The organism is Candidatus Hadarchaeales archaeon (assembly GCA_038823825.1).
Classification (GTDB): Archaea; Hadarchaeota; Hadarchaeia; order Hadarchaeales; family Hadarchaeaceae; genus JAVZGN01.
This window is the reverse complement of the sequence record JAWBCC010000001.1, coordinates 288358-341465: the sequence shown is the minus strand read 5'-3', so window position 1 is coordinate 341465 and position 53108 is coordinate 288358. Positions and strand designations below refer to the sequence as shown.

General features: G+C 43.0%; 73 protein-coding genes and 1 tRNA gene (2 of these 74 only partly in view). 47 read left to right on the top strand and 27 right to left on the bottom strand.

Annotated elements, in window-relative coordinates; all coding sequences use genetic code 11:
• The 3 genes in view from QXF64_01810 to QXF64_01800 are tightly spaced (at most 45 nt apart) and all read right to left on the bottom strand, a layout consistent with a single transcriptional unit that may run on beyond the window.
• Nucleotides 1–1908, bottom strand: partial view of a hypothetical protein gene (locus QXF64_01810; GenBank protein ID MEM1689230.1) — the 5' portion only. The gene continues 9 nt to the left of window position 1, outside the view; only the first 1908 of its 1917 coding nucleotides appear in the window; the start codon lies at nt 1906–1908; its stop codon lies off the left edge, out of view.
• Entirely contained in the window at nt 1890–4067 is a 2178-nt protein-coding gene (locus QXF64_01805; protein ID MEM1689229.1) for an ATPase, T2SS/T4P/T4SS family, read from the bottom strand. The genes QXF64_01810 and QXF64_01805 overlap by 19 nt, the downstream gene beginning before the upstream one ends.
• Before the next feature lie 45 nt (nt 4068–4112).
• Nucleotides 4113–5744 carry a helicase C-terminal domain-containing protein gene (locus QXF64_01800; GenBank protein MEM1689228.1) on the bottom strand — a complete coding sequence of 544 codons (1632 nt, stop codon included), beginning with the start codon at nt 5742–5744 and terminating at the stop codon, nt 4113–4115.
• 57 nt (nt 5745–5801) lie between these two features.
• Here QXF64_01800 and QXF64_01795 point away from each other — a divergent pair, with 57 nt between their 5' ends.
• From QXF64_01795 to QXF64_01745, 11 genes are all read left to right on the top strand, one after another.
• Nucleotides 5802–6479 (top strand): hypothetical protein, encoded by a 678-nt coding sequence (locus tag QXF64_01795; protein ID MEM1689227.1) that lies wholly within the window; start codon nt 5802–5804, stop codon nt 6477–6479.
• On the top strand, nt 6476–6790 hold the full coding sequence (locus QXF64_01790) for a ribonuclease P protein component 4 (protein ID MEM1689226.1): 315 nt from the start codon (nt 6476–6478) through the stop codon (nt 6788–6790). Before QXF64_01795 ends, QXF64_01790 begins: the two co-directional genes overlap by 4 nt.
• A gap of 31 nt (nt 6791–6821) precedes the next feature.
• Nucleotides 6822–7262, top strand: a complete 441-nt coding sequence (locus tag QXF64_01785; protein MEM1689225.1) for a 30S ribosomal protein S19e — start codon at nt 6822–6824, stop codon at nt 7260–7262.
• Entirely contained in the window at nt 7246–7572 is a 327-nt protein-coding gene (locus QXF64_01780) for a DNA-binding protein (GenBank protein MEM1689224.1), read from the top strand. Before QXF64_01785 ends, QXF64_01780 begins: the two co-directional genes overlap by 17 nt.
• A 169-nt stretch (nt 7573–7741) precedes the next feature.
• Complete coding sequence (locus QXF64_01775; GenBank protein MEM1689223.1) at nt 7742–7993, top strand: 50S ribosomal protein L31e; 252 nt, start codon at nt 7742–7744, stop codon at nt 7991–7993.
• Nucleotides 7994–8001: 8 nt separating this feature from the next.
• Nucleotides 8002–8664, top strand: coding sequence for a translation initiation factor IF-6 (locus QXF64_01770; GenBank protein MEM1689222.1), 663 nt, complete (start codon nt 8002–8004; stop codon nt 8662–8664).
• On the top strand, nt 8661–8891 hold the full coding sequence (rpl18a, locus tag QXF64_01765; GenBank protein ID MEM1689221.1) for a 50S ribosomal protein L18Ae: 231 nt from the start codon (nt 8661–8663) through the stop codon (nt 8889–8891). The genes QXF64_01770 and rpl18a overlap by 4 nt, the downstream gene beginning before the upstream one ends.
• Before the next feature lie 4 nt (nt 8892–8895).
• Nucleotides 8896–9321: a prefoldin subunit alpha gene (pfdA, locus tag QXF64_01760; GenBank protein MEM1689220.1), complete on the top strand. Its 426-nt coding sequence runs from the start codon at nt 8896–8898 to the stop codon at nt 9319–9321.
• Nucleotides 9322–9323: 2 nt separating this feature from the next.
• Nucleotides 9324–10382, top strand: coding sequence for a signal recognition particle-docking protein FtsY (gene ftsY, locus QXF64_01755; GenBank protein ID MEM1689219.1), 1059 nt, complete (start codon nt 9324–9326; stop codon nt 10380–10382).
• 1 nt (nt 10383) lies between these two features.
• Nucleotides 10384–11175: an SAM-dependent chlorinase/fluorinase gene (locus QXF64_01750; protein MEM1689218.1), complete on the top strand. Its 792-nt coding sequence runs from the start codon at nt 10384–10386 to the stop codon at nt 11173–11175.
• Nucleotides 11172–11708 carry a nicotinamide-nucleotide adenylyltransferase gene (locus QXF64_01745; protein MEM1689217.1) on the top strand — a complete coding sequence of 179 codons (537 nt, stop codon included), beginning with the start codon at nt 11172–11174 and terminating at the stop codon, nt 11706–11708. Before QXF64_01750 ends, QXF64_01745 begins: the two co-directional genes overlap by 4 nt.
• On the opposite strand, the gene QXF64_01740 is transcribed toward QXF64_01745, so the two are convergent.
• Nucleotides 11693–12001, bottom strand: a complete 309-nt coding sequence (locus QXF64_01740; GenBank protein ID MEM1689216.1) for an MGMT family protein — start codon at nt 11999–12001, stop codon at nt 11693–11695. The genes QXF64_01745 and QXF64_01740 overlap by 16 nt on opposite strands.
• Nucleotides 12002–12044: 43 nt before the next feature.
• Here QXF64_01740 and rtcA point away from each other — a divergent pair, with 43 nt between their 5' ends.
• Nucleotides 12045–13109, top strand: coding sequence for an RNA 3'-terminal phosphate cyclase (gene rtcA / locus QXF64_01735; GenBank protein ID MEM1689215.1), 1065 nt, complete (start codon nt 12045–12047; stop codon nt 13107–13109).
• Here the strand turns inward: rtcA and hisI are convergent.
• From hisI to QXF64_01695, 8 genes are read right to left on the bottom strand one after another with little or no spacing between them, the layout of a single operon-like run.
• Entirely contained in the window at nt 13106–13507 is a 402-nt protein-coding gene (gene hisI / locus QXF64_01730; protein ID MEM1689214.1) for a phosphoribosyl-AMP cyclohydrolase, read from the bottom strand. The genes rtcA and hisI overlap by 4 nt on opposite strands.
• A gap of 24 nt (nt 13508–13531) precedes the next feature.
• Nucleotides 13532–13810: a phosphoribosyl-ATP diphosphatase gene (gene hisE / locus QXF64_01725; GenBank protein MEM1689213.1), complete on the bottom strand. Its 279-nt coding sequence runs from the start codon at nt 13808–13810 to the stop codon at nt 13532–13534.
• Nucleotides 13811–13812: 2 nt separating this feature from the next.
• Entirely contained in the window at nt 13813–15111 is a 1299-nt protein-coding gene (hisD, locus tag QXF64_01720) for a histidinol dehydrogenase (GenBank protein ID MEM1689212.1), read from the bottom strand.
• Nucleotides 15112–15681: an imidazoleglycerol-phosphate dehydratase HisB gene (gene hisB / locus QXF64_01715; GenBank protein MEM1689211.1), complete on the bottom strand. Its 570-nt coding sequence runs from the start codon at nt 15679–15681 to the stop codon at nt 15112–15114. It lies immediately after the preceding gene.
• Nucleotides 15678–16391, bottom strand: a complete 714-nt coding sequence (hisA, locus tag QXF64_01710; GenBank protein MEM1689210.1) for a 1-(5-phosphoribosyl)-5-[(5-phosphoribosylamino)methylideneamino]imidazole-4-carboxamide isomerase — start codon at nt 16389–16391, stop codon at nt 15678–15680. The genes hisB and hisA overlap by 4 nt, the downstream gene beginning before the upstream one ends.
• An 8-nt stretch (nt 16392–16399) precedes the next feature.
• Nucleotides 16400–17266 (bottom strand): ATP phosphoribosyltransferase, encoded by an 867-nt coding sequence (hisG, locus tag QXF64_01705; GenBank protein MEM1689209.1) that lies wholly within the window; start codon nt 17264–17266, stop codon nt 16400–16402.
• Nucleotides 17263–18345, bottom strand: coding sequence for a histidinol-phosphate transaminase (hisC, locus tag QXF64_01700; GenBank protein ID MEM1689208.1), 1083 nt, complete (start codon nt 18343–18345; stop codon nt 17263–17265). The genes hisG and hisC overlap by 4 nt, the downstream gene beginning before the upstream one ends.
• The gene (locus QXF64_01695; protein MEM1689207.1) at nt 18342–19262 is read right to left on the bottom strand and encodes a DUF1152 domain-containing protein; all 921 of its coding nucleotides are present in this window, start codon (nt 19260–19262) and stop codon (nt 18342–18344) included. Before QXF64_01695 ends, hisC begins: the two co-directional genes overlap by 4 nt.
• A gap of 119 nt (nt 19263–19381) precedes the next feature.
• On the opposite strand from QXF64_01695, the gene QXF64_01690 reads away from it, so the two are divergent.
• Together QXF64_01690 and QXF64_01685 are read left to right on the top strand one after the other, a co-directional pair.
• A complete protein-coding gene (locus QXF64_01690; protein MEM1689206.1) occupies nt 19382–19831 on the top strand; it encodes an Lrp/AsnC family transcriptional regulator in 450 nt (149 codons plus the stop codon).
• Between the two features lie 48 nt (nt 19832–19879).
• Nucleotides 19880–20083 carry a hypothetical protein gene (locus QXF64_01685; protein ID MEM1689205.1) on the top strand — a complete coding sequence of 68 codons (204 nt, stop codon included), beginning with the start codon at nt 19880–19882 and terminating at the stop codon, nt 20081–20083.
• Here the strand turns inward: QXF64_01685 and QXF64_01680 are convergent.
• Complete coding sequence (locus QXF64_01680; GenBank protein ID MEM1689204.1) at nt 20066–20482, bottom strand: DUF4430 domain-containing protein; 417 nt, start codon at nt 20480–20482, stop codon at nt 20066–20068. The two genes, QXF64_01685 and QXF64_01680, sit on opposite strands and share 18 nt — an antisense overlap.
• Nucleotides 20479–21054: a DUF6580 family putative transport protein gene (locus QXF64_01675; protein ID MEM1689203.1), complete on the bottom strand. Its 576-nt coding sequence runs from the start codon at nt 21052–21054 to the stop codon at nt 20479–20481. Before QXF64_01675 ends, QXF64_01680 begins: the two co-directional genes overlap by 4 nt.
• A gap of 108 nt (nt 21055–21162) precedes the next feature.
• On the opposite strand from QXF64_01675, the gene QXF64_01670 reads away from it, so the two are divergent.
• Nucleotides 21163–23004, top strand: coding sequence for an arginine--tRNA ligase (locus QXF64_01670; protein MEM1689202.1), 1842 nt, complete (start codon nt 21163–21165; stop codon nt 23002–23004).
• A 21-nt stretch (nt 23005–23025) separates the two neighbouring features.
• Here the strand turns inward: QXF64_01670 and QXF64_01665 are convergent, their stop codons facing one another.
• The gene (locus QXF64_01665) at nt 23026–24003 is read right to left on the bottom strand and encodes an MBL fold metallo-hydrolase (GenBank protein MEM1689201.1); all 978 of its coding nucleotides are present in this window, start codon (nt 24001–24003) and stop codon (nt 23026–23028) included.
• A gap of 56 nt (nt 24004–24059) precedes the next feature.
• Between QXF64_01665 and QXF64_01660 the strand changes: the two genes are divergently transcribed.
• Together QXF64_01660 and QXF64_01655 are read left to right on the top strand one after the other, a co-directional pair.
• Nucleotides 24060–24788: a PAC2 family protein gene (locus QXF64_01660; GenBank protein MEM1689200.1), complete on the top strand. Its 729-nt coding sequence runs from the start codon at nt 24060–24062 to the stop codon at nt 24786–24788.
• A gap of 5 nt (nt 24789–24793) precedes the next feature.
• The gene (locus QXF64_01655) at nt 24794–25939 is read left to right on the top strand and encodes an aminopeptidase (GenBank protein MEM1689199.1); all 1146 of its coding nucleotides are present in this window, start codon (nt 24794–24796) and stop codon (nt 25937–25939) included.
• Here the strand turns inward: QXF64_01655 and deoC are convergent.
• The 5 genes from deoC to thpR form a co-directional block, all read right to left on the bottom strand.
• The gene (gene deoC, locus QXF64_01650; protein ID MEM1689198.1) at nt 25936–26802 is read right to left on the bottom strand and encodes a deoxyribose-phosphate aldolase; all 867 of its coding nucleotides are present in this window, start codon (nt 26800–26802) and stop codon (nt 25936–25938) included. The two genes, QXF64_01655 and deoC, sit on opposite strands and share 4 nt — an antisense overlap.
• A 52-nt stretch (nt 26803–26854) precedes the next feature.
• Nucleotides 26855–27193, bottom strand: coding sequence for a hypothetical protein (locus tag QXF64_01645; protein ID MEM1689197.1), 339 nt, complete (start codon nt 27191–27193; stop codon nt 26855–26857).
• A gap of 31 nt (nt 27194–27224) precedes the next feature.
• On the bottom strand, nt 27225–27821 hold the full coding sequence (gene hisH / locus QXF64_01640; GenBank protein MEM1689196.1) for an imidazole glycerol phosphate synthase subunit HisH: 597 nt from the start codon (nt 27819–27821) through the stop codon (nt 27225–27227).
• 2 nt (nt 27822–27823) lie between these two features.
• On the bottom strand, nt 27824–28582 hold the full coding sequence (gene hisF, locus QXF64_01635) for an imidazole glycerol phosphate synthase subunit HisF (GenBank protein ID MEM1689195.1): 759 nt from the start codon (nt 28580–28582) through the stop codon (nt 27824–27826).
• 149 nt (nt 28583–28731) lie between these two features.
• Nucleotides 28732–29295: an RNA 2',3'-cyclic phosphodiesterase gene (thpR, locus tag QXF64_01630; GenBank protein ID MEM1689194.1), complete on the bottom strand. Its 564-nt coding sequence runs from the start codon at nt 29293–29295 to the stop codon at nt 28732–28734.
• A gap of 56 nt (nt 29296–29351) precedes the next feature.
• On the opposite strand from thpR, the gene QXF64_01625 reads away from it, so the two are divergent.
• The 6 genes from QXF64_01625 to QXF64_01600 are packed head-to-tail and all read left to right on the top strand — an operon-like array spanning nt 29352 to nt 33110.
• Nucleotides 29352–29729 (top strand): hypothetical protein, encoded by a 378-nt coding sequence (locus tag QXF64_01625; protein MEM1689193.1) that lies wholly within the window; start codon nt 29352–29354, stop codon nt 29727–29729.
• Between the two features lie 20 nt (nt 29730–29749).
• Nucleotides 29750–30103 (top strand): hypothetical protein, encoded by a 354-nt coding sequence (locus QXF64_01620; protein ID MEM1689192.1) that lies wholly within the window; start codon nt 29750–29752, stop codon nt 30101–30103.
• Nucleotides 30091–30525: a hypothetical protein gene (locus tag QXF64_01615; GenBank protein ID MEM1689191.1), complete on the top strand. Its 435-nt coding sequence runs from the start codon at nt 30091–30093 to the stop codon at nt 30523–30525. Before QXF64_01620 ends, QXF64_01615 begins: the two co-directional genes overlap by 13 nt.
• Entirely contained in the window at nt 30506–30889 is a 384-nt protein-coding gene (locus QXF64_01610) for a hypothetical protein (protein ID MEM1689190.1), read from the top strand. Before QXF64_01615 ends, QXF64_01610 begins: the two co-directional genes overlap by 20 nt.
• Nucleotides 30886–31389, top strand: coding sequence for a hypothetical protein (locus QXF64_01605; protein ID MEM1689189.1), 504 nt, complete (start codon nt 30886–30888; stop codon nt 31387–31389). Before QXF64_01610 ends, QXF64_01605 begins: the two co-directional genes overlap by 4 nt.
• A gap of 2 nt (nt 31390–31391) precedes the next feature.
• Nucleotides 31392–33110: a hypothetical protein gene (locus QXF64_01600; protein ID MEM1689188.1), complete on the top strand. Its 1719-nt coding sequence runs from the start codon at nt 31392–31394 to the stop codon at nt 33108–33110.
• On the opposite strand, the gene QXF64_01595 is transcribed toward QXF64_01600, so the two are convergent.
• Genes QXF64_01595 through QXF64_01580 form a run of 4 tightly spaced genes read right to left on the bottom strand, consistent with a single transcriptional unit; the run spans nt 33073 to nt 35060 of the window.
• Nucleotides 33073–33372 (bottom strand): hypothetical protein, encoded by a 300-nt coding sequence (locus QXF64_01595; protein ID MEM1689187.1) that lies wholly within the window; start codon nt 33370–33372, stop codon nt 33073–33075. The genes QXF64_01600 and QXF64_01595 overlap by 38 nt on opposite strands.
• 23 nt (nt 33373–33395) lie before the next feature.
• Nucleotides 33396–33671, bottom strand: coding sequence for an RNA repair domain-containing protein (locus tag QXF64_01590; protein MEM1689186.1), 276 nt, complete (start codon nt 33669–33671; stop codon nt 33396–33398).
• Nucleotides 33643–34317, bottom strand: a complete 675-nt coding sequence (locus tag QXF64_01585) for an MBL fold metallo-hydrolase (protein MEM1689185.1) — start codon at nt 34315–34317, stop codon at nt 33643–33645. The genes QXF64_01590 and QXF64_01585 overlap by 29 nt, the downstream gene beginning before the upstream one ends.
• On the bottom strand, nt 34314–35060 hold the full coding sequence (locus QXF64_01580) for a DUF72 domain-containing protein (protein MEM1689184.1): 747 nt from the start codon (nt 35058–35060) through the stop codon (nt 34314–34316). Before QXF64_01580 ends, QXF64_01585 begins: the two co-directional genes overlap by 4 nt.
• Before the next feature lie 52 nt (nt 35061–35112).
• Here QXF64_01580 and arfB point away from each other — a divergent pair, with 52 nt between their 5' ends.
• Both arfB and QXF64_01570 read left to right on the top strand, forming a co-directional pair.
• The gene (gene arfB, locus QXF64_01575; GenBank protein MEM1689183.1) at nt 35113–35751 is read left to right on the top strand and encodes a 2-amino-5-formylamino-6-ribosylaminopyrimidin-4(3H)-one 5'-monophosphate deformylase; all 639 of its coding nucleotides are present in this window, start codon (nt 35113–35115) and stop codon (nt 35749–35751) included.
• Nucleotides 35751–36494: a sulfite exporter TauE/SafE family protein gene (locus QXF64_01570; GenBank protein ID MEM1689182.1), complete on the top strand. Its 744-nt coding sequence runs from the start codon at nt 35751–35753 to the stop codon at nt 36492–36494. Before arfB ends, QXF64_01570 begins: the two co-directional genes overlap by 1 nt.
• Here QXF64_01570 and QXF64_01565 read toward each other — a convergent pair.
• Together QXF64_01565 and QXF64_01560 are read right to left on the bottom strand one after the other, a co-directional pair.
• Entirely contained in the window at nt 36491–37411 is a 921-nt protein-coding gene (locus tag QXF64_01565; GenBank protein ID MEM1689181.1) for a branched-chain amino acid transaminase, read from the bottom strand. The genes QXF64_01570 and QXF64_01565 overlap by 4 nt on opposite strands.
• Before the next feature lie 41 nt (nt 37412–37452).
• Nucleotides 37453–38523: an alanine--glyoxylate aminotransferase family protein gene (locus QXF64_01560; protein MEM1689180.1), complete on the bottom strand. Its 1071-nt coding sequence runs from the start codon at nt 38521–38523 to the stop codon at nt 37453–37455.
• Nucleotides 38524–38614: 91 nt separating this feature from the next.
• On the opposite strand from QXF64_01560, the gene QXF64_01555 reads away from it, so the two are divergent.
• From QXF64_01555 to QXF64_01450, 22 genes are all read left to right on the top strand, one after another.
• Entirely contained in the window at nt 38615–39004 is a 390-nt protein-coding gene (locus QXF64_01555) for a universal stress protein (protein MEM1689179.1), read from the top strand.
• An 87-nt stretch (nt 39005–39091) separates the two neighbouring features.
• Nucleotides 39092–40321 carry an ArsB/NhaD family transporter gene (locus QXF64_01550; GenBank protein ID MEM1689178.1) on the top strand — a complete coding sequence of 410 codons (1230 nt, stop codon included), beginning with the start codon at nt 39092–39094 and terminating at the stop codon, nt 40319–40321.
• Nucleotides 40322–40388: 67 nt separating this feature from the next.
• The gene (locus QXF64_01545; GenBank protein MEM1689177.1) at nt 40389–41390 is read left to right on the top strand and encodes a 50S ribosomal protein L3; all 1002 of its coding nucleotides are present in this window, start codon (nt 40389–40391) and stop codon (nt 41388–41390) included.
• Nucleotides 41391–41397: 7 nt separating this feature from the next.
• A complete protein-coding gene (gene rpl4p / locus QXF64_01540) occupies nt 41398–42177 on the top strand; it encodes a 50S ribosomal protein L4 (protein MEM1689176.1) in 780 nt (259 codons plus the stop codon).
• A complete protein-coding gene (locus QXF64_01535; protein MEM1689175.1) occupies nt 42174–42437 on the top strand; it encodes a 50S ribosomal protein L23 in 264 nt (87 codons plus the stop codon). The genes rpl4p and QXF64_01535 overlap by 4 nt, the downstream gene beginning before the upstream one ends.
• Complete coding sequence (locus QXF64_01530) at nt 42434–43141, top strand: 50S ribosomal protein L2 (protein ID MEM1689174.1); 708 nt, start codon at nt 42434–42436, stop codon at nt 43139–43141. Before QXF64_01535 ends, QXF64_01530 begins: the two co-directional genes overlap by 4 nt.
• A 5-nt stretch (nt 43142–43146) precedes the next feature.
• Entirely contained in the window at nt 43147–43539 is a 393-nt protein-coding gene (locus QXF64_01525) for a 30S ribosomal protein S19 (GenBank protein MEM1689173.1), read from the top strand.
• A 5-nt stretch (nt 43540–43544) separates the two neighbouring features.
• Nucleotides 43545–43994, top strand: a complete 450-nt coding sequence (locus QXF64_01520; protein ID MEM1689172.1) for a 50S ribosomal protein L22 — start codon at nt 43545–43547, stop codon at nt 43992–43994.
• Nucleotides 43995–44669, top strand: a complete 675-nt coding sequence (locus QXF64_01515) for a 30S ribosomal protein S3 (protein ID MEM1689171.1) — start codon at nt 43995–43997, stop codon at nt 44667–44669.
• A complete protein-coding gene (gene rpmC / locus QXF64_01510; protein ID MEM1689170.1) occupies nt 44653–44826 on the top strand; it encodes a 50S ribosomal protein L29 in 174 nt (57 codons plus the stop codon). Before QXF64_01515 ends, rpmC begins: the two co-directional genes overlap by 17 nt.
• Nucleotides 44819–45121: a translation initiation factor gene (locus QXF64_01505; protein ID MEM1689169.1), complete on the top strand. Its 303-nt coding sequence runs from the start codon at nt 44819–44821 to the stop codon at nt 45119–45121. Before rpmC ends, QXF64_01505 begins: the two co-directional genes overlap by 8 nt.
• Nucleotides 45122–45128: 7 nt before the next feature.
• The gene (locus tag QXF64_01500) at nt 45129–45401 is read left to right on the top strand and encodes a ribonuclease P protein subunit (GenBank protein ID MEM1689168.1); all 273 of its coding nucleotides are present in this window, start codon (nt 45129–45131) and stop codon (nt 45399–45401) included.
• 2 nt (nt 45402–45403) lie between these two features.
• Nucleotides 45404–45706, top strand: a complete 303-nt coding sequence (locus QXF64_01495) for a 30S ribosomal protein S17 (protein MEM1689167.1) — start codon at nt 45404–45406, stop codon at nt 45704–45706.
• Nucleotides 45706–46131 carry a 50S ribosomal protein L14 gene (locus QXF64_01490; protein ID MEM1689166.1) on the top strand — a complete coding sequence of 142 codons (426 nt, stop codon included), beginning with the start codon at nt 45706–45708 and terminating at the stop codon, nt 46129–46131. Before QXF64_01495 ends, QXF64_01490 begins: the two co-directional genes overlap by 1 nt.
• A gap of 3 nt (nt 46132–46134) precedes the next feature.
• On the top strand, nt 46135–46482 hold the full coding sequence (rplX, locus tag QXF64_01485; GenBank protein ID MEM1689165.1) for a 50S ribosomal protein L24: 348 nt from the start codon (nt 46135–46137) through the stop codon (nt 46480–46482).
• Nucleotides 46483–46486: 4 nt separating this feature from the next.
• Nucleotides 46487–47203, top strand: a complete 717-nt coding sequence (locus QXF64_01480) for a 30S ribosomal protein S4e (protein ID MEM1689164.1) — start codon at nt 46487–46489, stop codon at nt 47201–47203.
• A complete protein-coding gene (locus QXF64_01475) occupies nt 47200–47709 on the top strand; it encodes a 50S ribosomal protein L5 (protein ID MEM1689163.1) in 510 nt (169 codons plus the stop codon). Before QXF64_01480 ends, QXF64_01475 begins: the two co-directional genes overlap by 4 nt.
• 2 nt (nt 47710–47711) lie before the next feature.
• Nucleotides 47712–47864 carry a 30S ribosomal protein S14 gene (locus tag QXF64_01470; GenBank protein ID MEM1689162.1) on the top strand — a complete coding sequence of 51 codons (153 nt, stop codon included), beginning with the start codon at nt 47712–47714 and terminating at the stop codon, nt 47862–47864.
• A 10-nt stretch (nt 47865–47874) separates the two neighbouring features.
• The gene (locus tag QXF64_01465; GenBank protein ID MEM1689161.1) at nt 47875–48261 is read left to right on the top strand and encodes a 30S ribosomal protein S8; all 387 of its coding nucleotides are present in this window, start codon (nt 47875–47877) and stop codon (nt 48259–48261) included.
• 304 nt (nt 48262–48565) lie between these two features.
• Nucleotides 48566–48658: transfer RNA gene (locus QXF64_01460), tRNA-Arg, on the top strand.
• Between the two features lie 93 nt (nt 48659–48751).
• On the top strand, nt 48752–49702 hold the full coding sequence (locus QXF64_01455) for a hypothetical protein (GenBank protein MEM1689160.1): 951 nt from the start codon (nt 48752–48754) through the stop codon (nt 49700–49702).
• Between the two features lie 43 nt (nt 49703–49745).
• Nucleotides 49746–51008 carry an SLC13 family permease gene (locus tag QXF64_01450; GenBank protein MEM1689159.1) on the top strand — a complete coding sequence of 421 codons (1263 nt, stop codon included), beginning with the start codon at nt 49746–49748 and terminating at the stop codon, nt 51006–51008.
• A 2-nt stretch (nt 51009–51010) separates the two neighbouring features.
• Here the strand turns inward: QXF64_01450 and QXF64_01445 are convergent, their stop codons facing one another.
• Nucleotides 51011–53108, bottom strand: partial view of a lamin tail domain-containing protein gene (locus QXF64_01445; GenBank protein ID MEM1689158.1) — the final stretch only. 4325 nt of this gene lie beyond the right edge of the window; 2098 of the gene's 6423 nt are visible here — the last part of the coding sequence; the start codon falls outside the window, past its right edge; it ends in the stop codon at nt 51011–51013.

Here is a 53108-nt window from a genome sequence, read left to right as displayed (position 1 = left end):
AGCTGGAGAAATCAAGGCCAGAAGTAGGGTCGATAGAACAAAAATTATTGACGACAACAGAGAAGATTTTGATATTGATAACCAGAGCTCCACTTTGTCTCCTGGGGATTTTATCGTTGAGATAAACCAGGCGATTATTACAGAAATTAGTATCGCTGTTATACCCATGATCAAACGAAGAATAGCCAGCTCTTTTGTTTCCATAATTCCAAGCATAAAGGGATACCAAGAAACCCCGGCCGCTTCCATCTGCGTTGTTACAGAGAGCCTCATGCCCGATACTACATCCATCACCCAAACAGACATTGCACAAACTATCGGTACTAGTATTATCGAAATCATCCACAAATTTCCTAATACATCGTTTATTTTCTCTCGGAATCTTTTTTCAGTTTTACGTAACATGTGAATAAACTCGGCTGCAATCATGCATGCCCTGCCAGCAGCAATTTCACTTTCTCTTCTTAGGCTAGAAATAACTGAGATAAAATTGCGAATGAGCGGATTTTCATTTTTGCGCAAACAATGTTCCATTCCGGCGCCAATTTTTTCCATTCTTTCTCCAGCAAGCTTAAGATCTGAAGATAACTCTCCTCTCATTAATTCCGCAGTTTCGATCATCGCTCTGGCGGCGGACTTTCCATCTAACATCTTTGATCCCATAATGTTTAGCGCGTTCTCCCAATCGGCAATCCTTTTCCTTTCTTTTTCTCGTGCTTCGAGCAAAGTAGAATATCCGAGGTATCCATAAAGACTAATCGAAACCCCACTGGCTAGCACTATCCAAAGCGTAGACAAACTCATGGTAAAAATTTCGGCCAGACCAACTCTAAATTCCAGCAAATAGAAGATTCCCGGAAGTGATAATGTAATGAAAACTAAAAAAGGTATCAAAAGTCTGAAGACCATTACTCCTCCGGTGGTATTTTCCCAGCTTGTCTCTAGAACAATTGGATGAATCGTTGAAGGCCTCTTTGCAGAGAGATACAAAGTGAAAGCAAGAAAAACAACGACGAGAAAAGCAGCCAGCCCCACGTAAAATTTGAGATCTATGAACGACAGTCCAAGCACTCCGAGAACCGGAGAAAGACCGATAGTAGCCACAATCAGAAGGGAACCGAAAGTCAGGAAGGCTATTGTCGGCAGTATCAAAGAGTTTAATCTAGTGGAGAGCTGCTCTTCTGATCCCTCTAAGACTCTAACCGGTGCCTTCATTACATCAGAAACACGTGCTTCCTCACTTATCGTTCCACTTGACCGAAGGATGTCAAAAAGTGACTGACCGATGCTATCGTTTGCCTTTCCCCACCTATCGGCGATGTCCGTGAGAAGCTGTCTGAGCGATCCGTATTTTCTCTGTTGCTTCATCTGTAAAAGGCCCAGCCTTATCTCTCTTGCAAGAGCTCCATCCGTGGCTTCTGCTGCTCTGACAAGTGCTCCGTTCAAATCCGGTCGATGATAAAGTGAGAATGCCATGATTGAAACCGTAATAACCGCGTCAGTTTGGGCCTTTGCTGCCAGAGAGGATGCACGCGCCTCTGGATAGAGTAGAAAAATTAACGCAGAAAAGCCTGCAAGCAGGAATCCCAAAATCAGAATATGAAAGTTTTCCACCAAAGATGGGCTAAGAATCCAGAAAATGAAAAAGGAAAGTATAGGAAGTAGTAGGAAAAACAAAAAGCCTGCGAGCCATTCTCCGCCAGTGATGTTGATTCCTGCTTCTTTTAACTTGACAGCTGTTTGCGGGGATAGTTTGTAATCGGAAATGAATTTCCCAAAAATACGATGGGCAAATTTGCAAATTTTTTCAAAAACAGTCGTCTTTTTTGTTCTTTCCGATTCCAAAATCGCTCTAACTTCTTTAAGAAGCGGAAATTCAGGCGGCGGCCTTATTTCTTCTGAAGCCATTTCTTCCACTCCTCAAGAGCCATCACTGGATTCTCCAATTTTCTGAGCAGGGAAAAGTAGACACCATAAGCCTTCGTCACAAATGGCAACTCGAGATATTCATTTTTTCCCGATTTCTGAGATAAGACCAACAGAAATGATTTTAATTTGGCTTCAGCCAAAATTTTAACAAGAAATTCATCAAGATCCATTCCTTGTTTCTTGCATAATTTTGGTATTAGATCGCTTCCACCTTCTTCGGCAGCTTTGAAGCGCAAAAGTCTTGCTGATGATTTCAAATCTAGTTTTGACAAATCTGTTGAATTCCATTTAAAAACGAGATTTTTTGGTCCGCTGAAAAGATTCTTTGATAACAAAATGTCGTTTTGTCTATCATCGCCAAAAATTTCGACGTAAAGCGGGTTCTCCTTCCAGTCTTTTCTAACTTCTGCGATTTCGATTATCCTGCGGATGTTTCCGCTACGCGTTGAAAATCTTGCAGTGCTGATGATCAAATCTATGTATTTAAAGGCTTCAGGATGGAGACCCATTATGTGAGTTACTAAGACAAATGCTTCTCTTTTTTCTCTAGCATGAAAGCTAGCTACCACTGGTTGCGAGCCTTGCCTAACCGCAGCACCAAGAACTGAGCGAACAGCTTCGGAAGATCTAACTTCGGTGATTAGCCAATAACTTTGCCCGCCTCGTAAAAATGCTCTTATCTGTTTCTCCAGCTGTTCAGGATTTTGAGCTCTAACGTCGCTTATCCTATAACCATTCGCTATGAAATCCTCGATATGAAGTTCTTGAGTATCTTGAAAAACCACGATTCTGTTCTGCAGACCTATTTCTGGAATATAGGTTTCTATCTGTGAAGTTTTTGCCGTACCCATTTCTCCGATCACAAAAGCGCTACATCCGATTCTTAAAGCGTTTGAAAGAAAAGCACTCGCAAGTGGACTCAGTGTTCCACGGAAAATAAAAAGAGGCTGTGTCCATGGCTTAACTCTTCTTTTTCTCACTGACATTTCGACGCTTTTAGGCCATATTGCTGGATCTCTGCTTATGAAGACTCTCATGCCAAGTTCGGGAATCTCCGCGTCCAACTGTGGCCTGACTTCGTCAAAGGAGGTTCCTAAACGAGAAGCTATTGACTCACCGAGCGAAAGAAGAGATGGTGTGTCCCAATAAATCCCCGTCTCCAGTCTTCCCCATTTTTCATGCTCAACCATTAGAGGTTGTAGTTCTGGCGGAGCATGCACGTAAATGTCTGTGAGATAATCATCACAACTGAACGGTTCCAGCAATCTGTATGTTATCCACGACGCAAGAATCTTTGATAGTTCATGTATCCGTCTGCTAGAAATTTCATGGGTTCTGCTCCGAATTGAGTGTAACAGAGCAACATACCACTCTTCGGTGAATGTGTGTGCAATGTCATGAAAAGAAAATTTAGCATGGGGAGGAGGTTCGTCGAATTGAACATTAAAGGCCGAATACAAAAGTTCTAGTTCTTCCTTAGGTATGTGAAATTCCGGCAGATCCAGTTCGTAAAAAAGGACTGGTGAGTCTTTCCTTTCCCAAATTCTAACAAGCCCTCTTTTGTTTCTCAGCTCATATTCATCCACCAGTTTAGAACCTTCTGGCGGTGGATTCCATATACCATCAACAAAGAATGGCTTCTTTCTTTCGCAGAAGATTTCAGCGTAGCTTTTTCCGCTTGTGAAATCTTCGAAAAGAGAAATGATTTCAGAAAACAAATTTTCTCGTGCGACCGAGGCGCACTTAACGCATTTATTATCTTTCTTCGTCGCTCGTTTTTCGGGATTCACAAGTTTTTTAAAGAGAAGAGGCTCTTTAGGCAGGTCTTCCAAGATCTTCAGGATAGCCTCTTTTCTCTTTTGTATGCACTCGTTACATTTTTTCTCATCATACTTGCTATAGGAAAGGTCATCCAACGCTAATCTTTTCGCAATGGCGATTGCTCTAGCTATTTTGTGGATTTTTTCAGAAAGATACACTCGTACGATTGGACCATCGAGAAGGACTCTGTGGACATCGGCCTCTTTTTGCAATTCTTCAATTACCTTCCTTCTGCATTCGGCATCATCTAAAGAGGAATCCTTAAATTCGTTAAAACATGCCACGCGCAATGGTCCAGATATTTTTATCTCAACCATATGTTTATCTTAATTAGAGGAAGTCTCATCTTTTTATATCTGCTGTCATCCCTTTTCGATTATTTCGCCTTTCCAGACTCTTCGGAGCATTTCATGACAAATGAGATCTGGACTCCAGAACTCTGCTTTGTCGTGCGGTGACCTAAGTACTCTCCCTATTTGCTGGATGAAGCTCCTGTCCGCCATGTCACGATAGTACAACCAGAATGCTTTATCTCCCAATCGTTTTTTCATTCCTTTTAAGAGTGGATCTTCAACTTCGGGAAAAGGAAACTTCAAAAGTATTATGCTTTTCATGCCCTTTAGATCGGCTCCTCTGTCCATTTTAGAGGAAAGAAAAATGTTTTCTAATTCAACCATATCGTCTGAAGAAGTTTTCAATTTCTCGAATAGCTCGATTGGGAGATACTTAAAAGCATGTACTGGGACGAATGCCGGCTTCTCTGCCAGTTCGAATATCTTGTATAAGCATCTCCAATATGCTTCACGAAATTCCTCTTTCGTCCAATTTTCGTGCCGAACAACAACTTCATGACCCGATTTTCTTCGTATTAGAGTACCTGGAAATTTTGTTTCTCCCTCAACTATGATCGGCTCTATTCCGAAGATTTCTCTCAAAACGCTGCTCGATTGTATCGTCGCACTCATAAGCAACCACCGGCATTTTAGCTTCTCAAATATTTTTCTAAAAACTGGTCTTGGATCTGGAACTAAAAATAGGAGAGAATTTTCCCTTTTCTCGCACTCAACCCATTCCTCATGCTCAACCACCGCTTTCAATTTCCAAAGAAGTTCGTCCCCAGTCTCGTCGAGCTCCTCCAAAAGCCCCGCGAAAAATATCGCAAACTCAATCGGATCGGTATTGCCTTTCAAAACCTCGTTCCAAAAACTTTCTAACTCTTTTTTAAATTCCTTCTGATCACGTAAAAAATCTGCAATTTTTTCCACATGCCTTTCTGATATAACGGTTTTCAGAGCGAGTGAATCTAACCATTCATCGGCCTCATCAACCACAGTTATTGGGACCTTTGGAATCCTACCAATCATGACTTCGGCCATCCATTTGGCGGAATTCATTATCGTGACGTCAGCATCCACATAAGCCGTGAATTGTTTCCAGTAAGGGCATTCTCCCTTTAAACAGAGTAACCATTCCCCACCTACTCCGATATATGGCAATTTTTCCGCATCTTCTATTTTACTTCCGTAAGATTTCGGAAATAGAAATCCCCAGTGACGGCAGTCCTTTAAAGCATCTAATCGTCTCTCGCCGGCAGATTTTTTCAGAGGCCTTCGACACGGTATTGTCCTCGACGCAGCGGTTCCATCATGGCCTTTATCCTGCAAGTAAAGACAAGGAAAATTTCTTCTTCCCTTCATAACACCCAGCTTTGCCCTTGAACCGTTGAATTTCACGAAATACTTTTCCTTCTCATAACTGCGTGCGTATTGATCTGAGAGCACTTTTGTTGGTACAGAAACTACGCCCTTACCAAATTCCAACGCAGTTCTTATTCCTACAACTGATTTTCCGCTACCTACAACGCCCTTGAAGAAAACTATGTCTGAGCTTTCAAATGCCTCTAAAATTTCCTCTATTGCGTCTAGCTGTGTTTTGCCAGAAGAATATACGCGAGGAAGTAGCTCTCCACTATCATCATAAAGGCCTAGTCTCAATTTCCCACATCATATCTTCTGCAATTCTGCTATTTATGAAAAAACATAAGATAGAAAATGATGCTTCACTTGATAATCGCGGACGCAGAGCTGGAAACCGTTCCACCAGAAATAGCCAAACATAAAGTAATTACTTGGTATGCGAGGAAGAAGGGTAGAAAACCCACAGAAATCATCCTCAACTCAAGCTTACATTATCAGGCAATGCGTAAATTACCAGACTATGAGAGAAGAGGGAGGCCAGACATCGTTCATTTCTGCCTTCTAACCGCTTTGGATTCTCCGCTGAATATGGAAGGCTTGTTAAGGGTTTATGTGCACACAAGACAAGACAAAATCATAACAGTAGATCCAACTGTTAATCTTCCCCGGATGTACAACAGGTTCGAGGGTTTGATGGAACAGCTTTTTCTCACAGGGCGAGTGCCTCCAGAACACCCTCTTTTAATCCTTGAGAATGGCTCTCTTAGAAGTCTTTTGAACGAGTTTCGTTCTGAACACAAGATAGTGATGACTGAAAAAGGTAGGAGAAAAAAGATTTCCGAAGTTTTCAAAGATTTTGAAAAAAGCGAAGACGTGTGCGTTATAGTGGGTGGTTTCCCTCATGGAGATTTCTTAACGAATATCGAATCGCTTAACGCGGAACTTGTAAGCATTTACGAAAAACCACTTACTGCCTCAACTGTTGTATCACGAGTGATCACCGCCTTTGAGCAGAAGATGGGAATCTTATGAACAAATGGAAAAAAATTGCTCTAGAAAGAATAGAAAGGCTTCTGGACTTAGCGGAAGAAATCTATGAGAGCAATCCTCAGCTGGCCGAAAGATACGTGCAATTGGCATGGAAAATCAAGACCAGATACACCATCAGATTTTCAAAAATTTTAAAGAGAAGATTCTGCAAAAAATGCTTTTCTATTTGGATTCCCGGAAAAACCGTTAGAGTCAGAATAAAAAGGGGCATAATCATTTGGAGTTGTCTATCATGTGGAAGAGTGTATCGGATACCCTTTAAACAGCAAAAAGTAAAAGAGAAGATTAAATAACATACGCTAAAGAAATAAGGTGGTATCTCGTATGAAAGTCGAACAGGTAAAGGCGTCTGTGATGATAGACAGGCTAAAAGAAGAGCTTAAAAAGTATAAGGAGCTGGAACCACCACACTGGAGTTATTTTGTAAAAACCGGAGTACATGCAGAGCGTCCTCCCATGCAACCGGACTGGTGGTACATCAGAGCAGCATCGATACTCAGAAAAATCTATTTAAAAGGTCCAATAGGGGTTTCTAGGCTTCGAACGATATATGGGGGAAGACAAAGAAGGGGACAGAGTCCGGAGAAATTTAAAAAAGGAGGAGGAAAAATCATAAGAACCATCCTCCAACAACTTGAACGGGCGGGTCTTATTGTAAAAGTAGATAAAAAAGGAAGAAAACCGTCCAAAACTGGCGTTGAGCTACTTGAAAGACTAGCAGAAGAAATTTTGTCAAGGGGTGAGGAAGGTGGACGAGGAGCTTGAGGAACTGCGGAGAAGAAAGCTGATGGAGATGCAGGCTAGGTTGGAAGAACAGAGAAGGCAAGAAGAATTGAGAAAACAATTTGAAATTCAGAAGCGACAGATTTTGCAGCAAATTCTCACACCAGAAGCGAGAAGTCGACTCGCAAACTTGAAAACCGCCCATCCGGAATTCGCTGAACAGTTAGAACTGCAACTGATTCAGCTGGCGCAGGCGGGCAAAATCGTGTCCCCAATAACGGATGAGCAATTAAGAACGATCCTTAGCAAACTAGCAGAAAGAAGGAGAGAAATCAGAATTCGGAGGTTGTAGGAAATGGCGAAAAATAAGCCCGCACCACTGAAAAGGAGACTCATCAGAGCTGGAAAAAGGACTAGACGAGCACCAATGTGGGTAATAATAAAAACCAGAGGAAAAATTCGTGGTTCTATTAAACAGCGGAGCTGGAGAAGACAGAGAATAAAACCGTGAGGAGGAGAGGATGCCTGAAGAAAGAATATATGTTGTGCCTCTTTCTAAGGCTAGAGAGGCTCCGAGATATGCTAGGTCAAAAAGGGCAGTGGCTCTTCTGAAAAATTTTGTAAAAAAACATGTAAAGTCTGAGAAAATCTTCATAGACCCTAAGCTGAATGAGATGATCTGGGGAAGAGGAGCCAGAAAGCCACCAACCAGAGTTCGTATCAAGGTTGTCAAAGAAGATGATGGAACTGTCAAGGTATTCTCGGCAGAGTAGGTATTTACATGCCCGTAAGAAGAATGGATATAAATAGGATTCCCTTTATTGGTGCATATGCCTTCTGTAATGATAAAATCGTGCTTTTCCCGAAAAATGTACACCTTCACCCAGATGAATCCAGTATACTTGGTGTACCGGCCGTGTACACTTTAATTTCAAAAAGCCCACTTCTGGGAATTTTATTGGCCGGAAACTCAAACGCAATAGTTTGCTCAGAATTTTTTGAGCTTGAAGAGGAGGAAAAAATAAGAGAAGTGGGTGTAGAATTGCACCACATTCCGGGAAAACTCACCAGTTTTGGAAATCTTGTTTTAGCAAATGATTATGGAGCAATTGTCAGTCCGGAGTTTCCAGATAAAACCGTGAAGCTTCTTGAAAAAGCGCTTCAAGTTAAAGTAGTTAAGAGCACGATTGCTGGCAGACCGTACGTGGGTTCACTTGGAGTGGCAACTAACAAGGGCGTTCTTTTACATCCTGAAGTTAAGGAAGAAGAGATGAAAATCATCGAGAAGACATTACAGGTTCCCGCCGACGTCGGAACTGCCTGCGGAGGCGTAAGCTTTTTGGGCATATGTATAATAGCGAATTCTCGAGGAGCGGTAACAGGAAGCACCACAACCGGACCGGAGCTTGGTAGAATAGAAAGTTCACTGGGGTTGATGGAATGAGGAAAAGAATCTTCAGGATTGAAGGAAGTTTCAAACAGGGGTTATGGAAGCAGAAGTTTAGAAAAGAGATCATTGGTTTCTCGGAGCGTCAAGTTCTGGAAAAAGTACTTTCAGATATCGGAAGCAAACATGGGGTCAAAAGATGTATGATCAAAATAGAAAAAATCGAGGAGATTTCTCCGGAAGAAGTAAGAGATCAGAGAATTAAACTTATGCTTGGGGGATGACATCATGGAAAAGGAGGAAAAATTGAGAGATGCTTTTTCTCAACTGAGCAGTTATCGAGAAATGGCAAGAATCTTGCAACAGCAAATAGCGGAATTGACCAATGTACGTTCAGAACTATCTATGACGCTTAATTTTCTGCAAGAAATGAAGAAAATGAAAGAAGGTGACCAAGTTCTAGTGCCTGCGGGTTCTGGTCTGTTTGTAAAAACGAGACTTGATTCTACCGATCATGTGCTGGTGGGAATAGGTGCCAATGTTGTGATCGAGAGAACACCGGTCGAGGCCCAACAGATTTTGGAGAATCGCATAAAAGAAATCGATGAAACATTGCAAAACTTGCAAGAAAGCTTAGCTAAGGTAGAGGAGAAGATTAGAGTACTCGCGCCCGAAGTAGAGCGTTTAATGCGAGAAAAACAGAAGGAAATCTGAAGATGTTCGGAAAACTTAAGGAAAAACTGAAAAAGGTTAAGGAAAAAATAAGCGAGAAAATCAAAAGAGGAAGGGAAGAGGTAGAGGAAGTCGAAGAAGAAGAAAAACCAGAAATCAAAAAACCACAAATTCAAAGAGAAATTGTTCCGCCTCCGCCGGAAAAGCCAAAAAGAACGGTAAGAAGAGCAATCAAGAAAATAATCTTTCGCAAACTCTCACCAGAAGATCTGGAAGACATAATATGGGACCTTGAGGTTTCTCTGCTCGAGAGCGATGTCGCTCTCCCGGTAGTAGCTTACGTTACCGAGAAATTAAAAAGTGAACTTGCCGAAAAGAAGATCAAGGCCGACGAAGATCCAAAAAAAGTCGTGACAGAAATTCTTAGAAAAATTTTGTTGGAAGTGTTGACTCCTAAGGAAAAGCTAGATCTACTCGAATTGATCAAGGAAAAGAGGAAAACTGGAAATCCGGCCGTCATAGTTTTCGTTGGAATAAACGGCACCGGAAAAACCACTACGATTGCCAAGCTCGGAAAATTCTTGAAAGATAGAGGATTTAAGGTAGTGCTAGCTGCCGCAGACACGTTTAGAGCCGCAGGGATTGAACAGATTGAGATTCATGCTCAAAGACTGCAAATCCCGGTAGTAAAACAACGCAGAGGAGCTGATGCTGCGGCAGTAGCCTACGATGCAATACAGCATGCAAAAGCAAATGGATACGACGTCGTTCTCGTAGACACGGCGGGGAGAATGCAAACTGATGTAAATCTGATGGACGAAATGAAGAAGATAGTCAGAATTAGCAAACCCGATGCTGTAATTTTCGTTGGTGACGCATTGGCCGGCAATGATGCAGTAGAGCAGGCGAAATCTTTCAATGAAGCAGTGGGCATAAGCGGATCGATACTTTGTAAGATGGATGCAGATGCGAGAGGAGGGGCTGCTCTTTCCGTCGCATATGTCACTGGAAAGCCGATCATCTTTCTGGGTACTGGACAAAGCTACGATGACATTATCGAATTCAAGCCGGAAGAAATTGTGAACATTCTTCTCGGTGATTGAGGTGGTCAATCCACTGATTGCGCTCATCACGGATTTTGGGAATAGAGACCATTTTGTAGGTGCGATCAAAGGTACGATACTGACGATAAATCCAAATGCGATCATTGTAGACATATCACACGAGATCCCAAAATTCGATATCTGGACTGCTGGATTTATACTATATAACGCTGCAAAATTTTTTCCAAAAGGGTCTATTTTCGTAGCAGTCGTTGATCCAGAGGTCGGAGGCAAACGAAAGATAATTTTGTTAAAAACCACGGATGAGAAATTCTTCATCGCTCCAGATAATGGGTTATTGACTTTTGTGCACAACAATCTGAAGGTCGCATGGATAAGAGAGATTAGAAATCGAAAAATGATGCTTCCAGATATCTCACATACTTTTCATGGAAGAGACATAATGGCACCAGTGGCTGCCCATTTGTCTCTGGGAGCAAACCCCGAAAATGTCGGACCTATACTCAAAAGAATTAAATTACTAAATGTGGAAGATCCGGAAAGAATCGGAAAAACCATTTATGGACAAATCTGGCATATAGATGACTTCGGAAACGTTATCACGAATATTCCTCGTGGTTTTGTTAAATTTTCTCCTCATAAAAAGTTAGAAGTGACATTCCAGACCGCTTCCTTAAAGGCAATTTTCGGAGAAACCTTTGCAGATGTAGCAGAGAAAGAAAACGTTGCCTACTTTGGAAGCTCGGGTCTTTTAGAAATCGCAAGAAATCGTGGTGATCTAGCCAAGGAGCTAAAGGTTAAAACCGGGCAGAGGATTATCATCCGGTGGTGAAAGTGGTCAGAAGAGGTCTATTCATCGGAAGATTTCAGCCTCCACACAAGGGACACATACAACTGATAAAACAGATTATGCGAGAAGTTGATGAGCTAATTATCGGAATTGGCAGTGCGCAGGAGAGCCACACATTGGAAAACCCATTCACAGCTGGCGAACGGGAGTTGATGCTGATAAAAGCTCTTGCCGAAGAAAAGATGGACCTATCCAAAATACACATAATTCCAATTCCAGATGTTAACAACAACGCAATATGGGTTTCGCATGTTGTCTCACTTTCCCCACCTTTCCATGTCGTCTACTCTGGGAATCCGCTTGTCAGGAGGCTTTTCAAAGAAGCAGGTTACGAAACCAAAAGTCCACCGATGATAAAGAGACGAATTTATTGGGGCACTGAAATCAGAGAAAGAATGCTAAAAAATGAAAACTGGCGCGAGCTCGTACCGAAAGCTGTAGTTGAAGTAATCGAGGAAATAAAAGGAATAGAGAGATTGAAAGAACTTTCGAAAACTGACTATCTCCTTCGATGAATCTTAAAATAAAACATGTATCTTTTTAGGTCGACCCTGCCCTTTGATATTTCCACACCTTCTTTACGAAGGAGCTCTTCTTTTTTCTCTGTTCCAAAGACATATCCGCCGAGATGTCCGCTGGATTTGATAACTCTGTGGCAAGGAATAAAAATTGGAGCTGGATTGTTCGCGAGTATTTTTGCAACTGCACGCCAGCTGTTCGGTTTACCAGCGGCTAGTGCGATTTCTTTATAAGTGGTTACTTTTCCGACTGGTATTTTTCTAACCAACTCTAGCACCGTTTCTTTCAAACTCATACATATTCTTTTTTGGTTGAAATCTCTTATTTGAGTGATGCTCGAGATAGATGGATCTATTGGAGAAGGCGGAGGCTCCGTGGTCAGGATATCTACTGCTATTTGTGCCTTGCTTGGAAAACCTGTCAGAATCTTCAACATCCGTGCAAAAAGACCAAAACCTGGTTTGCAGCCTCAACATTTGAAAGCGATAAAAGCTCTTGCGGAAATAACTAGTGGAGAAGTCAAGGGTGCGCAAATCGGGAGTACGGAGATACACTTTTACCCGGGTAAGATTTTAAGTGGAAATTACAGGATAGACATAGGAACTGCTGGAAGCACCACTCTGATTCTTCAAACCATTATGCCTCCAGCCGCCTTCGCCGATGGCTCAATCACAGTAGAAATTTCGGGGGGAACGGACAATCCCATGGCTCCACCGATTGATTTTTGGAAAAATGTGACTCTCAGAATTCTGGAAAAAATGGGATACCGGGCTAAAATAGAATGCTTAAGACGAGGACATTATCCCGTGGGCGGAGGTTTAATCAAGGCCGAGATCGAACCGATTGAGATCCTCAAATCAATTGTTCTCACAGAGCCCGGCAAGGTCGAGAGAATTCTTGGAATTGCACATTCGGTCAAACTGCCACCAAACGTTGCACAAAGAATGGCACATGCCGCGACCAAAAAGCTTTTGAGAGCAGGATACTCAAATATCGAAATTAAGAAAGAAACATACAAACCTGAAGAGGATCCACACCTTGCTCCCGGAGCCGGGATAACCCTCTGGGCCGAAACCGAAAATGGATGCATTCTAGGAGCCAGTGCTTTGGGAAAGCCAGGCAAACCTGCCGAGAGAGTTGGAGAGGAAGCTGCCAACAAACTTGCAGCACAACTTTCTAGTGGTGCGGGTGTCGATGAACATTTGGCTGACCAGCTTATTCCATATATGGCAATAGCTAACGGGAGATCTGAAATAAGCTGCGCTAAGCTAACTCTCCATACGATGACTAACATAATACTCATGGAGAAAATTGTCGGTGTTAGGTTTGATATAAAGGGCGAGATGGGAGAATTTGCTCGAATTTCGGTTGAAGGAATTGGTTTCAAAAAATCCTAGGACCTGTAAACTTTTTCTGGATCGAAGATCTTTTTCTCCACTACTTTGATGCCTTCTCGTGTTAATTCACGATAAAAGCAGCTCTTGTAACCTTCGTGGCAAGCTCCCCCCACTTGTTTCACGTAATATAAAATTGCATCTCCATCACAGTCAATTCTTATTCGCTCTATGTATTGGAAATGTCCTGATGTCTCACCTTTCAGCCAAAGTTTTCTTCTCTCTCTGCTCCAGAAGTACATTCTACCTTCTGTAAAAGAACGCTTAACCGCTTCGCGATTTTGATACCCAACCATCAAAATTTCCTTTGTCTTTGAATCGCAGACAACAGCTAAAACTAATCCGTTTCTGAATTTGAGCCTTTTGATAACATCGTTCGCCCGTTTCTCCGAAAGTTTCATCACACTCCACGCCCCGGCTTTTGATTACCTGCGCCTTTTTTTAAGTTCATCCATTACTTCAGCTATGTGAACATCTTTCTCGGCCATCAAAACCAATGTGTGGAAAATTAAATCCGCTGCTTCGTGTATTATTTCCTTCTTCTCCTTTTCTCTTGCTGCCTCAACTAGTTCACTTGCCTCTTCTAGAACCTTGTCGCTGGCTTCTCCAGTAGAAAGAAGTTTAGAAACATAGGAGTCGGGTTTCGGATTTCTTTTTCGATCGAGTATTACCTCGAATATTTCATCCAAAATCTCGGTTCCCATCCTTAATCCTCCCTTTGAAGTCTCACCTTTACGCTTAAAGAATGCGCCTCAAGATCCTCAACCTTAGCGATCGCATTAACGATCGGAGCCAATCGTTTTAAGCCCTTTCTAGTGAGCTCTTGAACACTCAAAATCTTCAGAAAATCTAAAACCGAAAGCCCTGAACGAAATCTCGCTTTACCTCCAGTGGGGAGAATGTGGTTCGGTCCGGAAGCCAAGTCTCCAACAGCTACCGGAGAAAAGCTACCTAAGAATATCGCTCCAGCGTTTCTGACTTTTTTGAGATATTTCTTGGAATTCTTCACAACAAGCTCCAAATGTTCCGGAGCGTAATCGTTCGCAAAATCTATTGCTTCCTGAAGATTTTTTACTAAAACTATCAATCCGCGTCTATTGAGAGACTCTATAACTATATTTTTTCGAGGGATTTCGACCAAAAGTTTCATAATCCATTTTTGCGTTTCTCTTGCTAGATCGCGACTCGTGGTAACGAGCACGCAGGCGGCTTCCACGTCGTGTTCCGCTTGAGCGATGATGTCTGCAGCAAGAAAAACTGGACTGGCGCTCTCATCAGCGACGATGAGCAATTCAGTTGGCCCGGCTTCAAAATCCACATCGACAACGGATGAGACCAACCTTTTGGCAGCGGAGACGTAGATATTGCCGGGACCAACAATTTTATCAACTTTTGGAATACTTTCGGTGCCGTATGCCATTGCCGCGATTGCTTGAGCTCCACCTACTCGGAAAACTGCATCCACTTTCGCTATCTTTGCCGCAGCCAGAATTACAGAATTGACACTTCCGTCGCGCATTGGCGGCGTGCAAACTATTACTTCCTTCACACCGGCCACCTTTGCCGGAACCGTTCCCATCAGAAGAGTAGATGGATATCTAGCTTGTCCTCCAGGAACATAGACCCCCACTCTGTCTAACGGCCTTAAGACTTGACCTAAAGTTACTCCTTTCGAGATTTCGGCAAACCATTCCCTTGGAAGTTGTTTCAGGTGAAATTTACGAATTGCACGAGCCAGATTTTCCAAGGCTTTGATTGTCTCTTCATCACAAGCCCTAACCGCCTGCTCTATTTCATCTTCAGATACCCTAAGCCTCTTTTGGAAAATCGTTACTTTATCGAATTTCTTTGTATACTCCAGCAATGCTCTGTCACCCCTTCTTCTCACATCATCAACTATCTTTGCGACGTCGCGGAGAACAGATTCTATGCGAATCTCAGATCTCTTCAAAAGCTCTTTCCGTTCTTTTGGAGAGCATTTTGAAAGCTCTACCACTCTCATCATCTAGAGTACACCCTTTGTGCTCGGGATACCTCCTCCGATTTGTTTTACTGCTTCTCGAAGCGCTGCCCCCAAAGCCTTGAAAGCCGCCTCAATCTTGTGGTGATCATTCTTGCCCTTTAAAACAATAACGTGAAGATTAAATCTCCCATTTTTCGCAAAAGTATCTAGGAAATGTTCCAAAAGATCTGCACTTATGTCCTCGATTTTCCTAGCCTTGGCCTTAAGAGATATGTCTGAATAGGCCCTACCGCTCAGATCGACAGCAACGAGAACCAAGGCGTCATCCATTGGAACTACCGCAGTTCCTATCCTCGCTATGTCTTTCTTTTCTCCAAGCGCTTTGTCCACAGCCAGACCAAGACATATGGCAACATCTTCCACAATGTGGTGCTTCAAATCACCAGTAGCAGTCACCTCTAGGTCAAATCGTCCGTGCTTTGCCATGGACGCCAACATGTGATTTAAAAATTCGATTCCGGTTTCAATAGAAGATTTCCCTGAACCGTCTAAGTTGATTTTTACCTTTATGTCCGTTTCCTTCGTTTTGCGGTGAACTGTGCAATCTCTCATGTTGACGCTACCTCCATCGCCTCTTGCAAACTAAATCTCCCATCATATAACGTCTTTCCGATGATCACTCCATAGACTCCAGTCGATTTCAGTTTTCGTATATCATCGAGATTTCCGACGCCCCCAGACGCTATAACAGGCAGATTTGTCAAAGAAACCAGCTTTCTCGTTTCTTCTATATCTACTCCAGACATTTTCCCCTCCACGTCTACGCAAGTGAAAAGGAAACCCCAAACGCCTTTCTTCTCAAAATTTTTCACAGTTTCCTGAGGACTTAGATCTACCGTTTTCTGCCACCCCTCCACAGCTATCTTTCCACGTCTAGAGTCAATTGCTATAACCAATTTTTTCCCTCCAAATTCGCTGATAAGCGCGTCCAAGAGCTCCGGATTCCTAATTGCGATTGTTCCAACTGCTAAACGCTTGGCTCCGGCCATTATCAGCGATTTTGCTCTTTCGAGAGTTCTTATCCCTCCACCTACTTGGACTGGAATTTTGATTTCGCTAAGAATCTCCAAAATCTTTCCCAGATTGTCCCCTAAGCCGAGTGCTGCATCGAGATCCACCACGTGCAAGCATTTTGCCCCTTCTCTTTGCCAATTCTTCGCCCACTCAACAGGGTCTCCGTAGATCTTCGCGGTTTCTATCTTTCCCTCCACCAGCTGTACGCACCTTCCTTGGCTTATGTCTACTGCCGGGATGATAAGCATGCCGTCACCTACGGAAGAACGCGCTCGATAGGGACTACTAGAATATCTCTCGCTCCAACCTGTTTTGCTCGCCGAACTACTTCGTCCACTCTTTGGGCTTCCACCACCGCCTGAATCGCGAGCATGGGGACTTCGGCCTCAACCTTCGAAACCGTTGGACCTGACATTCCTGGAACGATTTTCTTAATCTCATCAAGCTTTTCGGCCGGAATGTTCATAAGGATCAGCTTTTTTCCTCTAGCTCTCACGACACTCTCGATCGCCGTTTTTATTTGCTCGATTTTCTGACGTTTATTTTTCAGGCTGGTTGGATTCGCAAATAACCTGGCTGACGTGTCTAAAATTTCCTCGATAATCGTCAAACCGTGCATCTTCATTGTGGTACCGGTACTGACGAGATCCACCACCAAGTCTGCCATTCCTATCAGGGGTGTTATTTCTGCTGATCCTGAGATCTCTGAAATTTCAACTCTGATTTTCTTTTTCTTGAAAAACTCTGAAGCTATTTTTGGAAACTCGGTTGCTACCCGGCTACCTGCTGGGATATCTGATATCTTTTTTATGCCTGAAGATTCGCTCACTGCGACAACTAATTTTGCCTTTCCGTATTCCAAATCGAGAAGTTCAACCAGCTTCGATCCACTCTCGATCACCAGATCCAAACCTGTGATTCCCAAATCCATTGCTCCTCTTTCTACGAGTTTCGGTATGTCTTGGGCTCTGGCAAAAACCAGCATAACCGAAGGATCTCTTGTTTTTGCAAAAAGCTGCCTTTCCCCTCTGTCTATTGAGCCAAATCCGGCATCTTCGAGCAATCTCATGGTTGGTTCATAGAGCCTGCCTTTGTTAGGTATCGCCAGCAGAATTTCTGTCATGACAAATTCCTCCTAAGTTCCTTAAGAGCTGCGATCAGCTCTCTGTTTTGCTCCGGGCTTCCTATCGTTATCCTCACGAAGTTCTCTCCCGCTCCTCTAAAGTTTACAAGACTGCGAACGAGAATTTTTTTCCTCATGAGCATTTTACAGAAATCTTCCGCGTTCACATTCCAAGGTTTTACATCGACCATTAAAAAGTTAGCTTGAGAAGGTAACGGCCTCAGACCCAAAGATTTCAATTCTTTTGCCATTTTTTCCCGTTCGCTTTTTATTATTCGAACTACTCTCTCAAAGTATTTTTTATCCCGCAGAGCTGCTATTGCGGCTGCTTGCGCGATTCTGTTTATGTTGAACGGCAACCTTATTGCATCCAGAAGCTGAACTAGCTTGGGATTTCCAACCCCGTAACCTATTCTCAAACCAGCCAAGCCGAAGGCCTTCGAAAAAGTTCTTAATACTAGCACGTTTGATTGCTCAGAAGCCCATTTCGCGAGAGACTCCTCGTCCGAAAATTCGATGTATGCTTCGTCTATGACGAGAATTCCGACCATTTTGGAGATCTTTTCTACCAAAGATTTTGGTGGAAGATTACCGGTCGGATTGTTTGGTCTGCCAACAAATGCTAACTTGCATCCTCGGGCTTTCGAAGCTATGTCATTTCTCCATTCAAACTTTGGCAATTTGTAGAATCTCAAACATCCACCGTAAAGCCGGCTGACCATTTCATAAATAGCAAATGATGGCAAAGGAATGAAGACTTTCTCTCCCTCTTCTAGAAAAGCCTTGCAGACAAGGTCCATTATTTCATCGGAGCCATTTCCTATGACTAAACAGTCTGGAGAAACTTCCAAAAATTTTGAAATTTCTCGTTTGAGTTCTGTGCAAGCCGGATCGGGATAGAGCGAGAGTTTGGTGATTTCTTTTTTAATCAACCTTTTTATGCTCGGAGAGGGACCATAAGGACTCTCGTTCGAGGATAGATTTATGTACTCCTCAGCTTTTTCACCATAAGCCGAAGAATATGGGTATGTTGCTCCAGACTTGAAAAATTTTTTTACTTTTTTCGTCGGAGATATCATAGATCACCACCTTTTAATGACCTTTCAAAATCTAGCTCGGTGAATAGACCTGCTTTCCGCAATACTTCGTTTGCTTCCTCCAGAGATTCCGTTTCGACCAGTTGTTTTGCAACAGGGTTCACCTCACGAAAGACCACAATGGGGTCTATCAGAAAAGTGATAGTTGCAAACGGTGTCACCTCAGCTTCTCTCGTTCCACCACGAATTTTGAAACATCCAAACTCTCCTCTCCAAGCTGCCAGAATTAGTCTACTCACCTCTGAAGAAGTATTTGGTACTATTCTTTCCATCATTTCTGCGTCCTCCTTAACCAAACCAAATGCTCCTATAAGCCCGCCGAATCTCGCTATTCTAGCCAACTGGCGCATAAACTCCTCTAACGTGAGTTCTCCATCGGTACAACAGCCAATCACCGCTAGAAGAGTGGCAGAATCAAGTGAAGCTAGCGTGGCAAGCATCATGCTGTCAAGAAGAGGACTGCGTATGTTTTTCTCTTCTCCTGAAATCAGCACATCTCCGCCTCCGTCCACTCCAACAACCATATCGAGATTAAATTTTTTAATGGCTGCAGAAATTCCACGAATCAAACCACGGACACCAAGATTTGGATCCAAAAGCAGTACCTTTTCTCCAAGAAACTCTGAAACTTTCGAGGCCGTGAAACGGATGCCCTTAGTAGAAACGGTGGCAGACGATGCCAATGCAGAAGTTTCAGAAAGTGGCTCGATATTCTGAATCTCTGAAAGCTTGCGTGGCCCGGGTTGTGGATCAACAACATATCTTTCCCAAGTTAATCCTCCGAGTAAAACTCTGATGCCGAGTCTTTTCAGGTAATTACGGACAGGTATCGCGCTCACTATGTCTCCTCCTCCGCCTATCCCGACTACTAGAGCAGCAGACACCCCTTTCGGCACCATTTTTCACCTCCGACGATATCTTTTCCTCGATATATAAAGTTTACTAAAATGAGATGTTTAGTAAATTTTGTTTACCAAAATAAAAAAGTTTAAAAACGATTTTTGGTATATAGTTCTGGATGCGAGAACTCGACGAGCTCGATAGAAGAATATTGAAAATCCTGCAAGAAAATGCCGAAACACCTTATTCACAGATTTCCGCCAAATTGGGGATAAGCAAGGCGGCCGTCCACAAAAGACTGAAGGAGCTCAAGAGAAGAGGCGTAATAAAGAGAATCTGCGCAATTGTCGATCCTAAAATGCTAGGTAAGGGACTGAAAGCGTTCGTTGGCGTTTCTACCGAGCCAGGTGCGTGTCCGGAGGTTATCGGAAAACTTCGTGAAAGACCGGAGATCCTTGAGATTCATGAAATGGCTGGTGAACATGATTTACTCTTAAAGGTCATCGTGAGCGACACCGAACAGCTGAATGTCTTTCTACACGAAATCGACAAGCTGCCAGGGATAAGCGGCAGTAAAACATTCGTGGTCCTGAAAACTGAAAAGGAGACCTCCTTTGTGGAACCATGAAAAAGAAAACAAGTTATATACGTCAACATCTTCAACAATTATGAGAACATGTGGAAAGAAATGGCTGAGATAACTTGGTTCATCATGATCGTTTGTGCTGCGGTTCTCGTGGCATATTATATCAATTCTTGGAATACGCTCGCCGCGGTTTTCATGTTCTTTATCATATTCTTTCTCGGAGCCATTTGTGGATATTGGATTTTTGAGAGAGAAAAAGAGAAGATTCCGATAGTGTTAGAACGGAAAGAATGAAGTATATTCCCAGACAACGTTGTCTCCGTTTTCTAAAATACAGCGGCTAGCGGAAACATTAACGTAAACGTTATTGACCTTGTAAAGCCACCATTTTGTTGCCGTGTTAGCTTTCCCATCGATAGAATTGACAAAAACACCCATTCCCGGATAACTTGTGTATTGAACTTCGGCGATTCTTAAAAGAGCATCTAAGGCTGTGGAACCAGAGGAGAGCAGAAGAATGTTGTCCTTAAGGATGAAGTTTTCTTCTCCAACTTCAACTATGGAGATGTGAACTTGTATTGCTTGATTTTCTCTCACCGAAGATGGTTGACCGTAGAACAAGAAATATTCCAAAAGAGAAACAGAAAAAACTGCTACCAGAACTACCAGAACGGTTGTTTTTATTGATTTCATCTGCTCACTCTCCTGCATGTTCCCACTCTAACAGCAACTGGAACTGTTATGGGCACTCTTGAGATTTTCTTACCCAACAGGACTAAAGGTGAAACAAACCCAAGCGAGAGCAGATGATATAGAGTAAACGGGACCTGAGCGACATATGTTGCCACAAGCCCTGATAACGTTTTTGGGTACCACAAGAGCCAGCACCCTATCGCCGTGTAGAGATCAAAGAAAAGTATGGAAGCGAGAACTGAGATGGACGCTCTTTTCAGAATTCTGCGCGTGCTCGAAAATGGGTCAAATGCATTTCTCCCCCAGAAATACCAACAAAATGCAAATCCGGACCACGTGAAAAGATAAATCGGATGAAATCCCCAAAGTAGGATGTCCAAGACGGCCACCAATAGAATTGTCAACATGGAGAGTTTCCAACAATTTGAATAGCAACCGAAAATTACGAGCACGGGAATTATCAACTCGACATTTGGAAGACCCCACCTGCTAAGCACTATCTTATTGAAAATCACCAATATCAATGCAACTGTTAGCAGAGCAGTTATCCTTTGATAAATCTGATTTTTCATCTATTTAAATTGGCGATATCATCCTATTTAAATATTGTTGAAAAAGAATCATGAGCATGTTCCTGCACTCAAAAAACTTTATTGGTGAAATTTCGAAATGAGTGCGTGATGAACGCTCCTTGGGAAGTATTCAAAGACCAAGTTTCCAAGGCTGTGTCCGATGCTGTAGAAAAACTAGGACTAAAACCACTGAGAACCGTAGAGGAAACGCTTGAAGAACCTCCCGACCCAAAACTGGGAGATCTCGCTTCAACTATCTGCTTCGAGCTTGCGAGAACTGAAAAAATTCCTCCAGCAGACCTTGCCGTGAAAATCGTCAACAATATTGTGCTTCCTGAACTCGTAGAAAAAGTCGAACCTGTGAGCGGTTACCTAAACTTTTTCGCCAAGACCCCTCTACTTGCAGAGATCGTCCTGAAAACCATCAGAAAGTTGAACGAAAAATATGGACGATCGGAAAAGAAAAACCTCAAGGTTGTAGTAGAACATACCAGCATAAATCCGACCAAACCACTCCACATAGGACACGGTAGAAATGCTATCTTGGGCGACACGGTTGCTAGAATAATGGACGCACTCGGTTACGAGGTAGAAGTCCATAATTACATCGATGACATGGGGCGGCAGATGGCCGAAACACTTGTAGCTTACGAGAAGATCAAAGAAAAACCGAAAACAAAGTTCGACCACATGCTCGGTCTTCTATATGCTTCATTTCACAAAATGCTTGAAGAAAATAAGGAACTGGAAAAAGAGATAGAAATCGTCCTGGCTGAACTGGAAAAAGGCGAAGGAAAAGTGGCAAAAAGAGCAAGAAAGTTGGCTGAGCGATGCGTAAAAGAGAATTTAAAAACCACAGACAAACTTGGGATTTCCTACAACATGCTTGTATGGGAGAGCGATCTCGTCAGAGAAGGGATCGTACAGGAAGCCCTAGATATGCTTAAACCACATATGTACGTGGGGACTGGTGAAAAGGAGGGTGCTTTTCTTTTGAGGCTTTCTCCGCTTGGCTTAGAAGACAAAATTTTGCTCAGGTCAGATGGCACCACCGTGTACACAGCGAGAGACATCGCTTACCAGCTCTGGAAGTTTGGAAAAATCTCCCGTAACCCCAAAATCAAGCTTCACTCCATACGTCCTGGCGGAAAAAAGACATATACGACCGCTCCGGATGGAAAAATTGTCAAAATTCGGAAAAACATCACAAAAGTCATAAACATCATAGGCGCCGAGCAACGTTACCCGCAGCAGGTGGTTTTCGCTGCCTTAAAGCTACTCGGATACGAAGAAGAGTATCAAAATTCGTACCATTTAGCATATGAACACGTGTGGCTACCTACGGAAAAATTCTCGGGGAGAAAGGGAACATGGGTTGGATACTCGGTAGACGAGGTTTTGGACGAAGCTATAGAAAGAGCATATCAAGTCGTTAAAGAGCATGCACCGAATGAAAAAGAGAGATTCTGGCGCCGAGTGGCAAAACTCGTTGGAATCGGAGCCATCAGATATTCGTTGCTCGCCACATCACCCGAGAAAAAGATAGTTTTCAAATGGGAAGAAGCTCTCGACCTCAACAAGAATAGTGGTCCGGCTATACAATATTCACATGCCAGAGCCTGCAGCATACTCCGAAAGGCTGGTAAATTGAGAAAACTCAGGATCCGTGGTGAGCTTCTTGTTACCCCAAGCGAGAAAAAGCTGATAATTCTACTGGCAAAGTTTCCGACAATCCTGAAAATAGCTGGAGAGAATCTCCAACCACATTTGTTAGCTGTTTACACTTCCGAACTTGCACAGGAATTCAACAGATTCTACGAAACATCCCCTGTTCTTACGGCCACTCCATCAGAACTCAGGGAGTCTAGACTCGCACTGGTTGATTGCGTTAGAATCGTCCTACGTAATTCCTTAGATCTCATGGGAATTCCCGCTCCGGAGAAAATGTAAAGAAATTGATTTCGGAGCATACTATAGTTCATCCCAAGCAACCATCTCTTTCAGCTTCTTATACCATTCTCTATGCATAGGTTCGCTTTGATGAAGCTCTCTTCTTCTCGCTTCCAACAAACGTGTCTCTAGTCCCACTAACTCTGAAGCTGTGCAAACCCTATGTCCCATTCGTTTGGCTTCCATGACAATTGGATTCAGAAACTCCGCATAATCGGCCGATCGTAGAAGGTGATGATCTACAACAACCACTTCGGTTTTTCGCGATATCGAACGTAAATTGCGCTCAGCTAATTCCATTTCTTTCTCTCCTATTTTAAATCCAAGGAGATACAAGGGGGGCCCACCGATTATTGCGAGTTTTGGTTTTTCCCGAAGAACCATTTTGGTAACTTTTTCGTCAATCGGTCCCTGGACATCAGAAGCATGAAGAGCGCACTCGTTGTCGCTTTTCAACGAAAGCATTAAAACATTGCCTTGACCATTCTTTGTAAAACCATGAGGAACTGGTTTTGAAAATTTAAGAACAGTGCTTCCAAAATCGAAAGTTTTTCCATCGGCTGGCTTTACTTCGGCAATTTCTGATATTTTTTTCCAGAGGAGGTAGCCACGTCTTCTTTGCGCGGGATTTATGTTTTCGGAAATGTCTTTGGCCAGAATCAGCTTACCGCTGTAGATTTTCTCAGCCATCTCGGGCGAACTCCAAAGCCAGGTCCATTCATGAAAAAAAGGTGTGTAATGATCGTGATGATAGTGAGTAATCACAATAACATCGGCTTTTCTAGCCGCCCGGATTATGTTTTTCTTTGATGCTGCTAAGGCAATATATTCTAGCCGATGCGGACTTAGATTAAACCTTGGACCCAATGCAGAACCAGGATCGATCAAAACAGTTACATCATCGGTTTTTACAAGGGTACTCATTCCCCGCACACCGAGGCTTTCAAATGCAAGCGGTTGAACGGAGATTTTCCCTTCCCCAATGACAAAACTCTTCATCCTCATTTTACTGAACCGTTTAAGTTATAAACCGCTGAGTGGTTTAGATTTAGCAGATGGGAAAAATCATATATCTGGAAAAGCCAAGGCTGAAAAAGCCCAAAGCTGTAGCTGGCTTGCCCGGTATTGCAAACGTGGGGAAGCTCGCTGCAGACTTTATGATTCACAAATTCAAAGCAAAAAAATTCGCAGAGATAGTCTCCGAACATCTTCCAGAATGGGGCTTGCCGGATGAAGGAGACATAAGAACTGTTAATATTGATTTTTACTATTGCATGCCAAGGAACTCGGACTTCCATCTTATTTTGATTACCTCAGATGCACAAGCCACCTCTCCGGTCGGACAATACGTGCTGAGCGGAGAAATATTGGATCTTCTCGAGAAGGAATCCGTAGAGACTTTGGGAACAATGGCAGCATATGTAAAGGGTTCTGGAGAAAGTGTTAGGTCTCAAGTAGTTGGAACTGCGACCAGCAAAAAGATGATTAACTTATTGAAAGAAAAAGGAATTGAAATCCTTACGGGTGGTGTGATCGTTGGGATGAATGGTCTTCTGCCTGCCTTAGCAGCTCTTCGGGGTATAGAGGGCTTCTGCCTGCTTGGAGTAACAGCGGGTGGATTGATCGACCCAGTGGCATCCAACAATGTGATAGCAGCTATGGCATCTATTCTTGGATTTAAAATTGATTCATCGGAGCTTTTAGAACAACTTAGCGTTTTCAGAGAGAGAATACCTGAACAGCCGGAGGAAAAGAAAGAAGAAGGTGTAGAATACATTGGGTGACTAAAGTGCACGACGAATTGTCCGAAAGGGAAATGCGCCAAATTGCAGAAAAGTTTGTAACAAAAAACATGAAGATTGGAAAAAAAGGCAAAAGATATGAAAATGTGAGAATTCTTTACAATATTACCGATCCCTCGTGTGTGAGATTCGCGGAAATAATTGAAGAGGAGTGCTGGAAAGTCGGAGCTCATACCTTAATGATTCCAGATTCCTCAATAAGAGACAGAAGGTGTTACGAGCTTAAACCAGAAGACTCGCTTTCAGAAATGAGTAAAATAAGCGAAGCCTTGGCAAAGAGCGTAGATGTCACGATTTACATAGGAGAAGAAGACGATCCAAATTGGGCTAGAGGGTTGGCCCACAAACTCCGACTTTCCGCACCCGTGCGGGAGAAAATAAGGGAGATCTTAGACAAAAGAAAAGTAAGGTGGGCATACTTTGGATGGCCAGTACCGGGCGCGGCAAAAGGCTACGGATTTCCTGTCAAGAAGTTCCGCGAGATTTTCTTTGACTGCATAAGGGAAACTTTCCGGGAGAGATTGTTGGAAACTTGTGAAGTCTACAGGAAATCGTTGGAAAACAGAAAAGAAGTCAGAATAACGGCCGATGACGGCACCGATCTCTGCTTCAGCATAAAAAAGAGACCTATTTTAGTGGATGACGGAATACTATCTGAGGAGGATTTAAAGCGCGGAGATGTTGGGGTAAACATTCCAGCTGGTGAAGTTTTTGTTGCTCCAATAGAGACCTCTGCAAAGGGAGAAATCTTTTTCGATGAGATTGCGATTCCTGGCTTTGGAAAAGTTAAACAACTGCGATTAACATTTGAAAATGGCAAAATCGAGAAGTTCGAAGCGGAAATGGGTGAAGAAGCATTTAAAAAATTTCTAGATGCGAACACTGGAGAAAAGGACAGAATAGCGGAGTTTGGGATTGGTACAAATAGGATGGCGAGATATACTGGTGGAAGCATTATCATTGATGAAAAAATTTTCGGAACAATACACATTGCGATAGGAAACAATAGAGGAGCATATCACGGAAAGAACAAGGCTTCTTGTCATCTCGACATGATTAAGGATATGCGTGACGGAGAAGTCACGGTCGACGGTTTGACGATAATGAAGGGAGGAAAACCCATAGAACACTAACCTTTGGATTTTAATCTATATTTCCTGAATGGACAATCTATACATTTTTCTGAATAATACTGGTAAAGTGTGGGTGGTATTTTTGGATCCAACTTTCCACTTGGACAGAGATTGCAGGGAATTTCCGGTATCCAGGCCAAGTTCTTTTCCTTTTTGTATCCCTCGATAATCGCCACCCCTGCACTCGTGCCTATTCTATTCGCCCCCGCCGCAATCATTCTTAAAGCATCTCTGAAGTTCCTTATGCCTCCAGAAGCCTTTACTCCAAAATCTCTGCCTACGGCTTTTCGCATAAGGAAAACGTGAAGTACAGTTGCTCCCATCGGACCGAAACCAGTTGATGTCTTAACGAAATCCGCGCCAGCACTCTTCACGATTTTGCAGGCTTTTATTACTTGCTCGTATGTGAGAAAACCTGCTTCAAGTATTACCTTGACTACTTTTCCGTCGGCTGCTTTAACGACTCCTTCGATTTCTCGTTCTACTTCCGTATACATTCCATCTAGAAAGGCAGCGATGTTCATCACCATGTCGATTTCATCGGCACCGGCTTTGATCGCAAGTCTCGTTTCTTCCACCTTGGCTTCTACCCCCTCCAAACCGTGCGGGAAACCGACTACAGTTGCCAGGCCTACACCAGTTCCGGCCAATTTTACGCGAGAGAGTTTAAGCCAGTAAGGATGAACGCATACGCACCTAAACCGGTATTTAGAAGCCTCCTCGCAAAGCCTCTCAATTGCTTTTCTTCCCTCATATGGCTGAAGGAGTGTGTGATCGATCATTCCAGCTAGTTCTTCCAACTTGAGATGCAATCTGCTCGCTTTCTTTTCAATGCGTGGTATCATCCTCATCGATATTTTCATACGTCATAATTTCGTCCTTAAAAGAATAAAAAAATAAAGGAAAGCAAAAAACTTACTCGCCCTTAGCCATGTCGTAAATCGCTTTAAGGGCAATTAACATTGCCCCAGACCCAATCAGAACGACTAAGTTTGTAGCCAGCCTGATGATATTTTCGCTGAGAGAAATCTGTGCACCGACCAGCATACGCATTGTATATGCGGCGACTATGAAAGCGGTCGAAGCAAGCAAAAATGGTGTTGTTTCCTTCGCTGTTATGTTGAGCAAACCTACGACCACACCGATAATAGCCAGAGCTAGGTAAAGAATTCCGCTTGGTTCGATGAAAGCTGCAGCTATTGCTATTAGTAAGCCAATGTACCAAGCAATGGGGCCAATAACTTTTACTTCCACTTTTTCACCTCCGTCAAAAGAAGTCTACAAATCACTTTAAAAGACTTACGAAATTCTTTATGATTTTGAGACCATGCACGCCGCTTTTCTCTGGATGGAACTGAGTGCCGAAAATGTTTTCTGATGCGATTATGGAAGGAAACTCCACACCATATTTGCTATTCGCGAGCGAGATCTCCTTGTCCTTCGCTTGAACATAATAAGAATGCACAAAATACATGTAAACTTGTGCCGGAATTTCTTTGACGATCGGATGATTTTTCACTATCTCAACTATGTTCCATCCTATGTGTGGTATCTTCACCGTATTGGGTAATCTCACAACTCTCCCCTTCACAAGACAGAGACCATTTCCATTTCCCTCTTCGTTATACTCAAAGAGAAGTTGCATTCCAAGACAAATTCCGAAAATCGGCTTCCCCGAGAGCGCTTCTTCAATGACGATTTCTTTTGGCATTTCGCTCATTGCCCCACTAAAAGCCCCCACCCCGGGCAAAACTATTGCATCGCAGCCTCTCAAAATTTTTGGATCTTTTGTGACCAAAACTTTTGCTCCCGAGAATTCAATAGCTTTTCTTATACTGTGCAGATTTCCCACTCCATAATCGACGATGGAAATTTTAACCATCTTCAGCTCCTCACTGGTATTCCTCTTTCCATCAAATAGCGTTTTACATCTCCGACTGTATACTTACCAAAATGAAAAATGCTGGCTGCGAGAGCCGCATCCGCGGAAGTCTTGACAAAAACTTCATAAATGTGCTCGAGAGTTCCAGCTCCACCAGATGCAATAACCGGAATATTCACGGCTTCACACACGGCTTTCGTAAGGGGAATATCATATCCCTGTTGAGTGCCGTCTGCATCCATACTCGTTAGGAGGATTTCTCCGGCTCCAAGTTTTTCAACCTTTCTTGCCCATTCAATCGCGTCGAGACCTGTAGGCTTTCTTCCTCCGTATGTATAAACCTCCCATTTATCCTTCCCCACCGACTTCGCATCAATCGCGATGACAATACACTGGCTGCCGAATTTCTCTGATGCTAGCTTCACGAGCTGGGGATTCTCGACCGCGGCCGTATTTATAGCTACTTTATCGGCCCCGCTCTTCAGCATTCGCTCTATGTCGTTTATGGATCTCATCCCACCACCAACTGTTAAAGGAACAAACAAAGTTTCTGCGGTACGTCTTACAACATCGAACATCGCTTCTCTTCCTTCTGGCGAGGCTCCTATATCTAGAAAAACTATTTCGTCTGCACCTTGCTCTTCATAAAACTTTGCCAACTCTGCAGGATCGCCAGCTTCTCTTAGATTTTGAAATTTAATGCCTTTGACAACCCTTCCTTTATTTACATCTAAGCATGGTATTATGCGCTTTGCTAGCATATCCTTCACAAAATAGTGATAATCTCATCCTTTTTAGGAATGATTACGCAAACAATTGGTGCCCCTCAGCTCGCCCGTCATTCTAATCATCGGACACTCAGCCGATGTCGTAACATCATCGGGGCACTACCTACTCTGCCTTGGAGGGTTTATTCTTTTCGGTCTAAAAGTTGAGCCGAGAAAATCTTCGTATAGATGGGTCCTCGAGGGGTTAGCGTACTCTGCATGAGGTCTACTTCTTTCACACAGAAAGAACCGAACACTCGAGAGCCGACTTCGCGTATAAATTCAACTATTTGACGAGCATCTACTGCTGACTTTACGCGAGCTAAAGTTACATGGGGATGAAAGTCTTTCTCTAGCGGGAAACCATGCTCAGCAAGTGTCCTATCTATGCTCCGTTGAAGATTGATGACATCTTGGTTTCCTTTTCTTACTCCTGCCCAAATCACTCTACTCCTCCGCAAATCTGGGAAGGCGCCTAGACCTGCGACTTCCAGTTCAAATGAATAACTGTGCTGAACAGCGATAGAAATTGCTTTTTTTATGTCTTCGATCTTTCCTGTAGGGGTTTCGCCTAAGAATTTTAGCGTTAGATGAAGATTCTCTGGTTCAACAAATTTCAGAGAGACTTTTGGAAACTCCTTCTGAATAGAAGCGAGCTTCTCGCGCAGATCTTCTGGCAAGTTGACCGCTATGAAGAGACGGACCATCAAAAACACACATCTGTAAACGTATATTTAAATCACCTCCACCCAAGGCATCGGCGATGATGAATAATCGTGGTCAAATGATGGATCTTCCCATCAAACTTGTGATGGCACTTGTTGTCGGCATGCTCTGTCTAGGGGTTCTTTCGCGATTTATCGGAACTGCACAAAGATCCATTATCTCGGACATGCGAGTGAACCTGAGAGTACAAGACTATTCTTCTAGCAAAAAGAAGGTTTTGGTCGAAGTATACGATGCGTCCAGCGGGGTGCCTCTGAACAGCCCAACAATAGAGATCAGTTACCCAGCTGGGAGAGATGCGATAACACCAAGCGGAAATTCAGCTAGTTTTATAGTTCCAAGCGGGGTTATAGCCACCGTTAGAGTCACAGCACCAAATTATCTACCTTGGGAAGGTCAGATCGCCGTGAGATAATGAATAGGGGTTTCTCTTCTTTGCCAGTTGTGTTGCTTCTGTCCGTCGTGCTTGCATGTGGCACTGTGTTAATCGGAATATCCGGACTAAGAATCTTGCAGCGAAATCTGGAAAAACAAAAATTGATTGAAGATTTTTACAGAATCCGAGAAACCATCCATGAAATCTCGAATGGAGGGGAAAGAGTAGTTCAAATAAGAAGTAGCGGAAAAATCATTCTACGTGACAGATTAATTGAGGCCTGGCTAGATGAAGAGATAGTTCGCTCAAGCATGTTGCCGGTAACCGCCTCCAGTATCACGCTCGTATACGGAGACTATCTTTTGTCTGTAGACGATAACTCAAGACTGGAGGTTAAAGAATGGAAACACTAGTCGACTTTTTTACGAGCAAGCTTGCATTAGGAGTTTTTTCTTCCGCGATGTTTTGCTTAGCAATTCTGTTTATCGGGAGCATTGACAAAAAAGCGAAATCCGAACAGATGATGCTTAACGCTGAATTGATAACAAATACCGTGCAAAGAGTAGCAGTTTCGCCATGGGATTATAAGGTTCGGCTATCATTCCTCGACAGACAACCTGCCACCTTTGTGTTCTATGGAGAGAGCTCTCCCTATGGACAACTCTTAGTAGTAGAGGATGCAGAGCATCCGGAATATAGGAGATTTCTTCAAATACAATGCATCATTAACAATGGACTTTTTGAAATTGTGGCAAAAAATCCTGCTTTTGTTGTTCTTGAAAAGAGAAATTATAGCATCTTGCTGGAGACCGCGTATGCTTTCGACTCCGACTGATCTCCTTGCGGCCGGTTTCGCCGTGGCTGGTTTTACGATTTTCATGCTTGTTTGTTCGAACGCTATGAAAGCTTCCGAAAGAAAGAGCGAATTAGAAGTTGCGTTGGACTTATCCAGGGGTTTTGTTACTCTAAGCATGTATAGTACTGAAGAATCAATAGAGTGGTTGAAAAATCAGAAGGAGTTTTTTGAACATTCTGGAATGGAAATAAAAATGGAAATCGTTGATTCGCGGGGCGAAATTCTTTTTTCTCTCGGTGAAGGGTGTCCGAGAAATTACTCAAAGATCGTGCTATTTTGTGCGTGGCCAAAGCAGGATTTTCCGCAGGATTCCGTCTTGAGTTGCTATGTGTGGAGAAAATGATAACGAGCGTAAGAGGAAACTCCACTCTGATAGATCTACTTGTCTTCTACGTCCTCATCTCCACGGGAATAACATTGCTTATTTCTGCGAACGCTATGGACGCTAGGGACAGACATATAGATGATCTCGCGCATAGCATTCTCAATTCTTTACTTTTTTCAACGGCCGGAGACGAGATTGGCTATCAGATTGAAGGATATAGTAAAAATCTCTCTGGTAAAAGCTGGGCAGAAATCATTACGGAATCCGCATTCCTTTATATCCATGAGCCGGAAATAGGAAGAAAATTAGCAGAAAACCTACAAATGGCGTTGGACAGAAAAATCACAAGTCTCTATACTCGAGGATTTCTCGTTGCTTTGGACATAACATCCACAGAAATTGGCTTTTCTCTTCATGCCGGAGAAAATATAGACAGGCCTGCTACTGTTGTATCTGCCACACTTTTTTGCCCCATGGACGGAAAGATCAGCTTAAAGGTTGAGGTGAAAATTTGCTAAAGGTGAGCGTTCGAGGGTTTCTTCCCTTAACTGCCACTGGTGTAATTCTTTTGATTCTAAGCTCCAATCTTGCCGCATATCTGCTCTGGAGAAATCATGAAAGAAAAATGCAAACAATGATGCAAAAAGAATTCGATGATTTGGACTGGAGAATTTCTTTTCTTTGCTCATCGATGAAGGATATACTCCGCTGGTCCGCTGAGCGAGCTTTGATCGAGGCTTCACAAAGAGCTGAACAATACCATCCTAACGTTGAAGAAGTAGCCGGGATTATCGCATCTGGATATTTCGCGCAACATTTGCAAGCAGTTATTGACTCATTCCAAAACAGTGGTGAGAAAATAAACCTGTTTATCTCTGCTCCAGTTGTGAGGTTCTCAAGTACCGGAGATTTCATTATTGCGCGGGCATATTTTCCACTTGGTTTGTTAGTTGAGATAAAAAATCCAGAAGGCACAATCATTGCCAGCAAAAAAATCTGGAAAATTGAAACTCCGATAAAAGTGAGATTTTTCCTGTTGGAGAATCTTATGGACAACTTTATCAGAGAACACCAAGCAAAAGTCATTGAAACTTTGGAAAAAATGCTTTATTTCAGAGCATGGAGCGAGGCGTTGATAAACGGAATCGTACACTTGGACCGAAGTTCTGATGAGGTGCTCTTCCGGTACGCATGGTGCAAAGCTGAAGAGGAGATATTTAGATCTGCCGATTGGCTAGATATTTCCGAACTTGATTTTTTTACCGAAAAAATAGAGCTTATCTCTTCCGAAATCAATAGTTTAAGAGAGTTAAAATCAGCTTTTCTGCAAATTTATGAGATTCTGTATTCGTCGCATCAGAAGGTGGAAAAGACGATCGATGGAGAGCTGAACCTTCTGGAGCTTGTAGAGAAAGATCTCGAGAATGCCATAAAACTTCTGCAAAATGTTTTAAGCCATAGAGAGCCTGGAAAGATAAGCAGCAGAATCATTCAAGGAATGTGCAAGCGGCCAGAAAACGATGCTCCATCAATAGCCGAACAGCTGGAAATTGGAATTTCAAAAATAATCGCTGAAATAAAAACCGCTCAACGAATGTTAAACCAGCGTGAAACTAAAGAAGCAGAAAACATCCTTCGAAGTCTCTTTTCAACTGTAAAACCAAAAGAAATTCGCATCGAACACGAAATCGCTGGAGAGAAGATCCGAGGAATTTTTAAAATTTATTTCGATGAAAACTCTCCGCCTTCCATCATGGCTGTCTTGGAGTTACTTTCTGGAATTTTATCGGATCTTGCTAAAATCTCTTCACCGGAGCCCGAATTTGAGTTTCACGTTTCCCAATTGGATATTCCTGAGATGTCCAGAGAAACTCTTTACAAGACGTTTCCACCTAGATCGGAGTGTTCTCCGTTTGTTTCCGTCTATCACGATCTGAAAATAAAGAGTGTCGAGTATTTTCGTGAGGATTTATCTGGAGTCATTGGCAACCGAACCGCAACACCGATTTATCTCCCATTCTTGGATGTTGTGATTTGGTGGGGACAGTGGAGCGTTGTCATAAAAATCTGGGACGGGGTAGAGGAGATTTTTGATTATCCAAATCAAAACTTGTTACAGAAAACCTTGTTGGGTTATATTCACTCATGCCTAAGCTACCGCTGGTCATTTAAGGAGGAAAATTTCATAATTAGAGTGGTAGTCATTTCTCCCGAGCCTTTCTATTTCTCAGAGATCTGATAATAAAATCGATTTTCATCTCCATGCTCGAAAGTTTCTCAATTAACTCCGAATGGTTTTGTCTTACAACTTCCTCAACAGCCTTAAGCAGTCTATCTTCCCGGCCGACAAATTTCTCTGACTCATTTTTTAGCCGCTCTATCAGAAGTTGAGCGTCTTCCCAAGGTAATCCGGCCATCGATAGAATCTCGTATATTTCTTCTGGCGAGAAACCTAAAGCAAACATCGCACGTATGACATCCGTAATGTTAGGTCTACTCACAAAGAAGTCTGGACTGAGATGAATTAAATTCGTGAACTTTTCTTGGATTTTCTGACAAACTCTCTGCTCCAAATCATCTTTCCATCCACTTCTATCTGCAGAATTCTGTGATATGGGATTTCTAATTCTCCTCCTGCGCTCTGCACGACCATGTAGCCTCTAGAAAGAGAGATGATTTCAGCTCCGGAGATCACCTTTTGATCATTTGCAGCTCCACGGTGTAGAATAGTTATTTTCGCCCTCTCCAGATTTCTTTCATGCCACTTCAACTTATTCAAAATATCTCTCGGTTTCTGCATATCTTCTCACTAGCTCCAATGCCCGTTTGATACTCTCTTTTCCGTCTTTGGATATTTCACCGTGGCCTGGAAAAATCAGACTAAATGGTTCTGAAAGTAAGCGACGAAGAGACATTACCAAATCATGTGGATTTCCGGTTGGTAGATCCGTTCTTCCAAATCCATCAGCAAAAACTGTATCTCCGCTGAACAGAATTCCTTCCTCTGGTAACAAAATGCATATACTACCGGCAGTGTGTCCCGGAGTGTGTAAAATCTTCAACGTCCAGTTGCCCAAACAAATTTCGTCGCCGTCAACAAGTCTTTTTTCAACGCGAACTGGAACAAGCTTGCTTCTGAAAATTTTTGCACAGGAAATAACATCGTCTCCTCTTTCTATAACATCGCTATCGTTCTTGTGAGCAAAAACCAAACAGCCGGAAAGTCTAACAAACATGAAATCTCCGCCGGTATGATCGAAATGACAATGCGTATTTATGATAAAATCCAAGTCAGCCGGATTTAGACCATTTTTCTCCATCGTCCGCGAGATGCGCATAAAATCTTCCGGGAGCCCAGCGTCAATTATCGCTGTCTTTTCATCAAATATGACGTAAACATTTGAACCGAAAAATGATCCTGGAATCTGTAGAACACGAGGTTTCATTTTTTATCAACCATTTCCTTTAAACGCTTAGCGTCTTCAAACATGTAGACATTGTTAAACATGCAGAAAACCTCTTTCGCGTTGGTTTTCTTTATTTCTTCTAGAATACGTCGAAGCTCTTCGTCGGAGTATTTGTAATTATAGATTGAAGGTTTTCCAAATCCATGAAGCCGGAAGTATGCAACCTTTTTGGAGCCGAAATGTAAGGATTTCATGCGCAGTGGATCCACCACATGTATCAAATCTAGATCCGTGCACATCTCTCTTATTTTATCGGGGTGATCGGACCAAGTACCGCGTGGTTCCCATGCCAGAAGGATTTTTCCTCTTTCGGCCTTACCGAAAAATCTCTTCATGTTTTTCATGTTCTCCTCTGAAAAACCAAAACTTGGTGGAGTCTGGATCACACAGATTCTTGCGGAAAGTCTTTCGCATATCTCCATCGTGAGCTTCCATGCTTCAAAGTTATCTTTTGTCGGTCTGAGAAAACCGTATTCCCTCTTTTCGAGCTCCTCAGGTGAAATTCCAGAACGCTTCCAAGTAGGACTTGTGATCGGGTGTGTTATTGCCTGCCAAGCTTTCAAACAGAAAATAAAGTCTTTTGGAGCCTCATTGGCCAATTTCTCTGCCATTTCCGGCTTTGGAAGTTTATAGAATGTGGACTGAAGCTCTACCGTGGAGAAAGTTTGGAAATATTTTTTCCTTCCTGCAGCCCAGCCACAGCACCCGATATGGATTTTCATAATCAGATTATTCTATATCCGTTGTGCATTAAACTTATCTGGGTGAGAGTGAATGAAATTGGGCGTTCTAGCGCTAGGCTCGGTGAATGAAAAACATGGTGCAATCTTGCCTCCGGATACTGACCTAAGACTTGCCACACATGTTGCTAGGGAAATCTCAAAAAGAGTTGGGGCAATGTTCATCGGTTCTGTTGCATCATCGTGTGAGTATCCTGAAATTGAAACTGGGGAACATCAATCAGTAGAAACTGTTCTAAATGACTTAAAGAAAGTTTTACGTAAAGCCAAAGAAATCAACGTAGACACAGTAATAATAGTAAACGGACATGGTGGAAACAATTTGCTTAAACCCGAACTACAAAAACTGGAGAGAGAACTTGATTTAACCATAATATTTTGCGATTCTCTTCTGAAGTTGGAAGGACCTCATGCATGGAGCGGAGAAGTCAGTGCAGGCCTCTGGCTGGGATTTGCTGACATGAGCAAAATTTGCGATCACATTGACTTTAGAAAATTTCCAGAGGTGGGGTTTGTCGGATTAATGGAAGCTAGGAAAAAATATCCATGGGTCGAAAAAATGGCAAGAGAAGTTGAGGAGGAAGAGATACGGGCAAGCCTGCTCTTGGGAAAAGTTATAATCGAATGTGCTGTTAGGGATATCATTCAAACTGTTGAAGAATTGGGATCGTAATGAACTTTTTCGTCTTTCTTTTAGGTTTGGCAGTTTCTGCTGTCTGTTCAATGGTCGGACTTGGAGGAGGCGCGTTTATCACACCAGCTCTAATTCTACTTTTCTCCTTACCGGTAAAGCAAGCTATAGGGACTAGCTTATTTGGAATAATGATCGCCTCTATTTCAGCGACAATAATCCATGCCAAACATAAACGAGTAAACTATCGAATTGGTTTACTGCTAGACACCCTTGATGTGCCGGGGGCTGCTCTTGGAGCATATCTCACATTTTTTCTTCCGTCACATCTGTTGGCTTTGTTTTTCGGTTCAATAGTTTTGATCATGTCAGCATTAATCATGAGAAAAGAAAGCGATAAGAGCAATTGTCTGAATTTAACCGCAAAAATTGTTGTTGTGTGTATATTCGGCAGCTTCATCAGCGGTCTTGTCTCTGGCATGGTGGGGGTTGGTGGTGGGATAATCGACGAAGCTGTTATGATTCTTGCACTCGGCATGCCAATCAAGGTTTCTGCTGGCACGGCTCTTTTTGGCATGTCGCTTACCACGATTGGCGCGGTAGTTCCACACCATATTTTAGGAAACGTTCGAACAGACTTTGCCCTACCTCTAGGAATAGGTTGTGCCATCGGAGCCATAATTGGGTCTAGCCTGACCGGAAGGATTCATCAAGAAATCTTGAAGAAAATACTCGCTGCTGTCATGATTTTGATTGGGATCAGAATGATCCTGCTGGCTTTCTAAACAAAATCAAGCCATTTCAAGTAGCGTTTTACCAGACCCCGGACTGTCCTGAAATAAATATCCTGAAGCCTTTCTGTTATCGGACCCCTCGTTCCGGAACCTATCTTCCTACCATCAACCTCCGCAATTGGTGTAACTTCCGCAGCAGTTCCGGTAAAGAAAGCTTCATCAGCAGAGTACAGGTCCTCTATTCTGAGATTTTTCTCCATCACTTCTAATCCCTCGTCTCTCGCTATTTTTATCACAGAATCCCTTGTTATTCCTTCTAGAGCTCCTACATCGAGAGGTGGTGTGAACAGTCGCCCATCTTTCACTATGAAAACATTTTCTCCAGGCCCTTCGGCAATGTATCCGTCTATGTTGAGAAGAATTGCTTCATCAAATCCTGACTTCAACGCGTCTAACTTTGCCAGTATCGAATTCGCATAATTTGCAACTATTTTCGCCTGAGGTGGGAGAATCATTGGAGAAATCCTGCGCCATTTGGATATCTTGACGCGCACGCCTTTTTGTAGACCTTCCTCGCCAAGATACGTTCCCCATGGCCAGACGGCAACAGCCACGTTTACCGGAGCACCGCTTGGATTCAAACCCATAACTCCGTATCCGTAGAAAGCTATCGGTCTGATGTAACACTCCTTGATTTTGTTCATCTTCACGGTTTCTCTAACAGCTTCACAGAGCTCATTTAGATTATACGGAATTTTCATCTCAACAGTTTTTGCCGATTTCAGGAATCTTTTCATGTGGTCCCGAAGTCTAAAAATCGCCGGACCTTTAGGAGTGTTATAACATCTTATTCCTTCGAAAACCCCTAAACCATAGTGGAGAGTGTGAGTGAGAACATGTACCTTGGCATCTTTCCATTTAACGAATTTTCCATCCATCCAAATGTACTTAGTCGGAGTGAGACCCATGCTACCTAAAAATTTCCTAAACAAATGTTTAATAACTTTCGTTATCTCCTTGCACCGATTACTTCGGCTAAAGCTTTCAGCATTTCTTCTATGTCATCAAAAGTTATGTAACCCATGTTTCCGATTCTAAATGTCCTTTCGCCTAGTTGACGGTATCCCTTCGCAAGCTCGAAACCCCTCTCTCTCATTCTGTTGTAAACATCGTGCCCGGTCATGCCGGCTGGAGCGTTTACGCAAACTACCGTTGGACTTTCAAAACCAGGTTTTGGAAAGAGAGAGAGTCCCAGATCTTTGACACCCTTCACTATTTTTTCGAACCTTTTCCTATAGAGTTCTAAACGGGCAGTCTTTCCGCCTTCCTTTTCTATTATTTCTAGTTCCTTTCTGAGAGCAGCGATCTGGGGAATTGGCGGAGTAGTCGGTGTGTTTCCCCTTTGCTGATATTTCTCGTATAACTTGAAATCAAAATACCATCCCTTATTTTCCATTTTCTCAGAAATCTCTAAGGCCAATTGGCTCACAGAGGCAACGGTGAGCCCAGGAGGGATTCCAAAACATTTCTGCGAGCCCGCAAAACAGACGTCGATCTCCCACTCATCTATTTTGAGCTCCACGCCACCCATCGCGCTCACAGCATCAACGAGCGTAAGTTTTCCATGTTCTTTCGCAACCTTTGTGAGCTCTGGAAGCGGATTAAGCACACCGGTGCTGGTTTCGGAGTATATTATCGTGACTGCTTCGACATCCGGATTTTTTCTCAGTGCTTCTTCTAAAAGTTCTGGGGTCACAGCTTCGCCGAGTGGTACTTCTAATTCAACTACCTCTTTTCCATTGGCTTTTGCCACCTGCGCGAATCTTCTTCCAAACTCTCCGCAGATGCAGCAGAGGACCTTTTTCTTAACGCAGTTTCTTACTGAAGCTTCCATCATTCCCGTGCTGGAAGATGGAAGGAGGAAAACCTGATTTTTTGTTTCCAAGAATTTCTGCAAACGATGGACTGTATCATTATGAAGCTCAACATATTCGGCACTGCGATGACTGAACATCTGAATACTCATTTCTTTCAGGACCTCTGGTCTGCAAGCAACTGGTCCAACAGTGAAGAGCTTCATTTTAATCATTTCGCATTATCAAATCAGTATAAAAATCTTTTGTATACACTTGAATTTTTAAACGTTGCTGGAAAAGTCTAAGAGAGGTTGAATGTACCGCCGGATGGTAATCTGTGTAACCGAAGCTACACCAGAAGAAGTGATTAAAGTTGCAGCAAAACTTTGTGGGAAAGAAACTGAAGTAATAGTTTTGCATGTAGTCAGAATTTTAACAGAACTTCAGAAAAAGGATGCAGAAGAGAAATTCGCTTGGGTGCTTTCTCTTCTAGAGAAAGAAGGAATAAAAGCAAGACTTGAACTGGTAGAGTCGGCGGATGCGAAAAGCGCAATTGTTTCTTTCGTGAAAAATGTTTCGGCAGACATAGTAGTGACTGGAACCATTCAGAAAAAAGGTATTCTCGGAGTAATCTCCGAAAGCATATCGGACTACCTCATCAAGCACATACCTTGTACCTTGATCCTCGTGAAAAGAGCTGATTAGCAAAAAAGGTGCCATCTTTCTATGCTTGCTTTTCTTGCTTTTTTTCTTTTCATTCTGGCAATTATTCTGACACTAACTCATCCGCATGTGAGGATCCCGTTCACTAAGAAAAGAATTCATTTGGATTTCGGAATTGCAACTTTGATATGTGCTCTTATTTTGCTGATTTTTTCTGGTGAACGATGGATGCTCCTCCATCGAGGCATGATGGGGATAGATAACCTCCGACCGTTTTCTGTGATAATCCTAATTTTATCTCTCTCCTTCATTTGTTTGACCTTGGAATACGTCGGTTTTTTTGAGTACGTGGCTTTGAAATTTTTAAAAACAGCGCGGAATGGTAAAAAACTCTTTCTAAACATCTTTATCCTAACTTTTTTGCTTACTTTGCCTACAAATAACGACATCGTCATTTTGACTCTCACTTTTACGATACTTCATATATGCCGACATGCAAAAATAAATCCAATACCATTCCTCTTTCTTCAATTTTTTAGTACAAACATCGCTGGAATGGCACTTTATATCGGAAACCCAACAAACATCATCGTTGCAGATTTTGTTGGTATAGATTTCGTAGAATTTGCCAAATTTATGCTGCTTCCTTCCTTTCTTTCAACTTTGGTGTGTACGATTGCCCTCTGGATAATCTTCAGAAAACAGATACCAGAGAGTCTGGAAGTTCAAATGGAAGAAAATCTCGAGATAATAAGAGATAGAAAAGCCATGTGGGCCGGTCTGCTTTGCCTTTTTCTGACAATAACTCTAATTGGATTACCGAAAAGCATAACAAAACTTCCGGCTTGGAGCATCTCTTTGATTTTCGCCATTTTGCTCGCCTTTTTCATTAGCTATAGGAAACTCCTCAGAAAAATCGCAGTTAGAGTACCTTGGAAAATTGCCCCCTATCTTATTGGACTGTTTGTACTTGTGGAGGGCCTTGCATACACTGGTTGGACAGCAAGATTCTCCTCCATTTTTTCTATTTTTAGGATGAGTAGTATATCCATTGTAGCAGTGTGCTTCGCAGCCAGTTGGTTGTCTGGATTTATGAATAATCATCCGATGGCTGTTTTCTTCTCAAGAAGTTTGAACGTTCAAAATAAGGGAGTAGCTTTGGCCATAATAGCCGGCAGCGACATTGGCCCTTGCACCATGATCACGGGTTCGCTGGCTGGAATAATGTGGTCTGAAATACTCACCCAGTCTGGATATCCGATCTCGTTTTCAGAATTTACCAAATACGGGTTCATCATCAGCCTTCTTGCCATATTTACCACATCGGCCGTAATTTCTGCCGAGATTCTACTTTTTTAAATATCCACAGTTTATATTGACGATTGACTAAAGAATGAAGTAGCGAAGTAGAAGGAGGACAAAAAAAATGGGAAAGACGAGTAGACCAAGAAGAGGATCTTTGGCGTTTTCGCCGCGAGTCAGGGCTAAAAGACCCTATGGTAGAGTACAGACTTATCCTATATCGGAAGAGGTTAGGCTCCAGTTGTTTCCTGCGTACAAGGCAGGAATGAGTCATGTTTTCATAATTGATGACAGAAAAGGAAGCTTAACATATGGGCAAGAGATATCTGTGCCAGTTACTGTTTTAGAGACTCCGCCAGTTTTCGTTTGTGCTGTTCGCATCTATGCAAAGGCTGAACGGGGTAAGAAAGCGATTTATGAAGTATGGGCCAAGGACCTGCCAAAACAAATTTTCCGAAAAATTCCTAAAATCAAGAAATACGACTTTGAAAAAGCGATTAATAAAGCCGAAGAGCTTGTGAAAAGCGGAAAAGCTGTTGATGTTCGAGCCATTATCTGCACACAACCTTGGAAGGGGAATGTTCCTAAGAAAACTCCGGAAATCGTTGAAGCCGGAGTTAGTGGAAAATCTTTAGAAGAAAAGTGGGAATACTGCAAAAAGATTCTCGGCACCGAAATTCAGGTTTCAAAGATTTTTAATGAGGGAGAGTTTGTTGATGTTATAGGAATCACAAAGGGAAAAGGATTCCAAGGACCGGTTAAGAGATGGGGCATAAAGATTCTTCCGAGAAAAACCAGAAAGGGGCGGAGACAGGTTGGATCAATCGGTCCTTGGACTCCAGCAAAGGTCATGTGGACCGTACCAATGGCTGGACAGATGGGATATCACCAGAGAACAGAGTTAAACAAACGAATACTAAAAATTGGAACGAATGGGAAGGAAATAACACCGAAAGGTGGTTTTTTGAGGTATGGTCCAATAAGGTCCGATTACATAGTGGTTAGTGGATCAGTTCCAGGGACAACAAAGAGACTGCTTCTTTTGCGACAGGCGATTAGACCACCCAAGTTCCCGAGCGGAACACCGACTATCACTTACATAAGTCTAAAGTCTCAACAGGGGTGAGTAATGTATGGAAGTAAATGTTTATTCGCTTGATGGAAAGGTCGCAAAAAAGATAACCTTGCCAAAAGTTTTTGAAACAGATATCCGTACAGACGTCATAAGACGCGCCGTTCACGCGATCCAGAGCGCTCGTCGGCAACCATACGGCCCGGATGAGATGGCTGGTAAAAGAACCACAGCCGAACCTTGGGGTAAGGGTTATGGTGTTTCAAGAGTTCCAAGAGTAAAAGGAACCAGATATCCCGCTGCCGGAAGAGCTGGATTTGTTCCGCATGCTGTGGGGGGCAGAAGAGCCCATCCACCGAAACCGGAGAAAAAGCTGGTAGAGAAAATAAACAAAAAGGAAAAAAAGTTAGCTGTAATGTCTGCGATCGCTGCAACAAAAGACCGAAAGCTTGTTATGAAGAGAGGACACGTTGTCGACGGAATACCCGAATTTCCGCTGGTGGTGTCTGCAGAGATAGAAGAATTAAAGTCTGCCAAAGAAGTAGAAAAGTTTCTTAAAAATATTGGTGTTTGGAAAGATGTAGAAAGGGTTATGAGAAACACAAAAATAAGAAGCGGACGAGGAAAAATGAGGGGTAGAAAATATCGAGTGCCTACCGGACCACTTATTGTGGTGGGAGAAGACAGAGGAATAACAAAAGGGGCACGTAATATCCCCGGGGTTAATGTCACTACAGTTGAAGGTCTAAATGCGGAGCTTTTGGCTCCTGGAGGGATACCGGGGAGACTAACAATATGGACAGAAAAAGCGATAGAAAAACTTGGAGGCATGTTCGCATGAAGGATCCACAAAAAGTCATAAGGTATCCTAAAATGAGCGAAAAAGCGGTAAGAATGATAGAATCTGAAAATAAACTCGTCTTTGTGGTAGCAGACGACGCGAACAAAATAGACGTTAAAAGAGCGGTCGAGGCGCTTTATCAGGTGAAAGTCGTTAAAGTCAATATCCTGCGGAGTCCGAAAGGCGAGAAACTTGCATATGTCAAACTAGCACCGGAGTATTCCGCAATGGATCTGGCCACCAAACTGGAGGTGATATGATGGGAAAGATAATCAGAGCTCAGCGAATAGGAAAGGGATCCCCAACTTATCGGGCGAAATCTTGGCGGAGAGTTGGAGAGATAAAACTTCCGCCACTTAGAGATGGAGAGGCTGTGGTAGTCGACATCATTCATGATCCGGGAAGGAGCGCTCCAGTTGCAAGGATAAGATATAAAGATGGACAGGAGAGACTCGTTCTCGCTCCTGAGGGTATAAAGGTAGGAGACAAAATAATGGCTTCGCCTTCGGCACCCATAAAACCTGGAAACACTTTGCCACTCGCGGAAATTCCGGAGGGAACCCTCATCCATAATGTGGAGCTTAAGCCGGGCGATGGTGGAAAACTGGCGAGAGCGGGAGGCACATACGCGATCTTGGTTTCGCATGATGTAGGAAAAGCAATAGTGCAGCTACCTTCTGGAGAACTCAAGGAGCTGGATCCAAGATGTAGAGCAACTATAGGTGTAGTAGCTGGAGGAGGAAGAGACGAAAAACCTTTTCTAAAGGCTGGAAAGAAATATCATCTGATGTTGGCAAAGGGCAAGCCGTATCCAAGAGTCAAAGGAGTGGCGATGAACGTGGTCGATCATCCTTTTGGGGGCGGTAGAGGGAGACATGCGGGTAGACCAAAAACCATCAGAAGAGGTGCGCCGCCGGGACAGAAGGTTGGACTGATTGCTGCTAGGAGAACTGGTAAGAGGTGATGTAGATGAAGAAGTACACTTATAGAGGATATACCCTTGACCAGCTTCAGAAAATGTCTTTAATCGAGTTCGCCAAATTACTTCCAGCTAGACAGAGAAGAACAATCATGAGGGGGTTTTCACCAAGACACAAAAAACTTCTTGAAAAGATCAGAAAATGGAAAGAAAACAATATTCAGAAGCCAATACGCACACACTTGAGAGACATGATAATACTTCCAGAAATGGTTGGTATGAAGTTTGCAGTTCACAACGGGAAGGAGTTTGTGACAATTGAAATAGTTCCTGAGATGATTGGCCACAGATTGGGCGAGTTTGTTCAGACAAGAAAAAGAGTTGTACATGGGGCACCTGGTATAGGAGCCACTAGAAGCTCGATGTTCATACCACTGAAGTGATTGCGATGCCAAAGTTTGGCTATTCTAGAGAGATACCCGAACCTTGTGCAAAGGCTTATGGTAGAGAATTGAGAATTTCTCCAAAGGACGCTGTCGAAATATGTCGGGCAATCCGTGGGATGAAACTAAGCGAAGCCAAAAAATTTCTGGAAGAGGTAAAGAAAAAGAAAAGACCTGTTCCATATCGTACACATAAAAAGAAGTTAGCTCACAAGACCGGAATCGGTCCGGGAGCATATCCGGTTAAAGCTGCTACCGAAATTCTGAAAATCTTGAAGAATGCGGAAGAAAACGCTAAATACAAGGGGATGGACGAGGAAAAGCTCGTGATCGCGCATGCCAGCGCATATAAAGGGATTGTCATTCCTGGAATAATGCCAAGAGCATTTGGAAGAGCTACGCCAGCGAATAGACCGTTAACCAACGTAGAAATAATCTTGAAGGAGGAGAGCTGAATGGCCGTAAAAGATAAATTCGTTGAAATGGGAATCAAAAAAGTCGAGCTTGAGACGTTCTTGGAGAAAACACTCGGAAGAGCAGGATATGCTGGCGTAGATATCAGAAGGCTTCCAACTGGGACGAGAGTTGCTCTTTATGTTGAAAGACCGGGAATGGTGATCGGAAAAAAAGGAGGAAAAATACATCAACTGGAAGAGGAATTGGAAAAAAGATTCAAAATTGAGAGACCTCAGATAGAAGTCCTTGAGATAAAAAATCCAGAGCTTTGCGCCCCCATAATGGCCAAAAGAATAGCCTTCGCTATTGAGCGAGGCATAAACGTTAGAAGAGTCGGACAGATGATGTTGCGAAGGATAATGGAGGCAGGAGCCAAGGGGGCCGAGATCGTGATTGCTGGGAAGATCGCCGGAGAAAGAAAGAAACGAGTCAGGTTTTATCAAGGATATCTCGTTAAGACTGGAGATCTAGCTCAGAAATATGTAAGTTATGGTTATGCACAAGCTTTAACTAAGCCCGGAACAATAGGAGTGAAGGTATGGATACTTCCACCAGATGCTCCAATTCTGGACAAAATTTGGATAGAAGGACCTAAAGTTGTGGAGGAGGTGGACGTCTCTGAAAGCGAAGGAAATAAGAGCGATGAGCGAGGAGGAAATGAAGGAGAAACTTAGAGAGCTTAGAGCTGAACTTGCAAGAGCCAGGGCAGTTGTCAAGGCTGGTGGTACTCTTGAGAATCCTATGAAAATCAGACAGATAAAGCGCGATATTGCAAGAATATTGACAATCGCAAGGGAGAAGCGACAAGGGAGGGGGATCAAAACTGCCTGAGATCTGCAAGATCTGTGGTCTTCCGAAGGATCTCTGTGTTTGTCGGGAAATTTCTCGCGAGCAACAGAGAATTCAGGTATATTCTGTCAAAAGAAAGTTTGGTAAAGTCGTTACGATTGTTGAAGGAGTAAGTCAAGAATCCATGAAGGATATTGCAAAGACTTTAAAGTCTAGATTGGCTTGTGGAGGAACGGTTAAGAACAACCACGTAGAATTGCAGGGAGATCACAGGGAGAAAGTGAAGGAAATCCTTGTGGAACTTGGTTTTTCGTCTGAAATGATTGATTTGAAGTGATCTTGAAATGAAGATATCCGAAAAAGATATTGCAAAACACGAACTCATTGGTCTAAAGGTAAAAATTCTGACGAGCTCATGTCGGTCGCTGATTGGATTGGAAGGCAAGATTATCGATGAAAGCAAAAAAATGATTGTTTTAGAGACGAAGAACGGGCCTAAAAAAATACCAAAGGAGACATCCGTTTTCTTTTTAACCCTTCCCGACGGAAAGGAAATTAAATTAGAAGGAAGGAGAATCGTAGGAAGACCAGAAGATAGAATAAAGAAGGCGAGATAAACATGGCTGAACAAAAATGCAACGATCCAAAGTGTCCGCTGCATGGGCAACTTTCAGTGAGGGGCAGGGTACTTGAGGGCATCGTCGTTAGCGACAGAATGATGAAAACCGTCACTGTGCAAATCGAAAGATTACATTATGTTCCAAAATATGAGCGATATGAGAGGAGGACATCAAAAATACATGCGCACAACCCGCCGTGTATAAATGCGAAAATTGGCGATAGAGTTAGAATAATGGAATGCAGACGGCTGAGTAAAACTAAGTCTTTCGTCGTCGTTGAGAAGCTGGGAGGTGGCGGATAATGGGAAAGAAAGGGGCTGGTGAAGCGTTTGGAGTGTCTCCAGTGAAACCAACGAAGGTATTGCCCGTAGGAGCGAGATTGGTGTGCGCAGATAACACCGGAGCTAAGGAACTTCAGATAATCAGCGTGATCGGTTATCATGGGACTAGGAAGAGAATGCCAAAAGCTGGAGTTGGCGACTCTGTTATTGTGTCAATAAAGAAGGGAACTCCGGAACTCAAAAAGCAGCTTGCTCAGGCAGTTATAATACGACAGAGGAAAGAGTATCGCCGAACCGATGGAATTAGAATAAAATTTGAAGATAATGCTGCAGTCATAATAAATCCCGACGGATCGCCTAAAGGTTCTGAGATAAAAGGACCGATGGCCAAAGAAGCAGCCGAAAGATGGCCCAAGGTTGCTGGGATTGCCTCAATGGTGATGTGAAGTATGGTTAGCAAGAAGCCGAGAAAACAAAGAAAGAGAATCCATTCTGCGCCGGTTCACGCGAGAAAAAAATTTGTAAGCGCACATTTGGCTAGAGAACTTGCTGAAAAGTTTGGAAAGAGGAGTCTTCCCGTAAGAAAGGGTGACAAAGTTAGAATTCTGCGTGGAGATTTCAAAAATCATGAGGGTAATGTCACAAGGGTAGATCGGAAAAAAGGTAGAATATACGTAGAGGGGGTAACCGTCACAAAAGCTGACGGGACTGCGGTTCCTAGACCCGTGCATCCTTCCAACGTGATGATTATAGAGCTTGCGCAGGATAAATGGAGGGAGAAAATCCTGAAGAGGTGAGAGAATGGCAAAGATGGGTGGAAGAAAACAGATCAAACGCTATTCAATGCCACCGGTAATGAGGTTGCCCGTTAAATCAAGCAAATGGTTGACGAAACCGATACCCGGTCCACATCCTGTGGATAAGTCTATTCCTCTTCGAATAATAGTTCGAGATTACCTGAAATTAGCGGGAACAGCGAAAGAAGCCGACAGAATCATATTCTCTGGCAAAGTGATTGTGGATGGTGTGGTAAGAAGAGATCCAAGATTTCCGGTTGGATTTATGGATATTTTGGAGATTCCTGACATAAACAAAACATATCGTGTTTTTATCGATGAACTTGGAAGGCTGAAGCTATTGGAAACCAACAAAGAAGAAGCCGGTAAGAAGCTTTGCAAAGTTGTAAAAAAACAGTGCGTTCGTGGAGGAAAAATTCAACTCACTATGCATGATGGAAGAAATATTGTTGGAGATTTGAAAGATATTGGGATCGGGGATGTCATTGAGCTTTCGGTTCCGGATGGAGAGCTCCTAAAGCACATTCCACTCTCTGAAAACAAACTTGCGGTTGTGACGGATGGACAACATACGGGTAAAATCGGAAGAATAGAGGAGATAAAAAAAGAAACCAAAACTGTTAGACTTTCGACTAACGGAGAAAAAATAGAAACATCCGTAAACTATGTGTTTGTGCTCGGTGATGAGAAACCCCTTGTAGACGTGGGTGTTGCAGCATGAATTCTATGAGAGAAGTCAGAATAGAGAAGGTTGTTCTCAATATCGGAGTTGGTGAGGGGGGTGATAGACTGGCAAACGCTGAGAGAATTCTAAAGGAAATAACGGGAAGAAATCCCATCAGAACTCTGGCTAAAAAGACTGTGAGGGAGTGGAATATCAAGAGAGGAGCTCCCATCGGATGTAAGGTGACGCTCAGAGGAAAGATTGCGGAAGAAGTTCTCGACAGGCTTCTCTATGCTGTGGACAGAAGGATAAAAGCATCCTCATTTGATGATAAGGGAAACTTTTCTTTTGGAATAAAAGAACATATTGACATACCTGGATGTAAATATAATCCGGAAGTTGGTATCTTTGGGTTAGACGTTTGTGTGAGTCTTTGCAGACCAGGATATCGGATAAGAGATCGTAAGAGACTAGCCAGAGCGATTCCAAAGAGCCACAGAGTAACGAAGGAAGAGGCGATAGAATTCATAAGCAAGAAATTTAATGTAAAGGTGGTGGATTAACCGTGGAGAAAAAGGAGCGAAAATTCGGAAAAGGAGCAAGGCGGTGTAAAGTTTGCGGTAGATATAGGAAAGTTTACCAGTGTCATGGGTTACTTCTTTGTAGAAAGTGTTTCCGGGAGCTGGCCCCAAAAATGGGTTTCAGAAAATATAGCTGAGGTGGGATAGATGCTTTTAGATCCTCTGTCCAATGCTCTGTCGAAAATTATGAATGCGGAGCGAGCTAGGAAGAAGGAAGTCGTGATCACTCCAGTGTCGAAGCTGATAATCCAAAGTCTTGAGATAATGAAAAGAGAAGGATACATTAAAGATTTCGAAATCCTAAAAGAAGATAAGCCAAAAGCCAGAGTTTTACTGTCTGGGAAAATAAACGCCTGTGGACCAATAAAACCAAGATATTCGGTTAAAAATAAGGAACTTGAAAGTTGGGAAAAGAGATTTCTACCGGCTGCGGAGATGGGTATATTGATAATGACAACATCTAAAGGATTGATGACGCATAAAGAGGCTAAAGATCTGGGCCTAGGCGGGAAGCTCCTAGCCTACGTTTACTGAATTGTTTGAATGGTGAGAGTTCACAGCTGTGCACTGCAGACCTTTTTTAACTCAAATTTGAATCAGTGAAAATCTCTTCACTTAAAGCTCTTCCCAGGGATTTCAAATTTCTCCAATTTTCCCCAGCTTTCCTCGGAGTAAATGAGAAGAGATTTTTCAGTTTTTTGTGAAGTTGTCCTATTTGACTTTACGTGGTGTGAAGTTCACAGCTGTGTACTCAAAACAACCGAAAAGATGAGAATTCACGCGTGCGCACCCGCCCCATAGGAATAGATTTTCAACCCTTAAGGAGTAGTTAAGTTAGGGGCCCGTGATCCAGCCAGGACAGGATGCCCGGCTTCGGACCACCACGGGGGAAACCGGGTAGTCGTGGGTTCAAATCCCACCGGGCCCGCCAATACCACACGAGAATTCATTCTTATGCCAGAATCTGTTGCTAACTGTATGACAAAAAGCAAACAATAAAAATCCACTATGTCTATATTCTGTGATGAAAAGACACCTCGCTCTTGCAATAATTCTGGCCACATCCTTAGTAGTGCTCAACAGTATGAATGTATATGGACAAGTAGCGGACAATAAGGACACATCACAAACGAATCCGTCCGTTGTGAAAGTCGGAGTGTGGATCAATGCGATAGAAAAAGTGGACGTCCCATCCCAAACTTTTACGATAGATTTCTACATATGGTTCAAATACAAAGACGTAGAACCGAATATAGAGTTCTTGCGTGGCGCTCCTTCAAGGATAGAGCTAGTGACGAAAGAAGAAAGAGAAAATGAAAATTACATCGAATACAGAGTAAAAGGGACATATATCGGCTCCCTAAATTTCAGAAACTTTCCATTCGATGAGCATCTTTTGCAAGTAGAAATCGAAGACAAACAAAAAGGTATTTCACAATTGGTTTTCGAACCTGATTTGGAAGAAAGCGGACTTGATCCAAACCTACAAGTGCCCGGATGGGAAGTAAAGGATTTTAGGTGCCGAGTAAGCGAGCACGTTTATCCGGATGAAAACTTCTCAACGTTCGCCTTCGGTGTCACAGTTTTTCGCTCTAAGATTTCCGCCCTTTTCAAAACGATATTTCCAATAATCATCATTACCCTGATTTCCCTGCTTTCGTTTTCAATTTCCGTCAAAAACTTTGGTCAGAGAGTGAGTATCTGCGTAACAACACTTATGTCGGCCGTAGCATATCATCTGGCCGCGCTGAGTGGTCTTCCAGCGCTTGGCTATCTCACTCTTTTTGACAGAATAATGCTGGTAATATATTCTCTCTTCCTTTACAATCTCCTGGTCTCCGTGCAAGCTATGAGACTAGTTGAGTCTGGAAAAGTAGAAGACGCGGAAAAATTCGAATCAAAAATGCAGAACTTAATACCCCTAGTCGTGATTTGTCTTTTCCTTCTTTACGTGATAGGACTGGGAGCGATTTAAGTGCAAATGAGCTTAAAATACTGGTCAAAGATTGGGTGAGCCAATGGAAATAGCCAAGATTTCGGCATTCATCATTTTCATTCTGTGTTACGCGTTCGCCATCACAAGAAAATGGAAAATTGCTTACATTGGGATAACATCCGGCATAGCGATATCTCTCATCTTGCTCTTTTCAAACCTCGCTTCACCAAAAGAAATCGTAGACGCGATCAAATGGGACGTATTGGGGATTTATTGGGGTTTCATGATGCTGTCCATGATTTTTGCAGACAGCGGGATCCCAAAATATCTCGCCTTCCATCTCCTCAGAAAAACCGACAGTGAGGGGTCTGCCCTCATAATTCTATGCGCAATAACCGCTTTCCTTTCCGCCTTTCTCGAAAATGTTGGAGTTGTTCTCCTCATGGCACCAATCCTCATAGAAATTGCGAGAAAGACTGGAACACCTCTTTTTTATTACTTAGTGCCGGTTGCAATATCTTCAAACATGTCAACCACGGTAACAATGGTCGCAGATCCTCCTTCCATCATCCTCGCTGCAGAAACTGGAATGAAGTTTTGGGATTTTTATCTCTTCCAAGGAAAGATCAGCATCGGGGTTATCTCAGTCGCCGGGGTGCTTGCTGGCTTACTCGCTCTCTATTTTGTTATCGGAAAAAGACTCAGGAAAAAAACTCATCTTGAAGAAGAAGAAATCCAGATAAATCCCCTACCCGCGTTCATTCTAGCATTCGGAGTCGTTCTTCTCATAATCGGTCAGAAAATAGGAATACCATCCGGAGTTGCTGGACTTGCTGTTGGTTTGATTTCCTTGGCCGTTGCACACAAAAAATCTGTCACCATGATGAAGGAATTCGATTGGAATTCATTTTTCTTTGTTGTTGGTGTATTCCTGGTGATAAATGGTGTTGACAAGATAGGACTCCTCAAAGATTTCGCGGGCGGAATAAGCAGAGTGAGCGCGGGAAGTCCCACACTTTTGCTAGCGATGATCACTTGGATGTCTGTCGCAATATCCTCGTTCATGGACAATGTGCCCTACACGGTCTTGATGATACCGGTCTGTAAACACTTGGCAGAAGTAACAGGCGTTTCCCCATTTCCGTTCCTCTTTGGAATGTTGATTGGAACCGGCGTTGGCGGAAACATAAGCCCGGTCGGTGCCACGGCAAACGTCTTTGCGGTCGGAATTCTTGAAAAGCATGGACACAGGATAAAATTGAGAGAGTATCTTAAGATAAGCGTTCCAACGACGATCGCATCCGTGCTCGTCGGTCACCTGCTTCTCCACTTGATCTGGATGTGATTTTACCTTTTGGTCTTGATTACAAACACGATAATTAAGATTGCAACGACTAAAGCTGCGAGTATCCACTCCACTCGAAGACCTTCTTCAACGCTGACCAAAAACGTCCATCTTTCCTCCAGCAGATTACCAGCTCCGTCCTGCAAAGAAATGAATATTTCATGTTCGCCCGTTGACAGCCCCTTGTCCGGCAAAAACCAGACTGTTTTCGTTGCCGGATCATAAGAGAAATCCACTTTCTGACCATCGACCTTCAGAACTATTGAATCTTGATCAATTCCGGAGATGTCATCAAGTACAATTTCGATAGTAGGTGTAGTAGAGAAAACTGTTTGACCGCTCCTTGGTGTGGCAGAAACAATCTTCGGCGGAGAGGCATCTGAAAAATATATCAAAACCCTATTCAATCTTGGTGTAACATACTCGCTTTGCGTTGTAAACATTACTCTATACTGGATATATCTACCTGGCGGGGAAGTTATTGAACTATCGGGACCAACATCCTCCCAAGGCGACCACCTAACGTTATCTGTAGAGGTTCTAGTCTGGAAAACCAAACTAGTCCCATCCAAGATTCTTCCATCCCAGTTTAATCGCTCCCACTTCATAATATCTCCAGCGTCAAAAATTCTTGAAGTGAAAATGCCCGATTTTTTGAATGATTCTATGAATCTAAACGGTATATCATCCTGCATCTTGGATTTGGTCGACCATGTAATCCCACCGTTCGTAGAGTAGACAAAACAGGCTGTGGTCCCTGAAAAGGTAAGATCAGGATGTGGAGAGGACGAATATGTTCCAAGTAGACAAACATCATACCTGTTTCCGCTCGTTGAACCTGGAGATTTCAAGCCCACCACGTACTGTGCCGGAGATAGACTCAAAGGTGCATCGAAGAGTGCTCCAACCCATCCCCACCTATTTTCAATAGTGGTCGAGTCTCCAACTGAGACGCTTGCTAATGTCGATGCTCCTCTCTGCAGAACCAGATAAAGGTTGTCGTGGGGTGTGCCGCTCTTTCTAGCGTAAACCTCGATACCACAAACCCTTCTCAATAAATCCGTTTGAAATCTCTCTCCTTTGGCGTTGTCCCCGAAAACGCCGATTTCATAAGCATCCGTCCTAAGCGTGTAATAAGGATTCCCCTCGTAAGTTTTATCTGAAAAGTTCAGGATATAAACTGGTTCTCGGCCTAGATCCTTCCAAGATGAACCGTCAAAGATCAAAACTCCTCTGTTATTGTTCGTTACGAGACCGTTTATCCACGTTTGATTAAACGGCCAAAGGCTCCTAATATTTATGAAATCTTGTGAAGAAGGCGCTACACCGAAGTTTTCCCAAGAAATCACTATATGATATGTCTCACCCTTTCGCAACATGCCTGGCGAAAGGAGATCTACGGTCCACCATTTGCTACTTGTGACCTTCAGAGTCTGCCAAGCATTTGACCAAGCGAGAATCCCACTGGGCTTTCCGGTGCCATCGTCCAACTCTAGCCTAAATCTCCAAGTGAGATCCGTTCCGGTCTGATAAAGATAAATCATAAATCCGGTAAGGGTCTTTGAAGCCTGTGCAACAAACCTTATTGAGACCTTCTTCTCAAACGAATCCAAGTTCGTCCATTCGGTATAATAGTATGAAGCAGCAAAATCATTTCCCCAATATTCTTCCGGTTGTAAGGCTAAAACACCTGAAGTAAACGAAGCCACATTTTCAAATTCTCCAAACCTAAAATCGTTATAATCACTTACCCAGGATCCTTCCCAAGTGGAAAGAGCAGCAGCGGAGCCACTAAACAAAATTGGAAAGACTAAGGCGAGACTCAAAAAAACCAAATTCCCCTTCCTTACTACCTTCACAAAAGCTGGAGCAAAAATGTATATTAGCGAAATACCTGCGATAACCCCTCCCACAATCATTGCGGCGACAAAGTATGTTGAGGGAGGTACCGCCGGTCGAATTGGCTGACCCATCTCCATTGTTCCACGGATGAGAATCTCCCTCTTGTTACCGGCAACATCAGAGGCAACTATCCTTATCACATTCTGTCCCGGACTCAATCTGACCTCTTTCTCAAACGCTCCCGGTTCGAAGATAACC

Excerpts from the sequence above, each read along its gene's own strand:
- QXF64_01525 (MEM1689173.1), top strand. The coding sequence starts at position 43,147 with ATGAAGAAGTACACTTATAGAGGATATACCCTTGACCAGCTTCAGAAA.
- hisE (MEM1689213.1), bottom strand. The coding sequence starts at position 13,810 with ATGGGAACCGAGATTTTGGATGAAATATTCGAGGTAATACTCGATCGA.
- rpl4p (MEM1689176.1), top strand. The coding sequence starts at position 41,398 with ATGGAAGTAAATGTTTATTCGCTTGATGGAAAGGTCGCAAAAAAGATA.
- QXF64_01535 (MEM1689175.1), top strand. The coding sequence starts at position 42,174 with ATGAAGGATCCACAAAAAGTCATAAGGTATCCTAAAATGAGCGAAAAA.
- QXF64_01585 (MEM1689185.1), bottom strand. The coding sequence starts at position 34,317 with ATGAAACCTCGTGTTCTACAGATTCCAGGATCATTTTTCGGTTCAAAT.
- QXF64_01490 (MEM1689166.1), top strand. The coding sequence starts at position 45,706 with ATGGGAAAGAAAGGGGCTGGTGAAGCGTTTGGAGTGTCTCCAGTGAAA.
- rpl18a (MEM1689221.1), top strand. The coding sequence starts at position 8,661 with ATGAGGAAAAGAATCTTCAGGATTGAAGGAAGTTTCAAACAGGGGTTA.
- QXF64_01805 (MEM1689229.1), bottom strand. The coding sequence starts at position 4,067 with ATGGTTGAGATAAAAATATCTGGACCATTGCGCGTGGCATGTTTTAAC.
- rplX (MEM1689165.1), top strand. The coding sequence starts at position 46,135 with ATGGTTAGCAAGAAGCCGAGAAAACAAAGAAAGAGAATCCATTCTGCG.
- hisC (MEM1689208.1), bottom strand. The coding sequence starts at position 18,345 with ATGATATCTCCGACGAAAAAAGTAAAAAAATTTTTCAAGTCTGGAGCA.
- QXF64_01560 (MEM1689180.1), bottom strand. The coding sequence starts at position 38,523 with ATGAAGCTCTTCACTGTTGGACCAGTTGCTTGCAGACCAGAGGTCCTG.
- hisB (MEM1689211.1), bottom strand. The coding sequence starts at position 15,681 with ATGAGAGATTGCACAGTTCACCGCAAAACGAAGGAAACGGACATAAAG.
- QXF64_01465 (MEM1689161.1), top strand. The coding sequence starts at position 47,875 with ATGCTTTTAGATCCTCTGTCCAATGCTCTGTCGAAAATTATGAATGCG.
- QXF64_01785 (MEM1689225.1), top strand. The coding sequence starts at position 6,822 with ATGAAAGTCGAACAGGTAAAGGCGTCTGTGATGATAGACAGGCTAAAA.
- QXF64_01565 (MEM1689181.1), bottom strand. The coding sequence starts at position 37,411 with ATGGGTCTCACTCCGACTAAGTACATTTGGATGGATGGAAAATTCGTT.
- hisI (MEM1689214.1), bottom strand. The coding sequence starts at position 13,507 with ATGAAACTTTCGGAGAAACGGGCGAACGATGTTATCAAAAGGCTCAAA.
- hisD (MEM1689212.1), bottom strand. The coding sequence starts at position 15,111 with ATGATGAGAGTGGTAGAGCTTTCAAAATGCTCTCCAAAAGAACGGAAA.
- QXF64_01625 (MEM1689193.1), top strand. The coding sequence starts at position 29,352 with ATGATGAATAATCGTGGTCAAATGATGGATCTTCCCATCAAACTTGTG.
- QXF64_01665 (MEM1689201.1), bottom strand. The coding sequence starts at position 24,003 with ATGAAGAGTTTTGTCATTGGGGAAGGGAAAATCTCCGTTCAACCGCTT.
- QXF64_01520 (MEM1689172.1), top strand. The coding sequence starts at position 43,545 with ATGCCAAAGTTTGGCTATTCTAGAGAGATACCCGAACCTTGTGCAAAG.
- QXF64_01610 (MEM1689190.1), top strand. The coding sequence starts at position 30,506 with ATGCTTTCGACTCCGACTGATCTCCTTGCGGCCGGTTTCGCCGTGGCT.
- thpR (MEM1689194.1), bottom strand. The coding sequence starts at position 29,295 with ATGGTCCGTCTCTTCATAGCGGTCAACTTGCCAGAAGATCTGCGCGAG.
- deoC (MEM1689198.1), bottom strand. The coding sequence starts at position 26,802 with ATGAAAATATCGATGAGGATGATACCACGCATTGAAAAGAAAGCGAGC.
- QXF64_01480 (MEM1689164.1), top strand. The coding sequence starts at position 46,487 with ATGGCAAAGATGGGTGGAAGAAAACAGATCAAACGCTATTCAATGCCA.
- hisF (MEM1689195.1), bottom strand. The coding sequence starts at position 28,582 with ATGCTAGCAAAGCGCATAATACCATGCTTAGATGTAAATAAAGGAAGG.
- rtcA (MEM1689215.1), top strand. The coding sequence starts at position 12,045 with ATGCTCGAGATAGATGGATCTATTGGAGAAGGCGGAGGCTCCGTGGTC.
- QXF64_01615 (MEM1689191.1), top strand. The coding sequence starts at position 30,091 with ATGGAAACACTAGTCGACTTTTTTACGAGCAAGCTTGCATTAGGAGTT.
- QXF64_01450 (MEM1689159.1), top strand. The coding sequence starts at position 49,746 with ATGGAAATAGCCAAGATTTCGGCATTCATCATTTTCATTCTGTGTTAC.
- hisG (MEM1689209.1), bottom strand. The coding sequence starts at position 17,266 with ATGACAGAAATTCTGCTGGCGATACCTAACAAAGGCAGGCTCTATGAA.
- QXF64_01680 (MEM1689204.1), bottom strand. The coding sequence starts at position 20,482 with ATGAAATCAATAAAAACAACCGTTCTGGTAGTTCTGGTAGCAGTTTTT.
- QXF64_01495 (MEM1689167.1), top strand. The coding sequence starts at position 45,404 with ATGGCTGAACAAAAATGCAACGATCCAAAGTGTCCGCTGCATGGGCAA.
- QXF64_01775 (MEM1689223.1), top strand. The coding sequence starts at position 7,742 with ATGCCTGAAGAAAGAATATATGTTGTGCCTCTTTCTAAGGCTAGAGAG.
- arfB (MEM1689183.1), top strand. The coding sequence starts at position 35,113 with ATGAAATTGGGCGTTCTAGCGCTAGGCTCGGTGAATGAAAAACATGGT.
- QXF64_01770 (MEM1689222.1), top strand. The coding sequence starts at position 8,002 with ATGCCCGTAAGAAGAATGGATATAAATAGGATTCCCTTTATTGGTGCA.
- QXF64_01590 (MEM1689186.1), bottom strand. The coding sequence starts at position 33,671 with ATGCAGAAACCGAGAGATATTTTGAATAAGTTGAAGTGGCATGAAAGA.
- QXF64_01530 (MEM1689174.1), top strand. The coding sequence starts at position 42,434 with ATGATGGGAAAGATAATCAGAGCTCAGCGAATAGGAAAGGGATCCCCA.
- pfdA (MEM1689220.1), top strand. The coding sequence starts at position 8,896 with ATGGAAAAGGAGGAAAAATTGAGAGATGCTTTTTCTCAACTGAGCAGT.
- QXF64_01580 (MEM1689184.1), bottom strand. The coding sequence starts at position 35,060 with ATGAAAATCCATATCGGGTGCTGTGGCTGGGCTGCAGGAAGGAAAAAA.
- QXF64_01500 (MEM1689168.1), top strand. The coding sequence starts at position 45,129 with ATGAAGATATCCGAAAAAGATATTGCAAAACACGAACTCATTGGTCTA.
- ftsY (MEM1689219.1), top strand. The coding sequence starts at position 9,324 with ATGTTCGGAAAACTTAAGGAAAAACTGAAAAAGGTTAAGGAAAAAATA.
- QXF64_01570 (MEM1689182.1), top strand. The coding sequence starts at position 35,751 with ATGAACTTTTTCGTCTTTCTTTTAGGTTTGGCAGTTTCTGCTGTCTGT.
- QXF64_01675 (MEM1689203.1), bottom strand. The coding sequence starts at position 21,054 with ATGAAAAATCAGATTTATCAAAGGATAACTGCTCTGCTAACAGTTGCA.
- QXF64_01685 (MEM1689205.1), top strand. The coding sequence starts at position 19,880 with ATGTGGAAAGAAATGGCTGAGATAACTTGGTTCATCATGATCGTTTGT.
- hisH (MEM1689196.1), bottom strand. The coding sequence starts at position 27,821 with ATGGTTAAAATTTCCATCGTCGATTATGGAGTGGGAAATCTGCACAGT.
- QXF64_01555 (MEM1689179.1), top strand. The coding sequence starts at position 38,615 with ATGTACCGCCGGATGGTAATCTGTGTAACCGAAGCTACACCAGAAGAA.
- QXF64_01790 (MEM1689226.1), top strand. The coding sequence starts at position 6,476 with ATGAACAAATGGAAAAAAATTGCTCTAGAAAGAATAGAAAGGCTTCTG.
- QXF64_01605 (MEM1689189.1), top strand. The coding sequence starts at position 30,886 with ATGATAACGAGCGTAAGAGGAAACTCCACTCTGATAGATCTACTTGTC.
- QXF64_01690 (MEM1689206.1), top strand. The coding sequence starts at position 19,382 with ATGCGAGAACTCGACGAGCTCGATAGAAGAATATTGAAAATCCTGCAA.
- rpmC (MEM1689170.1), top strand. The coding sequence starts at position 44,653 with ATGAAGGAGAAACTTAGAGAGCTTAGAGCTGAACTTGCAAGAGCCAGG.
- QXF64_01795 (MEM1689227.1), top strand. The coding sequence starts at position 5,802 with ATGATGCTTCACTTGATAATCGCGGACGCAGAGCTGGAAACCGTTCCA.
- QXF64_01515 (MEM1689171.1), top strand. The coding sequence starts at position 43,995 with ATGGCCGTAAAAGATAAATTCGTTGAAATGGGAATCAAAAAAGTCGAG.
- hisA (MEM1689210.1), bottom strand. The coding sequence starts at position 16,391 with ATGCTTATCATCCCGGCAGTAGACATAAGCCAAGGAAGGTGCGTACAG.
- QXF64_01455 (MEM1689160.1), top strand. The coding sequence starts at position 48,752 with ATGAAAAGACACCTCGCTCTTGCAATAATTCTGGCCACATCCTTAGTA.
- QXF64_01475 (MEM1689163.1), top strand. The coding sequence starts at position 47,200 with ATGAATTCTATGAGAGAAGTCAGAATAGAGAAGGTTGTTCTCAATATC.
- QXF64_01660 (MEM1689200.1), top strand. The coding sequence starts at position 24,060 with ATGGGAAAAATCATATATCTGGAAAAGCCAAGGCTGAAAAAGCCCAAA.
- QXF64_01545 (MEM1689177.1), top strand. The coding sequence starts at position 40,389 with ATGGGAAAGACGAGTAGACCAAGAAGAGGATCTTTGGCGTTTTCGCCG.
- QXF64_01670 (MEM1689202.1), top strand. The coding sequence starts at position 21,163 with ATGAACGCTCCTTGGGAAGTATTCAAAGACCAAGTTTCCAAGGCTGTG.
- QXF64_01695 (MEM1689207.1), bottom strand. The coding sequence starts at position 19,262 with ATGGTGCCGAAAGGGGTGTCTGCTGCTCTAGTAGTCGGGATAGGCGGA.